The following is a 41,403-nucleotide window of genomic DNA, read 5'->3' on the forward strand; positions in this document are numbered from 1 at the left end:
GCCATGGCGCAGACCACCGAGCGCGTGGTGGCCATCGGCACCTCCACCGGCGGCACGCAGGCGCTGGAAGAGGTGCTCACGGCCCTGCCGCGGGTGTGCCCGGGCATGGTGATCGTGCAGCACATGCCGGAGAAGTTCACGGCGGCCTTCGCGGCGCGGCTGAACGGGCTGTGCCGCATCGAGGTGAAGGAGGCGGAGACGAACGACCGGGTGATGCCCGGCCGCGCGCTGATCGCGCCCGGGGGCAAGCACATGCTGCTGCGCCGCAGCGGCGCGCAGTACCACGTGGAGGTGGTGGACGGGCCGCTGGTCAACCGCCACCGGCCGTCAGTGGACGTGCTGTTCCGCTCGGTGGCCAAGGCCGCGGGCGGCAATGCGCAGGGAATCATCATGACGGGCATGGGCGACGACGGCGCTGCCGGCCTGCTGGAGATGCGCAACGCGGGCGCGCGCACCCTGGCGCAGGACGAGGAGAGCTGCGTGGTCTTCGGCATGCCCAAAGAAGCCATCAAACGCGGCGCCGTCGAGCGCACCCTGCCGCTCGCGGCCATCTGGCGCGAGATCGCCACGGCCTGACGCGCCGCCCCGGCCAACCCCTTCAACCGACCAGGGAGCGAGCCGCGCACCCGCAGCGGACCGCAACCGACGCCCCGAACCCTCCGTTGGCCCATGTACCCCGACACCCAGCAACCCCTGTTCCTCGGCCGGCAGCCGATCCTGGACCGCGAGCGCCGGCTCTGCGCCTACGAGCTGCTCTTCCGCTCCGACGCGTCCGGTGCCGCGCACGTGACCGACGGCGCGCAGGCCACGGCCACCGTCATGGTCAACGCCTTCGCCGAACTGGGCATGACGCATGTGCTGGACGACTGCGACGCCTACATCAACGTGGACCAGGGCTTCCTGTTCAGCGACCTGATCGAGCTGCTGCCGCGGCCCGGTGCCGTGATCGAGATCCTCGAATCGGTGCCGCCCACGCCCGCCGTCGTCGAGCGCTGCCGGGCGCTGCGGGCCATGGGCTACACGCTCGCACTGGACGACGTGGTCGCCATGGACGCGCGCACCGTCGCACTGCTGCCGCTGGTGCGCGTCGTCAAGGTGGACGTGATGGCCGTCAACGGCCCGCCACTGGCGCGGCTGGTCGCGGACCTGCGCCGGCAGGCGCCGCAGGTGCGCCTGCTGGCGGAAAAGGTGGAGACCCAGGCCGACTACGACCACTGCATGGCGCTGGGCTTCGCCTTGTTCCAGGGCTACCACTTCGCCCGGCCCAGCACGCTGGTCGGCCGCCGGCTGGGCCATTCGCAGCGCACGCTGCTGCGCCTGATGACGCAGCTGTGCACCGACGCCTCCAGCCGCGACCTGGAAGAGACGCTCAAGACCGAACCGGGCCTGACCGTGAACCTGCTGCGCATGGCGAATTCGGCCGGCTCCAGCGCCAGCACCACGGTCACCTCGCTGGGCGACGTGATCCACGTGCTGGGGCGGCGCTACCTGCAGCGCTGGGTGCAGCTGCTGCTGTTCTGCAGCGGCGGGGGCGGTGCTCACCTCGATCCGCTGCTGATGCTGGCGGCCACCCGCGGCCGGCTCATGGAGATCACCGTCAACCTCCATCGCCCGCGCGATGCGGCCATGGCGGACGGCGCCTTCATGGCGGGCATGATGTCCTTGATGCCGGCGCTGCTGGGCATGCCGATGGAGCAGGTCCTGCCCACGCTGGGGCTCGCGCCGGCCATCGACTCCGCATTGCGCAAGCGCGATGGCCCCATCGGCCATCTTCTGCGGCTGGCCACCGCGAGCGAAGAAGAGGGCGTGCCGGACCTCGGCGCGGCGCTGCTGGCCAACGACTGGGTCTGCCCCGTTCTCTTCAGCCGGGCGCAGTCGGAAGCGCTGGCCTGGGCCCATTCGCTGAGCCGGCGTGCGCTCGGCGGGGCCATGGAAACGTGAACGCCCGTCCTGGTCAGTCGGGCAGCGCGTCCAGCGTCGTGGGTTGCGCCACCGACGTCCGGTTGCCCCGCTCCCGGTAGGCCGCCGCCGTGGTGTAGGCAATGCGCCGCACCCGCATGATCGAGCCCAGCGGCCGGTGTGCCGCCAGGCCGTGCCAGGGCGAGAAGGCCATGCCGTCGTCGATGGCCTTCACGCGTGCCGGGCTCCAGGCATTCTGCGGGCCGGCCATGACCCGGGCCACGGTGACGTAGGGGCTCAGGTCCTCCGGCCATTCGACGGTCGCATCCTCGATGGGCATGCGGTCGAGGTCGGTGCACAGCTGCACCTGCAGTTCCCAGGTGCCGCCCTGCGCGCGGAAATGCGCGACCACCGATTCGCGGATCGCATCGGGACGGTCCGGATCGGCCAGCGGCTGGTCCTTGAGGGCCAGCAGCTCGGGCGACACCGGCACCAGACGCAGCTTGGCCATGTAGGGACCGTAGAGCATGGGCACCTGCGTGAAGAAGGTCTCGCCCAGCAGCTGCGTCATCGGATGGGCGCCCATCGACTTGAGCGCGCCGCTTTCGCCGCCCACGGCCTCGATGGCCTTCTCCACGCCCCGCAGGGCGGCGGAAAGCAGCTCCTTGGCCTTGGGCGCGCGGTCCGTGGTGGCGGCCAGCAGCTTGAGGTTGGACAGGAACTTCTTCGCATTCGGTGTCCGGAACACCGGCCCGTTGACCATCACGAAGTCCTGCGTCGCCTCGCCCTCGGAGCCTTCCAGGCGCTCGCCCGGCACGCCCACCAGCTTGAGCGCCACGCCGCGCGGCGTGGACACCTTGTCGCTCAGCAGGTCGCCCGGCGGCGTCGACAGGCGCATGACGGCCGGGTAGCGGCCGGGCCGGGCGAACAGGCCCTGGGCGTAATCGGGCGGCAAGGCGTCCAGCACTTCCACGTCGGCCCGCAGCAGGCCGTGCGACTTGGCATGCACGCTGCGGTAGGCGTGGCCCTCGTCACGGTGCACCTTCTGCGCGATCCGGATCATGGTTTCGCCCAGCTCGCGGGCGACCTGCAGTTCGTCGTCCTCCGTCTGCTCGAACTCGGGGCGGTAGCGCAGCGGCGCGGTGGCGGTGTGGCTCTCATCGGGCATCGTGGGCGGGCTCCTGGGGTGCGGTTGCGGTTGGGGTTTCGGGATGGATGGAGACCGGCACCGACTTGTAGGCCGGCACGTGGCTGCCCTCCGCGTGGTGCCACAGCGGCACCAGCGGATTGCATTCGGGGTAGTAGCCCGCGACGCAGCCTTCGGGAATGTCGTAGGCCCGCACGGTCATGCCGCGCACCACGCGGTCCACGCCGTCGTGCGCCGTCGTGCGCACCGCCACGCGCTGGCCGGGCTGCAGGCCGTGGCGGGCGATGTCCCGCTCGTGCATGAAGAGCACGTCGCGCGTGCCGCTCACGCCGCGGAAACGGTCGTCCAGGCTGTAGATGGTGGTGTTGAACTGGTCGTCACTGCGCACCGTCATCAGCCGCAGGGTCTGGGGCGGATGGGCCGGCGCGTCCGGGTCGGCCACCAGGCCCGTCGGCGCGATGAAGCAGGCCTTGCCCTGGGGCGTCTTCCAGTCGCGCTCGCGGGCTGCGTTGGGTTTGGCGAAGCCGCCCGGCTGCACGAAGCGTGCTTCGAAGTCGTGGAAGATCTCCGGATAGCTCACGGCAATGGCCGCGCGCACCTGCGCATAGTCGCCGCGCCACTGCGCCCAGGGCACCTGTGCGTCGGTGCCGACCACCGCCTCGGCCAGGGCCGTGACGATGGCCAGCTCGGAGCGCAGGCGCTCGTCCGCCGGCTCGGCCACGCCCTGCGAGGCATGGATGAAGCCGGTGGAATCCTCCATCGACAGCTTCTGCTCCTTGCCCTGCTGGCGGTCGATCTCGATGCGACCCAGGCAGGGCAGCAGCCAGCATTCCTGGCCCGGCACCACGTGCGTGTGGTTGAGCTTGGTGGCGATGTGCACGGTCAGCGGCAGCCCGGCCCAGGCGGCCTCCAGCCGCGTGCTGTCGGGCCAGGCACGCAGCAGGTTGCCGCCCAGGCACAGCATGGCGCGCACGCTGCCGTCCAGCACGCCCTCGCAGCTGGCGACCGTGTCACGGCCCTTGTCGCGCGGTGGCGCGAAGGCGTACTGCGCGGCCAGCTTGTCCAGCGGCGCCAGTTCGGGCTTCTCGGTGATGCCGACGGTGCGCTGCCCCTGCACGTTGGAATGGCCGCGCACCGGGCAGATGCCCGCGCCCGGCCGGCCGATGTGGCCGCCCATCAGCAGCAGATTGCACAGCATCTGCACGTTCTTCACGCCTTGCCGGTGCTGCGTCAGGCCCATGCCGTAGACGCCGATGACCGCCTTGGCGCCGGCGATCACGCCGGCCACACGCTCCAGCTGGCTGCGCGCCAGGCCGGACTCGCACTCGATCTCGTCCCACGACTGGCGCGACACCCAGTCCGCGAAGTCGTCGAAGCCGTGGGTGTGCGTGGCGATGAAGCCGCGGTCCAGCCCCTCGCCGCCCGCAGCCGCCGTGGCGAGCATGGCCTTGCACACACCGGTCAGCGCCGCCAGGTCGCCGCCCACCTTGACCTGCAGGTACTGCGTGGAGACGGTGGTCGACGCCGGCGTCAGCATCTGCAGCGGCGACTGCGGGTCGACGAAGCGCACCAGCCCCGATTCGCGCAGCGGGTTGAAGCTGATGATGGGCACGCCGCGGTCGCGCGCGTCCTTGACCTGGTGCAGCATGCGCGGGCTGTTCACGCCCGGGTTCTGGCCCACGAAGAGGATGCAGTCGGCCTGCGCGAAGTCCTCCAGGTGCACGGTGCCGATGGGCACGCCGATCGACTCCGGCAGCGCCACCGAGGTGCTCTCGTGGCACATGTTGGAGCTGTCGGGCAGGTTGTTGTTGCCGTAGACCCGCGCCAGAAGCTGCCAGGCGTAGCTGGTTTCCAGCGATGCGCGGCCCGAGGCATAGAACACGGCGGAGGTCGGGTCCTCGGCCCGCAGCGCGCGCAGGCGCCGAGCGATGCCGGCGATGGCCTCGTCCCACGTCGCTTCCACGTAGCGGTCGGTGGCAGGGTCGTAGCGCAGCGGCGCCACCAGCCGGCCGCCGGCCTCCAGGTCATGGTCCGACCAGCCGCGCAGTTCGCTCACCGTGTGCGCGCCGAAGAACTCGGGCGTGAGGCGGCGCGACGTCAGCTCCCAGGCCGTGGCCTTGGCGCCGTTCTCGCAGAATTCCGCCACGCGCGGTTCGGCCGGCTTGGCCCAGGCGCAGCTGACGCAGGCGAAGCCCTCCGTCTTGTTCTGCTTGAGCAAGGCGCGGGTGACCAGGGCGGGGCTGCCTTCTTCGATGGCATAGCGGGCGACGGCCTTGAGCGACTGCCAGCCGCCGGCGGCCATGGGCTCCGGTGCATCGTGGGCGTCGGGGGTAGCAGTGGAACGGCGTGCGCCGGCGTCGGCGTCATCGGTGTGGGGGTGCAGGCCAGACATCGACCGATGGTCGCTGCAAATGCCCCTGCGCTGCGTCGTCATCGGCGCGCCTGCGCCGTAGGCGGAGAACGGAGGGCGGCGGGCGGGCGCGCGAAGCCCTGCAATCCGGTCAGCCGGCGGTCAGGCTGTGGTGGGTGTTGCGTCCGCCCCGTGAGGGTCGCGCGCATCGGCGCGCTGCGCCCACATGAACACCGGCAGCGCCATCACGGCAAAGCCCGCCAGCACGGCGAATGCCAGGCCGAAGTGGCCGTCGCGGCCCACCACCGCATTGGCCACGCCCGCGCTCAGCGCCGCGCCGACGCCCTGCAGCGTCAGCACCATGCCCAGCGCCAGGTTGTAGCGGCCGGTGCCGCGCGCATAGCGCTCCACCATCAGCGGCGTCGCTACCCCCAAAGCGCCGGCGGCGATGCCGTCCAGCACCTGCACCGGCAGATTAGCCCACACGCTCGGAAAGGCCCAGGCCAGCAGACCGCGCACCGGCAGGATCAGGATGGCAAGGTAGACGAAGGCCGACAGGTCCCAGCGCCTGCTGCGCGACACCCACAGCGCCACCGGCACCATGGTCAGCTGCGCCACCACGATGGCAATGCCGGTCCACAGCAGCGGCGCGGCATCGGGCTGGGTGGCGGCCAGCCGCTGGTTGAGCAGCGGCAGCATGGCGGCATTGCCCAGGTGGAAGAGGGCGCAGGTCAGCGCGAAAAGCCACAGCGCGCGGTGGCGCAGCAACTCGCCGAAACCTTCGGGCGACTGTGCGGCGTGCACGTCCGCCGCAGAAGGCGCCGCCAGGTCGGCGCCGCGGGCGGCCACGTGGTCGATGTCCTGCGGCCGGATGGCGGCCACGCACAGCAGGGCGCCAACGGACATGGCCAGCATCACCGCCATCATCCAGGGCGCGCCGAAAGCATGGGCGACCACACCGGCGCCGAGGGCCGACACGATGTTGCCGGCATGGCTCCAGGCCTCGTTGCGGCCGGTCTGGTGCCGCAGGCCATCGCGCCGCGCCAGGCCCAGCGTCAGGCCGGCCAGCGCCGCCAGCAGCACCGCGCCCGCGCCGCCCGCCACCGCCTGCGAGGCGACCAGCAGCACGGGCGAGCGCGTCGTGAATGCCGCCGCGCTGCCCAGCAGCACCAGCACCACGGCCGCCACCAGCAGCGTGCGCTTGCGCGTGCTGCGGTCCACCCACGCGCCGGCCAGCGGCGTCATCAGCACGGCCGCCAAGCCGCCGGCCGTGAGCGTCAGGCCGATCAGGTTCTGCGCCACCTGCTGGCTCTGCAGGTAGGTGGCCAGGAAGGGGCCGAGGCCATCGCGCACGTCGGCCAGGAAGAAGGCCATCCAGGCCAGCGCGGTCAGCGATCCGGCGGTGGCGGCCGTGCGGCCGGTCGAGGGCGCTGCGGCGGGCAGCGGCATGGCGAGCGTGTTGGACATCATCCCCTCCCTGTGTCGGAAGCGCTGCGTCAGTGCTTGCCGGGCAGCGGATGCCCGTTGACGGTCTCGGCCTCGATCACCCGGCCGCGGCCGCCGGCCAGAGGATGCGACGGCCCGTCGGCCTCCACCGCATCGCCCACCTTCAGCTTCAGGTGCGCGAAGCCTTCGGGCTTGAGGTGCACGAAGTCGCCGCTGTCCAGCACCACGCCGTTGGGTGCGCCGTGCTTGGCATGGTTGACGCGCACCACGCGGCCCTTGGCGGGGCCATCGTGCTCAGCCCCGGCGACCGGCTTGCCGCCGGCTTCGCTCAGGCGATGGAAGTCGTAGACCACGTGCTCGCCGTCGCCCTTGGGCGAAGCCGGCCGCAGGCTGCCTTCCACCGTCAGGCGGGTGCCGGGCGCGATGCCGTCGAAGGCCTGGGCCGCCGTCTCGTCGTGCTTGTCGAACACGAACTGGGTCGGCACGCCGTCGGTCTCGATCAGCACGCCCTCGTAGCCGCCGCGCGGGCTGTATACGAGGTGCAGGAAGCGGCCTTCGACCGCATAGACGTCGATCATTTCTTCATGGGGCATGGTGAATCCTTTTTGGGTGTTTTTTGATTGGAGGCGGCTGCCTGCGGCCGCCCGGGGAGGATGTAGACGAGGCCGCGAGGCATTCAGGTCAGACGGGGCGACGCGGTGCACCCGGGCGCGGCAGATCGACCGGGCCCGACACGGGGCCGGCCAGCACGTCCTGCAGCGACTGCGGCGTGGCGCCCAGGCGCGTGGCCTCCAGCGCGGTGCCCAGGTTGCTGCGGGTGCCCCAGCCCTGGACGTAGAGCGGCGCGCCCGGCTGCAGCAGGCCGGCGATCATGCGGCCGACGTGGGGCGGGAAGCGCACCACCGTGCCGTCTTCCAGCAGCACGCCGTTGGTGTCGCCGCGGCCGGTGGTCAGCACGCGGGCGATGCGGCCACCGGCGTTCATGGCGGCCAGTGCACCCATGGCCCGGGGGGCCGGCGGCACGGCGCCGGGATTGGGCGGCGTGTCGACCACGGCGCGGCCCTTGGCGGCGATCTGCTGGGCCTGCATGGCCTGGCCGTCGCCGGCGCGCCAGCCGGTCACCTCCACCCGGTCGCCCGCCTGGACGAGGGCCGTCAGGTCGGCGGACAGGTGGGGCGGGAAGTTCACCTGCGTGCCGTTGTCCAGCAGCAGGCCGTCGGCCTCGCCGTTGGGGTTGATCAGCCAGCGCGCCAGCGTGCCGGACACGCTGGCCTGGGCCATGGGCACCGGCTGCGGCGGCATCGGGGCGGCCATGGGCGCCGGCATCGCCGCAGCGGGGCCGGCGGCGATCACCGGGCCCGCGGCGGCGGGACCGCGCGGCGGCACGGGCCGGGCCTGCGGGCGGGGCGCCGCGTCGGTCATCGGGAACACGGCGGGCGCGGGCGCGCCGGGCTGCACGGCGGGTTGGGCGGCGGCGATGCCGGCGGCGGCCACGAGGCCGGCGGCGAGGCTGGCGCGGAGGGAAAAGCGGAAGGCGGTCATGCGGTTCTCCTGTTGACGGATGCCTTGACCGTTCCAAGAGGCGTGCCAGGCGCCTTTTCCTTCTGCATCAACGACTTGCGCTTTCGCCTCGGCGCCCGCCTGGCCGGCGTGCAGACAGCGGCTGTCCGCAAAGCCGACAGTCCGCGCCGGCGCTAATCCAGCCCGTACTGCGCCAGCTTGGCGTAGAGCAGCTGGCGGTGGATGCCCAACTGACGGGCCGCCGACGAGCGGTTGCCAGCCGACGCGGCAAGCGCATGCCGGAGCAGGAGCTTCTCGAGCCGGCTCACCGCCTCTGGCAGCGTCGCGTCGAACCAGTCGGCCGGCAGGCCGCCGGCCGCGCCATCCGCAGCCGCCGTGCCCCCACCGGCGCCGGGCAGGTCCACATGCGCGATCACCGCGCCGCGCTGCAGCGCCTGGCAGCGCTCCATCACGTTGCGCAGTTCCCGCACGTTGCCGGGCCAGTCGTGGGCCAGCAGCTCGCGCGCCGCCTCGGCCGACAGCCGCTTGGCGGGGCCCGGCTGCGCGGCCTGCCGCAGGAAGTGCTCGGCCAGCGGCACGATGTCGGCCAGCCGCTCGCGCAGCGGCGGCAGATGGATGGCCAGGACGTCGAGCCGGTAGCGCAGGTCTTCGCGGAAGCGCCCGTCGCGCACGGCCTGCGCCAGGTCGCGGTGGGTGGCGGCGACCACGCGCACGTCCACCCTCTGCGCGCGGTGGCTGCCCAGCGGCGTGACCTCGCCCTCCTGCAGGACGCGCAGAAGCTTGGCCTGCACCTCCAGCGCCATGTCGCCGATCTCGTCCAGCAGCAGCACGCCGCCGTTCGCGGCCTTGAAGCAGCCGGCCCGGTCGGCCGTTGCGCCGGTGAAGGCGCCCTTCACGTGGCCGAAGAGCTCGCTCTCCAGCAGGTCCTTGGGGATCGCGGCGCAGTTGACCGCCACGAAGGGCCCGCCCGCCCGGTCCGAATGGCGGTGCAGGGCGCGCGCCACCAGTTCCTTGCCGGTGCCGGTCTCGCCGATCACCAGCACCGGCGCCCGGCTGCCGGCGGCCAGCCCGATGCGCTTGTGCACTTCGCGCATGGCATCGCTCACGCCGATCAGCTCGCCTTCGTCAGCAGGTTCGGGCTGGGGCGTGGGCGCCGCGGCGGCGGGCGTGGCGCTGGCCAGGGCGCGCCGCACAGCATCGGCCACGGCATCGCGGCTCACCGGCTTGGTCAGGTGGTCGAAGGCGCCCAGGCGCATGGCTTCGATGGTGCCGGCGCTGCCGGCATAGGCCGTGAGCACGATCACGGGCGGCAGACGCGCCAGCCGGGCCTGCATGGCGGCCAGGGTCTGCAGGCCGTCCATGCCGCCGGGCATGCGGTGGTCCAGGAACACCAGGGCGAAGCGGTGGGCGCCCAGCATGGCCAGGCCCTCGGCGCCGCTCGCGGCCCGGCGCACGGCGTGGCCCAGGCTCTCGAGCGTCTCGCCCAGCGAATCGGCAAAGGCCGCGTCGTCGTCGACGATCAACACGTCTGCCATGGCATCTCCAGAATGAAACGGGCGCCGGGCCGGGCCGCCTCGTGGCGCAGCTCGCCGCCGTGGGCAATGGCCACCTCGCGCGACAGGGCCAGGCCCAGGCCGGTACCGTCGGCCCGGCCGGTGCCGAAGGGTTCGAACAGGCGGGTGCGCACGGCTTCCGGCACGCCGTCGCCGTCGTCGCTGACGCTCAGCGCGAGCAGGGCCTGCGCCGCGTCGCCGCGCGCCGCGAGCGTCACGGTGCCGCCGGGACTGGGGGCGTGGCGGATGGCGTTGTCCAGCAGGTTGTCGATGGCGCGGGCCATGTGCAGCGGGTCGAACACCGCGCAGGCGGGCGCACCGGACGCCAGCACCAGGCGCACCTGCCGCGCCGCCGCCGCGGCCTCGGCCCCGGCGAGCCGCTCGTCCAGCCAGGCGGGCAGTTCGACCGGGCGCGGCTTCAGGTCCAGCGGCTGCACCAGCGCCAGCAGGCTCTGCACCACGGCATCGAGCCGGTCGATCTGCCCGACGATGCTGCTCAGGGCCCGGGCCTGCGCGGCACCGTCGCCGGCCATGGCGTTCTCGGCCTTCAGGCGCATGGCGGCAATGGGGTTGCGGATCTCGTGCGCCACGGCCGAGCTCATGCGGCCCAGGGCCGCCAGCCGCATATCGCGGCTGCGCTGGGCGCGTGCGGCGCGGGCGGTTTCGCGCGCCTCCTCGAAGCGGGCGGCGAAGCCGTTGTAGCTGGCGACGATGCGGTCCAGCTCCTTCAGGCCGGTGCGCGGCAGCACGGGCATGGCGTCGTCCGGGGCGGCGGCCAGGGCGTTCTCGAGCCGGCGCACGCGCGCCTGGCCGCGGTAGAGCAGCAACCCCAGCCACAGGCCCGAGCACACGATGGCCGCGACCAGGGCCGCGATGCCGGCACGCAGGCTGCCCTCGGCCGCCACCGCGCCCAGCTGCGTGCGGGTCATGGTCCAGGCCGCGGCCTGGCCGGCGCCCAGCGGGCAGGCCGCGACGATGAGCAGCTCGCGGCTGCCGCGCACCTGCTGCGCCTGCATGCGGCCCGTGTCCACGGCCTGGCTGGCCAGTTGCTCCAGCAGCGGGCGCTCGGCGGGCGGCACGTCGGTCTTGGCGCCGGCGCCTTCGTAGGTGGGATAGGCGTAGGCGACCATGCTGCCGGGGGCGGTCCACACGCCGCCTTCCACATAGGGCGCCTCGGTCAGCACCAACTGCAGCAGCACCCGCGCAAGATCCACCCGCAGCCCGGCACCCGGCGGGGCGGACTGGGCATAGCGCTGCGCCATCTGCTCGCAGGCCTGCTCCACCCGCACGCGGCCGGCCTTCATCTGCATCGCCGGGCTGAGCCGGTACAGCCCCAGCATCATCACGCCCAGCAGCAGGAAGACGGCCAGAAGCAGCGCCCAGAACACGGCAAGTTGCAGACGCAGCGATCTCATGGAGGGGCAGACGGGCGCTCGGCGAAAAAGGGCGCCAGTATCCTGGAGGCCTACGCACCCTGCGAATGGCCCTACGCCCTCCAGGCCCGTCAGACGGCGGGAGGGTGCGCCGTCGTACAAACCGCCGCCCATGCACCTGTTCCTGACCCAGCCCGCCACCGCCCGCCCTGCTGCACGGGGCCTTGCCCTGCCGGTGCTCGTGCCGCTGGTGCTGGCGGCACTGGTGCTGCTGTGGGCGCTGCCGCCCGTGTTCTTCTACCAGTCGCCGCCCTGGGACAACGTGGAAGAACTCTTCTGGGCCCAGCGCTTCCAGTTAGGCTACTACAAGCATCCGCCGCTGCCGACCTGGATCATGGGCGTGCTCGTGCGCTTGGCCGGTCCGCAGCCGTGGATCACCTACCTGGCCGGCGTGGCCTGCGGCGCCGGCGCCCTGTACCTGCTGTGGCGCTGGGCGCGCGAATGCCTGCCGCCGCAGCGCGCCGTGCTGGCCGTGGTGCTGGCCTCGCTGGCGGCCTACCACCTGCAGCGCACCACCATCTTCAACCACAACACCGTGCAGTTGCTGCCGCTGGCGGGCTACTGGTGGATGCTGTGGCGCGCGTTCTGCCGCCCCGATGCGCGCACGCGCGACTGGGTGGGCCTGGGCGTGTTCGCCGGCCTGGCGCTGCTCACCAAATACAGCGCCGTCGTGCAGTTCGCGGTGGCCGGGCTGCTCCTGATGCAGGACGGACGCTGGCGCGAGGCCCGCATCTGGCGCGGCCTGGCCCTGGCCGCGGCCGTGGGCCTGGCGGTCGCATCGCCGCACCTGTGGTGGGCCCTGACGCATTCGGACCAGGCCCTCAGCTATGCCGCCGCCTCCGTCCAGGGCCACGGCCACCGTCATCACCGGGTGCTGCAGCTGCGACAACAGCTGGGCATGCAGGTGGGGCGACTGCTGCCGATGCTGGTCGTGGTGGCGTTGGCCTGGCTGTTGCGGCCGCGAGGGCAGGGGAGGGCGGCGGCGTCCGATGCGGGCTCTGGCTCTGGCTCTGGCTCTGGCTCTGGCTCTGGCTCTGGCTCTGCAAGCCTGCCTTCATCCACCCGCCTGACGCAAGGTGGTGGTGGTGCGGTCAGCGCCATCGACCGGCGCTTCCTGGCGTTTGCCGGTTTCGGCCCGCTGGTGCTGGTGCTCGCCGGCCTGACGCTCACCGGCACCAAGGCGCACGGCCACTGGTTCACCACCTTTTTCCTGGCGCTGCCCCTGTGGCTGGCCGCCGTGGTCCCGGGGCTGGAGGCCGAACGCTGGAGCCGCCGGCGCTGGCAGGGGCTGCTGGGCGCGGCGGCGATCTTCCACGTGGCCGGCTCGCTCGGCACCGCCTGGGCCGAGGGGCGGGGGGTGGAGCGCCATGGCCACATCACGCGCGGCAGCCTGCCGTCGGCCCAGGTGGCCGAGCGCATCGACGCCATCTGGCAGGCCCACGTGCCCGACCGCCCGCTCCCCATGGTGGTCGGCGACACATGGTTTGCGGGTGCCGCCGTACTGCACCTGAACCCCTCCGTCCAGCTGTGGATCGACGGCGAGGACCGCACCTCGCCCTGGATCGCGCCGGGCGCCTGGGCACGGGATGGCGGCATGGTCGTCGTCCTCGATACCCGGCCCTTCCAGTCCGAGGGACCGCTGCTCGAGGCGCGACTCGCCGAAACCGACTGCCGCGGCAGTTTCACGCTGCCGTGGAGCGGCCGGCCGGGCAGCCGGGACGTGGTGGTGCGCTGGGGAGTGCGGCTGCCAGCGGAGCAGGCGCGGCAGCCCCGCGATTGCCAATAGGCTTCGACGCCACGCAACGTGGCGTCCGGCCGTTGAAGCCGGCCTCCAGCCGTTCGTGCCGACCCGAAGGCTGTGCCATTCTCAATTGGCACAGTCAAGCCAGGGCCATTCGGCCTGATCGTGTCGAAGCTGGGACACAAATCCTTCGGCCGTTGGCCTTGCGCAGCCGCACCGCCTCAATTTCGTGCGGCGCATGTGCCGGCCGAGGCGCTTTCTTTTTTGAGATTGGGCGAAACGCGCTTGACAGGGCACAGCCAGTGCGCACGCTCAATTCTTAACTTTGCTTAATTAACTAATAAGTCTGACCTAATTTTCGGGTAGCCAAGAATCCAACTGCAGATTTGTCCTTAGGACTATCGCATCCTGCAACCAACGTTGCGGCGACCGGTCGGGTACGCGCACGCCAAAAGCAAGGGCAAATTCTTTATTGGTAGCCACCGGCCGCTATCCCAAAGCCCGGATTCGAGCGCTACCGGCGAAGCCGGCAGGCCCGGCTTCCAGGAGGGAGAGGTGCGCCTGATGAGTCATCCGTGAACTCTCTCACGTCAGATTCTTAACTTTCACTTACCGCGGGCTGACCGGAATTTTTGGCCTTCGTAAGATCATTAACAAGTTATTTCACTCTTCTCCCTTTGCTGCGCCTTTTCGTTCGGCGCGCACCGGGCCCTCATTTTTTCCGATCCAGAACGCTTTTTGAGGAGGCGCGCCTGCTTGCAGCGGCAGGCGTGGAAACGATGAAAAGAACACTGCTGCGATTTTCCCATATCCGGGCCTGCCCATTGGGCCGCACCGTGTGCGCGGGCGGGGCTCGCCCTTACATGCTTGTACTCAAGAGGACCTTTTCATGAAGAAGAACTGGATCAATCTCGCCTTCTGCCTGGCCATGGGGGCGGCAGCTCCGTCTTTCGCGCAGTTTGCACCGGCCACGCCGGCCACTGCAGCCCCCGCCCCCGCCGCGCCCCAGCGCCAGAACGCCATCGCGGTCGAGCTCATCCAACAAAAGGTCGTGAAGGACGCGCAGGGCAAGGAGAAGCTGGTCGACGCCGATTCCGTCCTGCCCAACGATGTCGTCGAGTACCGCGCCGTCTACAAGAACGTGAGCAGCGCCCCGGTCAAGCAGATGGCCGCCTCGCTGCCACTGCCCGAGGGGCTCGAATACGTCCCCAATTCCGCCAAGCCCGCCAAGGGCGTGCAGTTCGCGCCCGAATCCAAGGCCTACGGCCCAGAGCCGCTCATGCGCAAGCTGCCCGACGGCCGCACCGAAAAGCTGCCCTATGCCGACTACCGCCACATCCGCTGGGTGGTCGAAGAACTCAAGCCCGGTGCCGAAGTCGCCGTATCTGCCCGCGCCAAGGTCGAGGCCGTCATTCCCATCAGCGCCGCCGCAGCACCCAAAGCGGCTCCCGCCGCCAAGTAACCCGCGGGCCGGCCTGCGGCAGCGGCCGCGGCCTCGTCCCGCCTTCCGAGTGCCGACACACAGGCACCCGCTGCTGCGCAGGCTGCGGGGGTCTTGTGCCGCACGGTCTTGACCCGGTCTGGTCCCCAGGCCAGGCAGGGCAATTCCTTGTCCCCTTACTTGCAAGTCAGTTCAGAGAGGAGAAATCCACGTGATCAACAACAACCCACAGAAGCAGGGGCCGTTCAGGTCTCCCGCGGCGTGGGGCGCCCTGGTGGCAGTGGCAGCAGCCTTCCTCATTGGAAGTCCTGCCGCCCATGCCGCCGCAGCCCCAGCCAACACGGTCATCGGTAACCAGGCCACGGCCACATACCTCGACCCCAACGGCAACAGCCAGACGGCCACCTCCAACATCGTGCAGACCACGGTGCAGCAGGTCGGCTCGTTCACCCTGGACAGCACGGCACCCAACGCCGCGCCGGGGCCGATCGTCAATACCAAGACCGCTGCCGCGGGTGCCACGGTCTACGCACCTCACGTGCTGACCAACACCGGCAACGGCTCTGACACGTTCAATATCGTCGCAACGAACACGCCCGCTTCTGGCGGAACCCCGTTCGCGAAGGTCGAGATCTACAACGACTCCAACTTCGACGGCCTGCCCGACAGCACCACGCCGCTGTGCTCGACCACGGCGGCCAACGGCACGTGTACGGTCACCCCAGCGACCGCCGTGGCCGGCAACAATGGCCAGTTCGGCTTCGTCGTTGCCTACACGCTTCCCGCCACTGCGTCGGGCACGGCAACGCCGTTCGCCACCGTTCCCGTGACGGCCACGGCTGCGACGACCGCGCTCTACACCGGCGGCACCACCGTCAACGTTCAAGACAGCGTCAACCTGACCAACGTCGCCGCGTTCAACGTCTCCAAGGCCATCGGCCTGCCGGCTTCGGGCGTGACAGCGCCTGGCGGGGGCGCTTGGCCGACGGCCAACAACTCCGGCAAGCGCAGTTCGGGCAGCAGTTGCGCCACCAGTTGGACCGCGGGCATGACGTCGACGGCTGCCTGTACGTACACCACCTACACGGTCACGTACAGCAACACCGGCGGTGCGCCTGGCAAGTTCGCCATGCAGGACGTGGTGGGCAGCCTTGCGACCGCGGGCCTGACGTATGTCTCCGGATCGGCCGTGTGGAGCAATCGGCCGGGCACCGCGCTGTCGGAAACCTCCGCAGCCGGCAACCTGTCGAGCCCGGGCGTCGACTTCCAGAACAGCAGCGGCACGCTGACGTTCGTCGACAACAACCTCCCGGTCAACACCACGCGCAGCCTGACCTTCGTCGTGCTGGTCAACAACACGGCCACCATTGGTACCGCCAGCACCACCAACAAGGTCACGTACAACGCGTCCGATGCCGGTAGCGCGAACACCGTCAACGCCGGGGCACCCGGTACGCTGAGCGCCAGCTCCAACGGTGCGCCGTTCACGGTCCTGGGCACCTACAAGATCGTCCTGGGTAGCGCCACCGCCACGCTGGCGAACATCGCCAACGCGACGGACACCACGCCCGGCACGCCCAATACCGCCAGCGCGGACGACAAGCAAACCATCGCCTCCGTGGCGGCAGGTCGGCCCGCCGTCTTCACGCAGGTCGTGTTCAACCAAGGTAATACGACCGACACGGTGAACCTGACCAAGGTGGACGTCACCGCCTTCCCGGCCGGTACGACCTTCGCGTACTACGCTGCCGACGGGGTGACGCCGCTGGCCGACACCAACGGCGACGGCACGGTCGACACGGGTCCTATCGCCGCTGGCAGCTCACTGCGCATCGTCGTGAAGGCCACCATTCCCGCCAACACCGCGGCGTCGACGGGCTCGCCCAACTACACCATCAACGTGGTGGGTACATCGGTCGGCGACTCCACGCAGATCGACGCGTCGCAGGACGTCCTCGGTGCCGTTTCCGGTCCCGCGGTCGACCTGACCAACAGCCAGAACAGCACCGGCAACGACCGCGGCACGGGCCCGAGCAGCACGCCGACGCTCACCCAAACGGTGAATGCCGGCGCCTGGACGGCTATCCCCCTGTGGGTGAAGAACAACGACACGTCGACCCTGGCTTACAGCCTGGCCGTGAGCAGCACCACCAGCTTCCCGGGCACCATGCCCGCAGGCTGGACAGTGAAGTTCGCAACCGGCGCCGTCGCGGCAACGGGTTGCTCGGCAGCCACCGCGGTGACCACCACTGCATCGATCGCCGGCAACGGTGCCGATGCACAGTACACCGCTTGCGTGTTCGTGCCCACCAACCAGGTACAGCTGACTCAGTCCGTGTACTTCCAGGTGAAGTCCACCACGGCCGCTTCGGATGGCACCTTCCCGATCGACACCGTCTATGACGCGATCACGGTGACTTCTGCTGCTGTGACCTACACCGCCACGCTGACGCCGAACAACAACGGCACTGTCGCTCCCGGCGGCTCGGGTACCTACGGCCACGCGCTGACCTCTACCGGTACCGGCACCTGCAAGGTCGCCACGGCTGCCGTGACTCTCTCGTCGGGCGCATCCGGTGCCGGCTGGACGACCGCCCTGTACATCGACACAAACAACGACGGGGTTCTGGATACCAGCACTGACCAGTTGTACGTGGACGAGACCACCACGCCCATCGGCGATGTGGCCTCCAACACGTCGAAGAAGCTGCTGGTCAAGGTGTTCGCTCCCGCGGGCGCATCTGCCGGCCAGGCGGTCACGGCCACGGTGACGATCACCTTCCAGGCCGCGACGTCGCCTGCTGGCGCCACCCCCTGCGCCAACGTGTCGGCGAACGACGTGGTGACAGTGGTGACCGGCCAGGTCTCCCTGGTCATCTACCAAGCCAAGAACACCGCCGCCTCCTGCGCTGGCCCGGACGCTGTCCTGGGCAACCTGGCTGGCACGCTGCTCACGGCCAAGCCGGGTGAATGCCTGGTCTATCGCATCGTTGCAACCAACAACGGCGCCGCACCGGTGAGCAACCTGGTGGTGAGCAACACCGTGCCTGCCTACACCAAGCAGGTCACGACGCAGCCCACGGCCACCTGCGCCTCCACCGGACTGCGCAACGCCGGCAACACGGCGGCCGTTGCGCTGAGCAACACCGACGGCACGGGCATCGGTACCCCGTCGTCCACCGCCGTGACCTGCGGCAGCTCGACCGCCACCGTGCCCCCCGGCGCGACGGTGACGCTGACCTACCAGGTCCAGATCGACCAGTAAGCACCCCAGCCAGGCCCGCCTCCGGGCGGTGCCTGATGGTCGCGGCAGCGCCTGGCTAGCCCAGGCTGCGCGCGGCCTCCCTTGGCAACGGCCGCCACCTCCGCGGTGGCGGCTTTTGCCCTTCTCTGCGCGCTTTGCCCCGCACGGCAGAGCGCGAAGAAAAGAACAGACCTGCCTCGCTCTTGGCCTGCCCTGCAGGCCGACGTACGACCCGCTGACCCAAGACGATTACCGTGCACCCACCCCTTCCGCACCTGCCGAGAACCTGGTCCCGCTGGCGCCAGGCATTTGCGTTTGTCGCACTATGGCTGCTCTCGGCGCTGGCCATGGCTGCGCCGCCGCTCGGAGGGACGCTGCTGCGCGTGGTGGCGCAGGCCGAGTACGTGCCGGCCGGCATGACGCAGACCGAACGCGTCTACTCCAACAGCGCCTTCGTGCTGGTGGCCTCCGTCGAATCGGTGCAGCTGGTGCAGGACCAGACCCTCACCCAGCCACCCAGCGCCCCCGTCACCCTCAGCCACCAGATCAAGAACACCGGCAATATCCCGTCGAGCTACACCCTGGGCTGGAGCAACGGTGGCGCCAACTGTCCGGCCGGCACCAACGTCACGCTCTCCAACCTCAGCGTGGTCAAGGACACCAATTCCAACGGCGTCGCCGACCCCAGCGAGCCCATCGTCGCCCTCGGCACACCAGCCGCGCTCACGCTCAACCCCGGCGAGTCCGCCACGCTGCTGGTGCGCGGCCAGTTGCCCGTGGTCGGCGGCGGCACCGCCTGCGCCACGCTCAGCGCCGTCACAGCCACGCAGGGCGCGCAGGCCAGCAACACGGATGTCATCAACCTGGGCGACGTGGCGGTGCTGGCGCTCTATAAGTCCGCCACCTTCAGCCTGCCGCTGCAGCCCGGCAGCTCGCGCATCGACTACACCATTCGCGGCACCAACATCGGCAGCCAGACCGCGCGGCCCACCGCCACCATTCCGGCCGGCACGCCCGTCCTGGTCAACGGCACACCCACGCGCCTGATCCTGCTGCGCGACGTGATTCCCGCCGGCACGCAATACATCGCCGGCAGCCTGCAGACGACCATGCCCGGCGCGCTGCGGCTGTTCCGCATGCCGGGCGACTCGCCATTCGCCTACCGCACCACCCCCGACGATGCTTCGGCCGTCGAAGTGGCCATCGGTCTGCCCGCCACCACCGGCATCACGCCCACCACCTCCTACCAGATGCAGCTGGCCGTCACGGTCACGGCGCAGGCGACGCAGAGCGACATCGAGAACCAGGCCCAGGCCTTCTACGACAACGGCCTGCAGCCCACGCTGAGCAACTCCAACCTGCTGCCAATTCCACTGCAGCCAGCCCGCATCGGCGTAGCCGAGGCGGCCGGCCTGCCGCAGCCCAACCCGGACGGCAGCGCCGACGTGGTCATCACCGTCCGCGCCCGCAACTACGGCAACCCGTGGCTGTACGACGTGCAGCTCGCCAACATCTTCGAAGGTACCGGCGCCACGCAGTTCGGCACCTACACCAACGCCGCATCGCCAGCCGTCGGGCAGTTCACCATCGTCCCCGGCTCGCTCGCCCTCATCAAAGACAACGGCTGGATCGGCGGCCAGGCGGCCGCCGTCAACCCGGCCTACAACGGCACCGCCTCGCAACCCAATTTGCTGGCCCCAGGCGCTGTGCTGCCCACCGGCGGCGACCTCATGCTGCGCTTCCTGCTGCGCTTCAACCCGCGCGACCGCAGCGTGACGCTGCTCAACAGCACCAACGCCAGCGCCGCGGTGGTGCCCGGCGCGGCGGCCACGGTGTTCGACGCGTCGGTCAACGGCCTCGACCCCGACCCCGACCGCGATGGCAACCCCAACAACAACGCCTCGCCGACGCCCATCGCCGCCGGGCTGCCGCAATTGGCGCTGACCAAGCTCATCTCGCCGCCGCGCTTCATCGCCGCCGGTGTCTACGACGTGGACTTCTTTTTCAAGGTGGTCAACAACGGCGCTGCGGCCGCACCGTACGTGCGCGTCATCGACAACCTCAACTGCGCCTTTTCCACGGACGACCCGAACAGCCCCATTGCAAGCTGGGCACTGCGCGCCCCGGTGCGCACGGGCGCGGGCGTGCTCGCCCCCTCGGCCAACTTCACCGGCAATGTGCCCTGCGACCGCGGCACGTGGGCCGCCACCGATCCGCACCAGTTCCCCACGCCGCCCGTGCTCAGCCTCACGGACGGCACCCGCGCGCTCGGTCCGGGCCAGAGCGAACAGGTGGGAATCACCGTGCGTGTGACAGTCAAGAACCCATCCGCCGGCCTGCGCACCAGCTTCCTCAACAAGAGCTGGGCCGTCGCGCTCACCGACAACTCCATCGCCGCCGCCACCAGCGGCGTCGTCAACGCCACCATGGCGACCGCCAACGGCCTGCTGCTCGACCCGCAGGGCACCGTCTACGACGCCGTCTCGCGCGCGCCCATTGCCGGCGCGCTGGTCACCGTGCGGCGCCAGTCCTGCGACGGCGGCACCGGTGGCGCCATCACGGCCGACCAGTTGCTCGGCGGCAACGTGGGCGGCTACACCTTCAATGCGGACGGCAGTGCCGCCATGACCACGGGTGCCGACGGCACCTGGGGCTTCTACCTGCAGTCGCCGCCGGTCGCCGGCAAGTGCACATACAGCATCGCGGTCACCCCGCCGGCCGGCACCGCGTACATCTTCCCGTCGCAGCGCATCCCGCCCGCCGCAGGCAGCTTCGCCAGCTGCGGCGCCGTGGTGCCCAGCGCGCTGCCGCCGGTCGACGGCCAGCCCACTACCTACTACCTGCAGTACGGTGCCGGCTTCAACGCCGACGGCAGCGCCTGCGACGCGGTGCACAACCACATCCCGCTGGACCCGGGCCTGCAGAACGGCCTGCTGCTGCGCAAGGACGCGAGCAGGCAACAGGTGGAGTTCGGCGACTTCCTGGACTACGCGCTCACCGTAACCAACAAGACGGGCTTTCCGGTCACCGGACTGACCTTCACCGACGTGCTCCCGGCGGGCTTCGCCTATGTGCCCAACAGCAGCCGCTTCAACGGTGCCGTCATCGCCGACCCCAACGGCGGTGCCGGGCCGGCCCTCAGCTGGCCCATGCCCACCTTCGTACTCGCCCCCGACCAGGTGGCCATGGTGCGCTACCGCGTCCGCGTGGGCGTGGGCGCCCGCATTGCCGGCACCGCCACCAATCGCGCGCAGGTCACGTCGCGCGGCTACCAGTCCAACCAGGCGGAGCAGACGGTGCGCGTCAACGGTGGCGTGTTCTCCGATGAGGCCTTCGCCTTCGGCAAGGTGTACATGGACTGCCGTTCGCCCGGCGACAAGGCGAAGGGCGCACAGGAGCCGGTCGTCGGCAACGACGCCAAGGAAGGCAAGAACGGCGAGCCCCTGGAGGAGGAACGCGCGGGCTTGCTCGGCGTGCCCGGCGTGCGCCTGTGGCTGGAAGACGGCACCAACGTGGTCACCGATGGCGAAGGCCGCTGGAGCCTGTACGGCCTCAAGCCCCTGACCCACGTGCTGCGTCTCGACGAAACCACGCTGCCGCCCGGCGCCCGGGTGGTCGTGCTCGACAACCGCAATTCGGGCACCCCATCCAGCCGCTTCCTTGACCTCAAGAAGGGCGAGTTCCAGAAGGGCAACTTCCCGCTGGCCGGCTGCGACGACGAGGCGGTCAAGAAGGACGTACTGGCGCGCCGCGCGGCCGCCGCGAAGAACCTTGACGCCGAGATGGCTGCCGTCACCCGCACCCGGCTGGACCCGCAGGGCCAGCCGGCGGCGGCCAACGGTCGCGCTGCCGACACGCGCGGCATGCCCGCCACCGGCCAGATCAACGGCAGCGGCAGCGGTGCGGGTGCCATCACCCCGGTGGCCGCCGGTCCGCTGATCGCGCTGCCGGGCACGCCCGCCGCACCGGGCGGCGCCCAGGCGCGCGGCGCCAATTTCCTGGATGGCGGCACAGGCAGCCTTGGCAGTACCGGCACCCTGGCCACGGCCCAGCAGAGCCAGGTCATGGGCACGAGCCCGACCGCAAGCACGGCCACAGGCACGGGCAACGCCTCCGTCCTCGGCACCCCGGCCGCCACCGGCCAGGTGCCCGCCGCCGGCATGGGCCCACAGCAGCCTGGCCAGCCGGGCAGTGTCACCCAGGGCCTGGTCCCGCAGCCGGTGGCGCCCAGCACCATCGAGCTGGAAAAGATCATGCCCGAACTGGACAGCACGCCCGGCTTCATTGAGCTCAAGAACGGCGACACCGTCGCCTCGCAGATCGTCAACGTGCGCGTCAAGGGCCCGGCCGGCACCGAGTTGCAGTTGTCCCTCAATGGCGAGCCCATCGACGGCCGCCGCGTCGGCAAGAAGGCCACCCTGCCGAGGACCCGGACCACGGCCTGGGAATACATCGGCGTGCAGCTCAAGCCTGGCGCCAACCTCCTGCGCCTGCAGGTCGTCGACGGCATGGGCATTCCGCGCGAAAAGCCGGTGGAGATCCAGGTCGTCGCGCCCGACAAGCTCGGCCGCGTACGCATCGAGCTGCCCGCCGACGCCCGTGCGGATGTGCGCACGCCGGTGCCCGTGCGCATCGTCCTCACCGACGCCGCCGGTGTGCCCGTCACCGCCCGCACCCAGGTGACGCTGGAGTCCGATGCCGGGCGCTGGCAGGAGGAAGACCTCAACCCCCAGGAGCCCGGCCTGCAGGCCTTCGTCGAAGGCGGCAGCGCCACCTTCCACCTGCTGCCGCCCGGCACGCCTGGCAACCTGCGCATCCGCGCCACCGTCAACACGCTGGTGCAGGAGGCCCGCCTGACGCTGCTGCCCGAGCTGCGCCCCATGATCGCCGTCGGCATCGTGGAAGGCACGCTCGACCTGACCCGCCGCGGCAGGCTCGGTATCGACCAGTTGCCCGCCGGCGCCGCCTTCGAGCAGGAACTGAGTTCGCTGAACAGCAACGGCGACACCGGCAACGGCCGCCTGGGTGGCCGCGCCGCCTTCTTCCTCAAGGGTGCCATCAAGGGCGAGTACCTGCTCACCGCGTCGCTCGACACCGCCAAGCAGTCCAAGGATCGGCTCTTCCGCGACATCCGTCCTGACGAGTTCTATCCCGTCTACGGCGACAGCTCCGAGCGCGGCTACGACGCCCAGAGCTCGCAGAAGCTCTACGTGCGCATCGACAAGAACCGCTCTTATCTGCTCTACGGCGACTTCACCACCGCCAGCAGCGCAGAGGTCCGAAAGCTCAGCCAGACCAACCGCACCCTCACCGGGGCCAAGGGCGTCTACGACGACAACGGCATGCGCATCACCGGCTACGGCTCGCGCACCTCGCAGCAGCAGCAGGTCGAGGAGTTTCCCGGCCGCGGCATCTCCGGCCCCTACTACCTGGCCGGCTCGCTGGGCGAGTTCGTGGAGAACAGCGAGACCGTGGAACTGATTTCGCGCGACCGCAACCAGCCCAACGTCATCCTCAAGCGCACCAGCCTCACGCGCTTCGTCGACTACACGCTGGAGCCGAGCACCCGGCGGCTGATGTTCGTGAGCCCGGTCTCGGCCGTCGACACCGACCTCAACCCGCAATCCATCCGCGTCACCTACGAGATGGACACGGGCGGCCCCAAGTACACCGTGGCGGGCGTGGACGCGCAGTTCAAGGTCGGCGAGCGGCTGCAGGCCGGCGTCGTCGCCCATGTCGACGAGGACCCGCAGAACCCGCGCCGCCTGCAGGCCGTCACCGGCCTGGCCCGGCTGGGCGAGAACACCAGCATGGCCGCCGAGGCCGTGCGCACCCACAGCGAAGACAAGGGCGACGGCTCCGCCAGCCGCATCGAGTTGCGCCACCAGACCGAACGGCTGGGCGTGTCGGTCCAGGCCGCGCGCTCCTCCACCGGCTTCGACAACCCGGCCGCCGGCTTCTCCGCGGGCCACACCGACGCGAGCGCCCGCGCGGAATACCGCATCGACTCGACCATGGCCGCCCGCGCGGAAGCCATGTACAGCAGCACCGCCGGCCAGCAGGACGCCAGTGGCAACGTCATCGGCAACGGCACGGGCCCGTCGCGCGGCCAGAGCGTGTCGCTGCTCAAGCGCTTCAACGACTATTTCAGCGGCGAAGTCGGCCTGCGCCACGGCGCCACGGCCAACAGCAGCTCGGCGTCCATGTTCAGCTACGACCAGGTCTCCAGCTTCGGCGGCAGCAGCATGGGCGGGGGCGGCAGCCTGGGCAGCTCCGTCACCAGCCTGGGCACGGCCGCCAACACCCCCGGCGGCCCCGGCAGCAGCCAGAACGACCTGACCACCGTTCGCGGCCGCCTCACGGCCACCCTGCCCGGCGCACCGCAGGCGCAGGTCTTCGTCGAGGGCGAGCAGGACGTGAACGCGTCGCGCCGCCACATGGCCGCAATCGGCGGCAGCTATGCCATCACCGACAAGACGCGCGTCTACGGCCGCTACGAACTGAGCTCCACCCTCTACGACGACACCGCCGTCTCCGGCACCGGCGCGCGCAACGTCGGCATCGTCGGCATCGAGAGTGCCTACATGGAGGGCGGCCGTGTCTACAGCGAATACCGCGTGGCCGACGCCGACGACAGCCGCACCGCGCAAATCGCCAACGGCGTGCGCAACACCATCAAGCTGGGTGAGCACTGGCAACTGACCGGCGGCATCGAGCGCAGCCGCGCCCTCGGCACCGTGGCCAGCGACAGCCTGGCCACCGGACTGGGCAGTTCCACCGCCGTCACCAGCGGCGTCGAATACACCAACGGCGCCTTGCGCGCCAGCGGCATCCTCGAGGGCCGTCGCGGCTCCGACGCCAACACCGTGCTCAACAGCATGGGCATGGGCTACCGCCTGAACGACGAGTGGAGCTTGCTGGCCCGCAGCGTCTACAACCGCAGCGAAGGCGTCGGCGCCCAGGCCGGCAACGGGCGCACCCAGTCGCGCCAGCAGCTCGGTGCGGCCTACCGTCCGGTGGCCGACGACCGCTGGAACGCGCTGGCCCGCTACGAGCACCGCAGCGAAAGCATCCAGGGCAACCTGGGCACGGCCGGCGCCATCAGCGGCAACGCCTTCGGCTCGCAGAACACGCTGCCGGGCGATTACGACGCGCACATCGTCTCGGCCCACGTCAACTACAACCCTCGGCCCGGCGACTACCTGAGCGGCCGCCTGGCCGCCAAGCGCTCCACCTACGACGACGGCAGCCTCAAGAGCAGCTACTCGGCCCAGCTGCTGTACGGCCGCTGGACGCGCGACCTCAACGACAAGTGGGACCTGAGCGTGCAGGGCGGCCTGCTGCACGGCTCCGGCGGCGCGCTGCAGAAGTCGATCGGCGTGGAAGTGGGCTACCAGGTCATGAAGGACCTGTGGTTCTCGGTGGGCTACAACGCCATCGGCCTGTCGGACCGCGACCTCACGGCCGGCGAGTACACCAGCAAGGGCGCCTACTTCCGCCTGCGCTTCAAGTTCGACGAGACGGGGCTGGGCTTCGAGCGCCCCACGAGCCGCGCCACGGGCAGCAGCGGGCCGACGGCCAGCACCGGCACCCCGCCCGCCAACCCCATCGAGGCCCCGCCGCGCATCGCATCGCAAGCTGACGACCAAGAAAGCCACGCTTCCGGGCGCACTGCTGCCGATTCGGCGCCCACCGTGCCGGTGCCGACACAGCAGCTGCAGGCCGACCCACTGCCGAGCGCCGACCCATCTTCCGGCTCGTCTGCCGCGCCTGCCTCCATCAGTCCGACGCGCTGAAATGAAAACCTGCCTGCCTCCGCAGCCGATGTTCGCCATCGATGAGCGGTTCACTGGACCGACCCGGGCCAGAGACCGCAGGCCTCTTTACCCGGCAAGCCAGCAGGGTTGCCTGCGACCCGTTGTATGACGTCTTTTCAAATGCTCTTTTGCAGTGCAAGCCCCTGCGTCGCGCAAGCTCCGCACGGCAGTGCGGGCAGTTGGCCAATGACCAAGCCTGAACGCCAGGCCGGCACCCTGTCGCGCTGGATGAGGGCGATGGGCGGGGCATGGACCCGCTGGACCGGCTTGATGGCCTTGAAGAAGCCCGGCCGCATTGCGGTGGCGCCCATGCTGGCGGCCATCGGCATGGGCCTGCCTTTGGCAAGCCATGCCAACACCTCGACCTGCACCAACCAACCTGCCGTCTACGGCACCGTCCCGCCTGCCACCCTCACGGCCGCACCGCCTGCGATCATCTACGTTCCCTACAACACGGCGGCCGGCACCGTGGTCTACACGGGTCCCAAGATCAGCCAGGACAAGTCCGTCGCGGCGACCTGCTACACCGACGATGGGCAGGCCCAGCAGACGCCCTACGGTGTGATCACGGCGTCAGGCACTCAACCCGCCACGACCGCGGACGTGTTTCCGACGGCGCTGTCCGGCATCAGCTGGCAGTACGTTCGTTCGCGTGCCATCAGGGCATGGGGAGGCGAAACCTTCAACAACTACGCACCGGGGGCCATCAACCTGAGCGCGGCCTCACAGACGTCGATCAACCTGCTGTGGACGGTGCCGGTCGCCAGCGGCAGCGTGCTCAGTGCAGGACAACTGGGCACCTACGCTCTGGGTGACAACAAGTATGGGTTCGTCAACCTCCGCACCGGCAACGACGTGATGTTCCTGATCACGGGCACCACCTACTGGGACGGGCCCGCGACCGACGCAACGAGCATCGAGGGCGGCAACGGCTCGTGGCAAACCAACCGCAGCAACTGGACCACGAGCACCGGAACGCCCAACGGCATCTGGTCGGACGGCAACGTGGCCATCTTCCAGGCCAACGGCGGCACAGTCAGCCTAGCCAGCAACCAGGTCATCGGCGGCATGACCTTCAACACCAATGGCTATCTCGTCCAGAACTACACGCTGAGCGGCAACGCGGCCAACAACCCGATCACCGTGGCCAGCGGCGCCAATGCCACGGTCAACAGCGTGCTGGCCAGCGTTGCCAGCGGCAACGGATTCAGCAAGGAAGGCGCCGGTACCCTGACGCTCGGCGCCAACAACACCTATTCAGGCACCACCACGGTCAACGGCGGCACGCTGGTGCTGGGCAATGGCAATGGCACGGTGCCTATCAACAACGCCATCGTCGTCAACAGCGGCGGCACGCTCAGCACCGCGGCCAGTACCAACAATACCGTATTTCCGTCATACACCACTTCAGGTGGTGGCGGCAGCATCACCATCAACAGCGGTGGTGTCGCCACCACGGGGAATAGCGCGGCCATCACGCTTTACGGCGGCCCCACATTCACGCTGGCCGGCGGCACGCTGGGCAGCGGAACGGCCGAGCCCAGCTGGGGCTCCTGGATCGCCGACTACGGCACGGCCGTCAACGTCACGGCCAATTCCACGCTTTCCGCCTCGCGCTTCAACCTGAGACAGGCCAACACCAACTTCACCGTCAACAGCGGCGTGACGCTGACGGTATCGGGCAACCTGGATTCCAGCAACGGCGGAGGCGCCGCCAGCGGCAGCGGCGGCTTCACCAAGCTGGGCACCGGCGTGATGCTGATGTCAGGCGCCACCAGCACCTACACGGGCACCACGGCCGTCAGCGCCGGCACGCTTCGCGTGGGCGCGACCAACGCCATCGCCACCAATTCGCCGGTGACGGTGGCCAGCGGGACCACGCTGGACATCAACGGCCAGAGCCAATCGCTGAAGTCGCTGGCCGAGTCCGGCACGCTGGCCATGGGCACCAATGGCGCGCTGACGCTCACGGGCAACAGCAACCTGTCCGGCGGCGGCAACAGCGTGACCGGCTCGGGCACCATCACGGTGGGCAGCGGTGCCACGCTCACGATGGGCGCCAGCGACACCTTCGGCAATGCAGTGGCCACACCCACCACGGCGATCACCGTCAACAGCGGCGGGACGCTGACGAGCAACGGCAACTACACGACGCTGAACAACCTGACGCTCAACAACGCGACGCTCCGCTCGAACGGCGGCTGCTGCCTGCCCTACGGCACCTTCGCGCTCAAGGGCACGACCACCAGCACCGGCTCGTCCAGCATGTCCGTGGCCGGAGGTGGCAACAACGCCATCAACGTGGGCAACAACGCCGCAGGCGGCGTCAGTACCTTCAACGTCACCGGCACGCTGTCCGTCGGCACCCCCCTGATCAACAGCATGGACGGCGGCGGGGGCGCCGTGGCTTCCGGCATCACGCTGACCGGCGGCGGCACCCTGGCGCTGAATACGGCCGCCAGCTACACCAGCACCAGCACCGTCACCAGCGGCACGCTGCAGCTGGGCGTGAACAGTGCGCTGCCGTCCACCAACACGGTGGCCCTGGCCACCGGCGGCACACTCGACGTCAACGGCAAGACGCAGACGCTGGCCGGCGTGACCGCCTCGGGTGGCAGCTCCGGCACGGTCGCGCTGGGCACGACCGGCTCGCTCACGCTGACGGGCGACAGCAGCATCCGCGCCATCACGGGATCGGGCACGATTACCGTCACAGGCGGCACGCTGACGCTGCCCGCGGGCTTCAGCGCCGGCAGCGTCACGATCGTGCTCAAGGGCGGCAAGCTCGCCCTGGCCGCGGGCCAGACCTACTCGGTCGGTGGGCTCACGACGGACAGTTCAGTGACCAATGCCTCGGTGGACATGTCCTCTGCCGGCAACGCCAGCTTCACCGCGACGACCCTCACGATCAACAGCGCCCTGGCCGTGACCAACTGGACGGCCGGCAGCGACCACCTTTACGCCGGCAGCATCAACGGCACACCGGCGCGCAACACGACGAACATCACGCCCCTCAACAGCGTGACTCTGGGCAGCAACGCGGCCAGCGCGACCTACTGGGCTTCGGGCACCAATGAACTGCTGGTCTCGGGCGTCCTCACCTACTGGGACGGGCCGGCCGCCAACACCACCAGCGTGGAAGGCGGCGCCGGCACCTGGGGCACCGCAGGCAACTGGACCACCAGCGGCGGCTCGCCCAACGGTGTATGGGCCGGCGGCACCAACGTGGCCAACTTCACCGTCGCCGGCGGCGCGGTGACGGTGAGCGGCACGCAGAACGTCGGCGGCATGAACTTCACCGCGGACGGCTACACGCTGTCGGGCGGCACGATCACCGGCAACGCCAGCAACAACCCGCTGACGGCCGGCTCGGGCGTCACGGCCACCATCGGCAGCACCCTGGCCGGTGGGACGAACGGCTTCAGCAAGGAGGGCGCAGGCACGGTCGTGCTGACGGCGGGCAACAGCTACACCGGCACCACCGCCGTCAACGCCGGCACGCTGCAGGTGGGTACGGCCAGCACCACGTCCGGCTCCCTGGCGGGGCCGATCACGGTCGCCAACAGCGCGACGCTGTCGTTCCTGACGCCCAACACCGACACCGGAAACTCGGTCATCGGCAACGCCATCACCACCACCTCGGGTGGCACCGTTCGGCTCAGAGGCTCCGGCAACAGCGAACAGAGCTCCTACCAGCTCACCTCGAGCAGCAACAACATGGCCGGCAGCACCATCGTGGAGGCCGGCGCGCGCTACGTGCGCACGACGAACTGCCCGGCCGGCGGCGGCACCATCACCGTGCAGTCGGGCGGCGGGTTGCTGCTGTCGGGCGCCACCTGCAGCAGCAACATCACGATTGCCGGCACGGGCTGGCCGGAAAGCTCCGGTCTCTTGGGGGCCTTGAGGCTGGGAGGTACGGCCAGCGTCACCGGCAACGTGAGCCTGAGCGCGAATGCCCGCGTCACGGCCTACAGCGCCAGCGACACCGGCACCATCAGCGGCGTCATCTCTGGTGGCTATGCGCTGGAGAAGACGGGCGCCGGCACCATCACGTTGACAGGCTCCAACACCTACACGGGCAGCACCACCATCAACGGCGGAACGCTGGTGCTGGGCAATTCGAGCGGCACGCTGGCGCTCAACAACGCGATCATTGTCAACAATGGCGCGACGCTCAGCACCGCGGCCAACACCAACAACACGGTGTTTCCGCTCAACACCAGTTCCGGTGGCGGTGGAAGCATTACGGTCAACAGCGGCGGTACCGCCACCACCGGCAACGGCGCGGCCATCACGCTATTCGGCGGCCCCACGATCACCCTGGCTGGCGGCACGCTGGGCAGCGGGACGGCCGAGCCCAGCTGGGGCTCCTGGATCGCCGACTACGGCACGTCCGTCAGCGTCACGTCCAACTCCACGCTCTCGGCGTCCCGCTTCAACCTGCGCCAGTCGAACACCAACTTCACCGTCGCCAACAACGTGACGCTGACCGTCTCGGGCACGCTGGACTCCAGTTCCGGCAGCGGCGCCGGCAGCGGCAGCGGTGGATTCACCAAACTGGGCACGGGCGTGATGCTGCTGTCCACCGCGGGCCATACCTACACGGGCAGCACCGCCGTGAACGCGGGCACGCTGCGCATCGGCGCGACCGACGCCATCCCCACGACCAGCCCGGTGTCGGTGGGCTCGGGCGCCACCCTGGACCTCAACGGCAACAACCAGTCGCTGTCGGGTGGCCTGAGTGCCGCCAGCGGCACCGTCGCGCTGGGCGGCGGCACGCTGACGCTGTCGGCCGACAGCAGCATCGGCAACGTCACCGGCAGCGGCACCATCACCGTCACGGGCGGCACGCTGACGCTGCCCGCCGGTTTCAGCGCCGGCAACGTCACCATCATGCTCAAGGGCGGCAAGCTCGCCCTGGCCGCGGGCCAGACCTACTCCGTCGGTGGGCTCACCACCGACAGTTCCGTGACCAATGCCGCGGTGGACATGTCCTCCGCCGGCAACGCCAGCTTCACCGCGACCACGCTCACGATCAACAGCGCCCTGGCCGTGACCAACTGGACGGCCGGCAGCGACCACCTGTACGCCGGCAGCATCAACGGCGGCCCGGCGCGCAACACCGCCAACGTCGCGCCACTCAACAGCGTGACGCTGGGCAGCAACGCCGCCAGCGCCACCTACTGGGCCTCCGGCACCAACGAGTTGCTGGTCGCCAGCGCCATGACCTACTGGGATGGTCCGGCGGCCAACACCACCAGCGTGGAAGGCGGCGCCGGCACCTGGGGCACCGCCAGCAACTGGACCACCAGCGCCGGCACGCTCAACGGGCCGTGGGCGGGTGGCACCAACGTGGCCAATTTCACCGCCACCGGCGGTGCGGTGACGGTGAGCGGCACCCAGAACGTCGGCGGCATGAACTTCACCGTGGACGGCTACACGCTCTCGGGCGGCACGATCGCCGGCAATGCCGCCAGCAACCCCCTGACCGTGAGCACGGGTGCCACGGCCAGCATCGGCAGCGTGCTGGCCGGCGGCAGCAATGGTTACAGCAAGGAAGGTGCAGGCACCGTCAGCCTGTCGGGCGCCAACACCTACACGGGCAGCACAGCCGTCAACGGCGGCACGCTGGCCATCACCGGCGGCGCCTACGCGACCTCGGGCTTCGCCATCGGCGCCAACACCGTGCTGGCGTTCAACACCGGTACCGCCACGATGGACATGGCCACCACCACCTTCAGCGGTGCCGGCACGCTGCGCAAATCCGGCAGCGGCACGCTTCAGTGGGGCGCCGGCGCGGCCACCTTCGCGATGGGCGCCGGCTCGACCATCGACGTGCAGGGCGGCACCTTCACAGGCGGCTCCAACGGCAACGAGGTGTGGACCAACAACAAGTCGGCGCTGAACGTGGCCACGGGCGCCACCTTTCAAACCGTGGAAGCCGCGGTCGTGGTGGATGCGCTCACCGGCGCGGGCTCGGTGGTGACGGGTTACTACCCCAGTTGGCCGAATTCCGGCCTGACGGTGGGCGTGAACAACGGCAGCGGCACCTTCAGCGGCGTGATCTCCGACGGCCAGGGCGTGAACGCCTCGACCAAGTCGCTCACCAAGACCGGCACCGGCACGCAGACGCTGTCGGGCGCCAACACCTACAGCGGGGCCACGGCCGTCACGGGCGGCACGCTGCAACTGGGCGCGAACAACACCCTTCCGGCCGCCAGCGTCGTGACCGTGGGCTCCGGCGCCACGCTGGCGGTCAACGGCCTGGCGCAGACGCTGGCCAACCTGACCTCGGTCGGCACGCTGAGCCTGGGCAGCGGCGGCGGGGTGCTGACGCTCAACAACGGCAACAGCAGCATCGCCGGCGCCAACGTGACCGGCACTGGCCGGATCGTGGTGGGTCCGGGCGAGACGCTCACGCTGACCAGCGCGCTGAACAGCAACACCATCGACATCGAACTGGCCGGCGGCACGCTCAAGCTGGGGGCCTATGCCCACACCATCGGCACCCTCACGGTGTCGGCGAGCAGTACGCTGGACTTCGACGCCGGGACAGCGCGGCTTTCGACCGCCAACCTGGCGATGACCGCCGGCGGCTCGCAGACGCTGACCGTGACCAACTGGACCCGTGGCACGGACCTCTTCCAGGCCACCAACGTCAACGGCAGCGCCGGCACCCCGGCACGCGGCACCACGGGCCTGGCCCCGCTGAACCGCATCACCATGGGCAGTTACCCGGCGGCGATCACCCTCTGGACCGCGACCAGCGCCACGCCGGCCAACGAAATCACCGTGCAGGCCGGCTCGACGGTGACCGGCACGGTATTCAACGATGGCGGCGCACCCTCGGGCGGCACCAACACCGGCACGCCCAACGATGGCCTGCGCAACGGCAGCGAGGCCGGTCTGCCCGGCCTGACGGTGCAGTTGAACAACTGCGCCAGCACCGTGTATGCCGCGGCCAGCACCGACAACAACGGTGCCTACAGCCTGACCGTGCCTACCGCCCAGGTTGGCCAGACGGTGTGCGTGGCGGTACTGCCCGCGCAGCCGGTGACGGCCCTGGCCACCGGCGCCAATGCCAACGGCACGGTGCTGCCCGACGGCACGGCCACCACGGCAGGCGGCACGGCCTTTACCTATACCCGCGCCAGCCAGCGGGTGAGCTTCGGCGCGCCGACCACCGGCACGGTGGTGTTGAACTTCGGCCAGGTCCCGCCCAGCACGCTGACGCCGGCCACCAGCACGCAGCAGAACGCGCCCAATACCCGCGCCGTGCATGCCCACGTGTTCACGCCGGGCACGGGCGGCAGCCTGGCCGTGACGCTGGGCGCCGGCACCACCACGCCGGCCAACATGCCCGGCTGGTCCGAGATCGCCTACCTGGATCCCGGCTGCACGGGTACGGTTCAGTCCAACGCGCAGCGCCTGTGGCCCTCGGGCACGCCGGTGACCACGGTGCAGGGCCAGGCCGTGTGCTTCGTGGTGCAGGAGCAGATTCCGGTGCAGGCCGTCAACGGCCAGAGCAACGCGGTACCCGTGACAGCCACGCTGACCTTCACCAACGCGGCGCCGGCCCTGTCTGCCACCTACACGGCCACGGACACGACGACGGCAGGCGATGCGGCGGTGCACCTGAACAAAGAAGTGCGCAACGTCACCCAAGGCGGCACCTTTGGCACCACCAACCAGGCCAAGAATGGCGACGTGCTGGAGTACCGCATTACCTACACCAACAACACCACCGGGCCGGTGAGCAACCTCATCGTCAACGATGCGACACCGCCCTACACCACTTTCCAGGGTGCGACCGCCGGGACCACGCCCGCGTCGCTGGGTACGTGCGCGAAGGTGACGCCGGCCAACGCGCCGCCCGCGCCGACGGTGGCGTGCACTGCCACGCAGGCGACGGGCGGCGTGGGTCCGGTGAGCTGGCGGTTCACGGGCACCCTGGCGGCCGGCGCCACGGGCACGGTGAACTTCCAGGTGAAGGTGGATTGAACGGCCGGAGTGAAGCTGCCCTCGACGGTTGGTCATGAGTTGTCTGCGCCGACTGGACAGGGGGGTGGAAGCCGACGAATTTGCAGGCTGAACGTGCGTTGGTACAGACGATGCTGGAGCGCGCCGTTGCTGGTCCTGGTGGCCCTAGCAGCCCAGATGCCGGCCGCTCATGCGGGGCTGGTGCCCACCGTCGGGTGCAGCTCGACCGGCTACATCTTCAACACGGCCTACTCGGGCAACTCCGCCGGCCCAGCCAAGGCGGTGGGCAGCCGGGACACCTACTGGGAGGCCAACACTTCCGCACGCGACACTCCGGCGCCGTACACCGTGGATGAGAGCCAGTGGACCGACGCCTACGTGGTGGGCCAGCGCCCGGGCTGGGCGAGCTCCCCGTTCAATAACGCGGACTGGATCGCCCACAACGCCGATGGCAGCAGCCCCTTGCCACTTCAGCGCTACACCTACTGGTATCGCTACCGCTTCTATCTCGACCCGGCGCTCGACCCGGCGGTCTTCTACATGAAGCTGAGCTTCTATGCGGACGACTCCATCGGTGCGGTCTACGTCAACGGCATCAACCAGCCCAACGCATCCATCACCGATGACATCAACGGCAACAACTACGGGCCGGGCCGAGGTGCCTCGATGGTGCTGGACAACGGCTGGAAGACCGGCCTGAACGAGATCCGCGTGCGCATCGCGGACCGCAGCTACCTGTCGGGCTTGCTGGTGCAGTACGACTCGCAGTCCTCCACGATTTGTTCGACCTCGGCCCAGGTGCAGGCGATCACGACCGCCGGCAGCAGCAGCTTTTCCTATTCCGGCACGAATGGCGTGGCCGCACAGACGCTCACCACCACGGGCGCCAGCGTGGCCGCACCGGGCCCCCAGCAATGGCTGGCAGCATCCAACCAGCAGACCACGATCACACAGATTGCCGACGCGCCCGGCTACCGCCTGCAGGCCATCGCCTGCACGGGCCAGGCACCCGGGGCCAGCGTGAGCTACAACACAACCGGCATGGCCAGTGGTGGGGTGCCTGCCCGTTCCGTTCTGTTCTCCAACGCGGGCAATGGCCGAAACGTGGTCTGCCGCTTCACCAACCAGCCGGTGGGCAACGGCGGTGCCTACTGGGACGGCAACGGCACCGCAGGGGATGGCACGGTGACGGGCGGGCCGGGCAGTTGGAACGCCACCAACACCAATTGGACAGATGTGAACGGTGCATCCAATGCCGTCTGGGCCGCCAACGGCGTGGCGACCTTCACCGGCAACGGCGGCTCGGTCACGGTGAGCGGCGCCCAGACCATCGGCGGTCTCTACTTCCAAGGGGCCGGCTACGCCGTGTCCGGCGCTACGTTGACGGGCGGACTGGCGAACAACCCGCTGACGGCGGACGCAGGCGTGAGCGCCATCGTGGGCAGCGTGCTGGCTGGCGGCACCCATGGTTTCAGCAAGGAGGGCGGAGGGACCATCACGCTGTCGGGCGCCAACACCTACACCGGCGCCACGGCGGTGAACGGCGGCACGCTGGCGATCACCGGGGGCTCGTATGCCACCTCTGCCTTCGCCATCGCCGCCAACGCCGTGATGGTGTTCAATTCCGGCACCGGCCTGATGGACATGCCCACCACCACCTTCAGCGGCGCCGGAACGCTGCGCAAGACGGGCACTGGCACGTTGCAGTGGGGCGGCAGCGCCGCCACGTTCTCACTGGGCGCCGGTTCGGCCATCGACGTGCAGAACGGCACATTCACCGGCGGCTCCAACGGCAACGAGGTCTGGACCAACAACAAGTCGGCGCTGACCGTCGCGGGCGGCGCCACCTTCCAGACCGTGGAGGCGGGCGTGATGGTCGATGCCCTGAACGGTGCCGGCTCGGTGGTGACGGGCTACTACCCGAGCTGGCCTGGTTCCGGCCTTACCGTGGGCGTGAACAACGGCGGCGGCACTTTCAGCGGCGTGATCTCCGACGGGCCCGGCGTCAACACGGCCACCAAGTCGCTGACCAAGACCGGCACCGGCACACAGATGCTGTCGGGCGCCAATACTTACACCGGCACCACCGTCGTCAATGGTGGCACCCTGCTGCTGGCGGCGGCGGCCAACACCAATGCGATCAACCCGTCCAGCGCAATGACGGTCGGCACGGGCGCCACGCTGTCCTTGGGCGCCAACGCCGCGCAGTCGCTGGCCTCGCTGGACGCCTCGGCCGGCAAGGTGGACCTGGGCAGCAGCGGCGCGCTCACGATCACCGGCAACAGCAGCATCGGCACGGTGGCCGGAACCGGCACCATCACCGTGACCGGCGGCACGCTGACGCTGCCGTCCGGCTTCGCCAACCCGGGCCTGAGCATCGTGCTCAAGGGTGGCGCCCTCGCACTGGGGGCGGGCCAGACCTATTCGGTCAGGGCGCTCACGGTGGACAGTACGGTGACCAACGCGGCGGTGGACATGTCTTCCGCCGGCACCGCCAGCCTCAGCGCCGGCACGCTCACGCTGAACAACGCGCTGGCCGTGACCCACTGGACGGTCGGCACCAGCCATGTGTATGCCAGCGGCATCGTTGGCAGCCGGGCGCGCGATACGGTCAACACCGCGCCACTGAACAAGGTCACGCTGGGCAGCAGCACGGCCAGCGCCACCTACTGGGCCTCGAGCACCAACGAACTGCTGGTGGCGGGGGCGCTGACGTACTGGGACGGCCCGGCCAGCAACACCAGCGCCGTGGAAGGGGGCAGCGGCACCTGGGACACGGGCAGCAACTGGACCACGAGCAGCGGCACGCCCAACGGCGTGTGGGCGGGCGGCACCAGCGTGGCCAACTTCACGGCCACGCCCGGAACCGTCGGTGTCACCGGAACGCGTGACATTGGCGGCTTGAACTTCGCACCCGCGAGCACCGCGTCGAACTATCTGATCCAGAACGGCACCCTGCGCGGTAACAGCGCCAGCAACCCCTTGACGGTGGCCAGCGGCGCCACGGCCACCATCGCCAGCGTCCTGGCTGGCAGCCCGACCACCAACGCCTTCAGCAAGGAGGGCGCCGGCACGCTGTTGCTGACGGGTGCCAACACGTACACGGGCAGCACCGCGGTCAACGGCGGCACGCTGCAGTTGGGCAACGGCGGCACGACGGGAAGCCTGGCCAGCACTGGCGCGAGCATCGCCGGCGGTGCCACGCTCGCCTATTACCGGGCCGATGCGTCGTACACCGTCCCAGGCACGCTGTCGGGTGCGGGCACGCTGGCGCTGCTGGGTACCGGCGTGGGCGGCGGTACCAGCGTCTACACCCTGGGCAATGCCGCAGCGACCACGCTGAGCGGCACCATCGCCGTGGGCAGTGGCGCCAAGCTGATGGCGGCCGGCAGCCTGGGCACCGCCACCATCGCGATGGCCGCCTACGGCACGTTGCACCTGACGGGCGGCACCATGGCCAATGCGGTGCAGGTGCAGGGGGACGGCTGGCGCGATGCCAGCGGCGCCTTTCTGGGCGCGCTGCGCTTCGAAGGCGGCGCGGTGCTGGCGGGCAATGTCACGCTGACGGGCAACGCACGGCTGGGCGCCTGGAATTCCTACGACAGCGGGACAATCAGCGGGGCCATCTCGGGCAACTACGGCCTGACGCGCTACACCGGCCAGGGAACGGTGGTGCTCAGCGGCACCAACACCTACGGCGGGGCGACGTCCGTGCTGTCGGGCCAGTTGGTCGCGGGCAGCAGTTCGGCACTCGGCAGCGCGGCCGCGGGAACCTCGGTGGGCAACGGGGCCACGCTGGCGCTGCAGGACAACATCGCCATCGCCGCCGAGCCGCTGTCGCTGAGCGGCGCCGGCTATGGCGGCAATGGCCGCCTCTGCGGCACCGGCGCGCTGTGCAATGCGAGCGGCAGCAACGGCTTCGGCGGGCCCGTCACGCTGGCCACCGCGGCAAGCATCGGGAGCGCCGCAGGCACGCTCACGCTGACAGGGGGTATTGCCGGCGGCACGGGCGGCCCCTTTGCGCTGAGCTTCGACGGCGCCGGCGCCACGGTGGTGAACAGCGCCATTGCCGCGAGCGTGTCGACGCTGACCAAGACGGGCAGCGGCACGCTCACGTTGGGCGCCGCCAACAGCTACGCCGGCGCCACCACGGTCAGCGCCGGCAAGCTGGTGACGGGCATCGACCGCGCGCTGCCGACCGGCAGCGCCGCGACGGTGGGCAACGGCGCGACGTTGAACCTGGCCGGCAGCGCGCAGCGGCTGGCGTCGCTGACGGCGGTGGGCACGGCGACGCTGGACCTGGGCAGCAACGGCACGCTCACGCTGACCAGCGGCACCAGCCAGTTGGCGGGCGCCAATGTGCAGGGCAGCGGCCGCATCGTGGTGAACACCGGCGCCACGCTGGTGCTGACCAGTGCGCTCGCCAGCGCCAACGTCGACGTCGAGCTGGCCGGCGGCACGCTGCAGCTGGGAGCCTATGCCCACCGCATCGGCACGCTGACGGTGTCGGCCAGCAGCAAGCTGGACTTCGACGCTGCCCAGTCGCGGCTGTGGGCGACCAACCTGGCGATGGCGGCGGGCGGTACCCAATCGCTGTCGGCCACCCATTGGACCCAGGGCACCAACGTTTTCCAGGCCAACCAAATCAATGGCACCGCCACGACCGCCCGCGACACGCTAGGGCTGGCGCCGCTGAACCGCATCGCCATGGGCAGCTTTGCCACCTCGGCCACGCTGTGGCGGCCGTCGGGCGCGCCAGTTCCCGACGAGATCACCGCCGGCCTCAGCCCAACGGTAACCGGCATGGTGTTCGACGACGGCGGGGCGCCCACGGTCGCGGGCAATACCGGCACGCCCAACGACGGCCTGCGTAACGGCGGCGAAGGCGGCGTGGCCGGCGCCACGGTGCGGCTGACGAACTGCGCGTCAACCGTCTACACCAGCACCACGACCGACGCGAGCGGTGCCTACGCGCTGCGCGTGCCGCTCCAGCAGATGGGCCAGACGCTGTGCGTGGCGGCCGCGCCGGCGCGGCCCGTGGACGGCACGGCCACCGGCGCCAACGCCAGCGGGACCGTGCTGCCCAGCGGCACGGCCACCACCGTCGGCGGACTGGCCTACACCTACACACGCGCCAGTCAGCAGGTGAGCTTCACCGCCCCGGCAGCGGGCGCGCTGGTGCTGAACTTCGGCCGTGTGCCACCGAGCACGCTGACGCCCGCCGCCAGCAGCCAGCAGAACGCGGCCCATACCCGCGCCGTGCATGCGCACGTCTTCACGCCCGGCACCGGCGGCACCCTGGCGGTGACGCTCGGTGCCACCACCACCACGCCCACGCCCGGCCTGCCCGGCTGGTCCGAGATCGCCTACCTGGACCCGGGCTGCACCGGCACCGCCCAGCCCAACGCCCAGCGGCTGTACCCATCCGGCGCGCCGCTGACCGTCGTCCAGGGCCAAGCCGTGTGCTTCGTGGTGCAGCAGCAGATTCCGGCGCAGGCCGCCAACGGCCATGCAAACGCGGTGCCCGTCACGGCCACACTGAGCTTCGGCAACGCGTCCCCGGCCCTGTCGGCCACCTACACCGCCACGGACACGACCACCGCCAGCAGTTCCGCGGTGCGCCTGAACAAGGAGGTGCGCAACATCACCCAGGGTGGCACCTTCGGCACAACCAACCAGGCCAGGAGCGGCGACGTGCTCGACTACCGCATCACCTACACCAACGCCACCACCGGGGTGGTGCGCAATTTCGTGGTCAACGACGCCACGCCGCCCTACACCACCTTCCAGGGCGCGACGGCCGCCAGCACGCCCACGGACCTGGGCAGTTGCACCAAGGTAACGCCGGCCAACTTGCCGCCCGCACCTACCGCCGGATGCGCGACGAGCCAGGCCGCGGGCGGCAGTGGCCTGCTGCAGTGGCTCTTTACCGGGACACTGCCAGCAGGCGCGAGCGGGTCGGTGGGCTATCAGGTGAAGGTGGACTGACAGGCGCCAGTACACACGCCGCTGCGCCTTCGCCATCAACAGTCCGTCCGCACCTACGTCACGACAGGCGTGGGTCTTGTGGGGATTCGCCCGCCATCTATTTAGGGTTGCGGCCGAAAGTGGCCGCTGGACACCACATGGACGCCCCGTCCGACCGTGGAACGCCTTGCCCCTGCGGCCAGAGGTGCAACATGATCAACTGGTTTGCCTTCATTCTGGGCGCGATTTCGGGCACGACGCTGAGTTGCCTGGTGGCCGCGTTGTGCATGACCCGCAGACGCACTGCAGCCGACACGGATGCTGAGCCGCCCCGCCACTAGTGTCCTGTCGCAAAAATAAGTTGCATGGATATTGCATGTGTCCCGGTGCATTGATACCCGGAGGTGACCATGCATGTACGAGCAGATGCAGCCATCGAACTGACGCGGGAACAGCGAGTCGAACTTGAACGAGTTGCGCGCTCACGGCGTACGCCACAAGCGGTCGCGCTGCGCGCCCGGATCGTTTTGTTGACAGCCGCCGGACTGGGTCCTGGGCAGGTGGGTGACCAACTCGGTGTTTCGCAACCGACGGTGCGTAAGTGGCGCGCGCGATATGTGGAGGACGGGCTGGCAGGGCTGCGCAGCGAACCACGCCCTGGTCGCCCGAGATCGCTGGACGATCAACGCGTCGCCGATCTGCTCAACCAGGCGCTGCAGACGCGTCCTGCCAAGCAGACGCACTGGAGCGTGCGCAGCTTTGCGGCCGAGGCCAATATCAGCAAGGACATGGCGCACCGCCTGTTGCGTGCCGCCAGCATTGCCCCACACCGCTCGCGCAGCTTCAAGCTGTCCAACGACTCGGCCTTCGTAGAGAAGGTGCGCGACATCACCGGGCTGTACCTGAACCCGCCCGATCACGCGCTGGTGCTGTGCGTGGACGAGAAGAGCCAGATCCAGGCATTGGAGCGCACCCAGCCCGTGCTGCCCATGGGGATGGGTTACGTCGAGGGCATCACGCATGACTATGTCCGCCATGGAACGACAACCCTGTTCGCCGCCCTCGATGTGGCCAATGGGCAAGTGATCTCGCGCGTTCGAGCACAACATCGGCATCAGGAGTTTCTGGACTTCCTGCGGCAGATCGACAAGCAGACGCCGCCTGAGCTGGATCTGCACCTGATCGTGGACAACTACGTGACGCATAAGCATGCCAAGGTCAAGGCATGGCTTGCGCGCAATCCCCGCGTGCATCTGCACTTCACGCCCACCTATAGCTCGTGGCTCAACCAGGTCGAACGCTGGTTCGCGCTGATCACCGAGCGGGCCATTCGCCGAAATTCGTTCAACAGTGTGCGCGAGCTCAAGCAGCAGATCGAGTTGTTCGTGCAGCGTTACAACGCCGACGCCTCGCCGTTCCAATGGGTCGCAACCGCCGATTCAATACTGCAAAAAATCGTACGCATTGCGAAACGTATTTCTGCGACAGCACACTAGATGTCGAGTTGCAATAGGTTGTTCCCACAAAGGCGGGAGGCTGGGGGGTTGTGCCCCAGAGCGCAGTGCGGGCGCTCGCAGTTGTAGTAGCGCAGGAAAGCTGGCAGCCAAGCGGTGCGCTCGGCACTGTTGGCCCAGGTGCGTCCATAGGCCCATTCGCGCAGACAGGTCTGAATGAAACGCTCGGCCTTGCCGTTGGTCTGGGGGCGGTAAGGCCGGGTGAAGGTGTGCTTGATGCCCAGCGCCTGACTGGTCTTGGCGAACAGCCGCGAGCGATACGCCGAGCCGTTGTCGGTGATCAGCCGCTTGATCTTCACACCCAACTGCTCGTAATGCGCCACGGCCGCCAGCAGGAAGCTCACCGCCGA

The 41,403-nt window shown here is 69.7% G+C and carries 17 protein-coding genes; 9 read left to right on the forward strand and 8 right to left on the reverse strand.

The window, feature by feature from the left end; genetic code table 11:
- Positions 1 to 576 (forward strand): chemotaxis protein CheB (locus NS331_RS09690; protein ID WP_275936451.1); only part of this gene is annotated, 576 nt, incomplete at its 5' end.
- A 93-nt stretch (positions 577 to 669) separates the two neighbouring features.
- Positions 670 to 1,941, forward strand: a complete 1,272-nt coding sequence (locus NS331_RS09695; protein WP_058641799.1) for an EAL and HDOD domain-containing protein — start codon at positions 670 to 672, stop codon at positions 1,939 to 1,941.
- Positions 1,942 to 1,954: 13 nt separating this feature from the next.
- Here the strand turns inward: NS331_RS09695 and NS331_RS09700 are convergent, their stop codons facing one another.
- The 7 genes from NS331_RS09700 to NS331_RS09730 all read right to left on the reverse strand — a co-directional run bounded on the left by NS331_RS09700 (position 1,955) and on the right by NS331_RS09730 (position 11,331).
- Positions 1,955 to 3,067: a catalase family protein gene (locus NS331_RS09700; protein WP_058641800.1), complete on the reverse strand. Its 1,113-nt coding sequence runs from the start codon at positions 3,065 to 3,067 to the stop codon at positions 1,955 to 1,957.
- On the reverse strand, positions 3,057 to 5,438 hold the full coding sequence (locus tag NS331_RS09705) for an FdhF/YdeP family oxidoreductase (protein ID WP_082702369.1): 2,382 nt from the start codon (positions 5,436 to 5,438) through the stop codon (positions 3,057 to 3,059). The genes NS331_RS09700 and NS331_RS09705 overlap by 11 nt, the downstream gene beginning before the upstream one ends.
- A 120-nt stretch (positions 5,439 to 5,558) precedes the next feature.
- On the reverse strand, positions 5,559 to 6,863 hold the full coding sequence (locus NS331_RS09710; RefSeq protein ID WP_242873709.1) for an MFS transporter: 1,305 nt from the start codon (positions 6,861 to 6,863) through the stop codon (positions 5,559 to 5,561).
- 29 nt (positions 6,864 to 6,892) lie between these two features.
- Positions 6,893 to 7,435 (reverse strand): hypothetical protein, encoded by a 543-nt coding sequence (locus NS331_RS09715; protein ID WP_058641802.1) that lies wholly within the window; start codon positions 7,433 to 7,435, stop codon positions 6,893 to 6,895.
- 88 nt (positions 7,436 to 7,523) lie between these two features.
- Positions 7,524 to 8,384, reverse strand: a complete 861-nt coding sequence (locus NS331_RS09720) for a hypothetical protein (protein ID WP_242873710.1) — start codon at positions 8,382 to 8,384, stop codon at positions 7,524 to 7,526.
- 152 nt (positions 8,385 to 8,536) lie between these two features.
- A complete protein-coding gene (locus NS331_RS09725) occupies positions 8,537 to 9,898 on the reverse strand; it encodes a sigma-54-dependent transcriptional regulator (protein ID WP_058641803.1) in 1,362 nt (453 codons plus the stop codon).
- Entirely contained in the window at positions 9,883 to 11,331 is a 1,449-nt protein-coding gene (locus tag NS331_RS09730) for a sensor histidine kinase (protein ID WP_058641804.1), read from the reverse strand. The genes NS331_RS09725 and NS331_RS09730 overlap by 16 nt, the downstream gene beginning before the upstream one ends.
- Before the next feature lie 130 nt (positions 11,332 to 11,461).
- Here NS331_RS09730 and NS331_RS09735 point away from each other — a divergent pair, with 130 nt between their 5' ends.
- The 7 genes from NS331_RS09735 (at position 11,462) to NS331_RS09765 (ending at position 41,035) form a co-directional block, all read left to right on the forward strand.
- Complete coding sequence (locus tag NS331_RS09735) at positions 11,462 to 13,135, forward strand: glycosyltransferase family 39 protein (protein ID WP_058641805.1); 1,674 nt, start codon at positions 11,462 to 11,464, stop codon at positions 13,133 to 13,135.
- 844 nt (positions 13,136 to 13,979) lie between these two features.
- Positions 13,980 to 14,552, forward strand: a complete 573-nt coding sequence (locus NS331_RS09740; protein WP_242873711.1) for a hypothetical protein — start codon at positions 13,980 to 13,982, stop codon at positions 14,550 to 14,552.
- A 190-nt stretch (positions 14,553 to 14,742) separates the two neighbouring features.
- Positions 14,743 to 17,796, forward strand: coding sequence for a beta strand repeat-containing protein (locus NS331_RS09745; RefSeq protein ID WP_058641806.1), 3,054 nt, complete (start codon positions 14,743 to 14,745; stop codon positions 17,794 to 17,796).
- Positions 17,797 to 18,122: 326 nt separating this feature from the next.
- On the forward strand, positions 18,123 to 25,571 hold the full coding sequence (locus tag NS331_RS09750) for a DUF11 domain-containing protein (protein WP_082702370.1): 7,449 nt from the start codon (positions 18,123 to 18,125) through the stop codon (positions 25,569 to 25,571).
- Between the two features lie 207 nt (positions 25,572 to 25,778).
- Positions 25,779 to 33,593 carry an autotransporter-associated beta strand repeat-containing protein gene (locus NS331_RS09755; RefSeq protein WP_193758072.1) on the forward strand — a complete coding sequence of 2,605 codons (7,815 nt, stop codon included), beginning with the start codon at positions 25,779 to 25,781 and terminating at the stop codon, positions 33,591 to 33,593.
- 156 nt (positions 33,594 to 33,749) lie between these two features.
- The gene (locus NS331_RS09760) at positions 33,750 to 39,560 is read left to right on the forward strand and encodes an autotransporter-associated beta strand repeat-containing protein (RefSeq protein WP_153012800.1); all 5,811 of its coding nucleotides are present in this window, start codon (positions 33,750 to 33,752) and stop codon (positions 39,558 to 39,560) included.
- 389 nt (positions 39,561 to 39,949) lie between these two features.
- Positions 39,950 to 41,035: an IS630 family transposase gene (locus tag NS331_RS09765; RefSeq protein ID WP_058641809.1), complete on the forward strand. Its 1,086-nt coding sequence runs from the start codon at positions 39,950 to 39,952 to the stop codon at positions 41,033 to 41,035.
- Here the strand turns inward: NS331_RS09765 and NS331_RS09770 are convergent.
- Positions 41,032 to 41,403 (reverse strand): integrase core domain-containing protein (locus NS331_RS09770; RefSeq protein WP_153012801.1); only part of this gene is annotated, 372 nt, incomplete at its 5' end. The two genes, NS331_RS09765 and NS331_RS09770, sit on opposite strands and share 4 nt — an antisense overlap.

Origin of the sequence: Pseudacidovorax intermedius (genome assembly GCF_001476815.1) — a bacterium.
In the GTDB taxonomy this organism is placed as follows: Bacteria; Pseudomonadota; Gammaproteobacteria; order Burkholderiales; family Burkholderiaceae_C; genus Xenophilus; species Xenophilus intermedius_A.

Coding starts and splice junctions, on each gene's coding strand:
- NS331_RS09695 (WP_058641799.1), top strand. CDS start 670: ATGTACCCCGACACCCAGCAACCCCTGTTCCTCGGCCGGCAGCCGATC.
- NS331_RS09700 (WP_058641800.1), bottom strand. CDS start 3,067: ATGCCCGATGAGAGCCACACCGCCACCGCGCCGCTGCGCTACCGCCCC.
- NS331_RS09705 (WP_082702369.1), bottom strand. CDS start 5,438: ATGTCTGGCCTGCACCCCCACACCGATGACGCCGACGCCGGCGCACGC.
- NS331_RS09710 (WP_242873709.1), bottom strand. CDS start 6,863: ATGTCCAACACGCTCGCCATGCCGCTGCCCGCCGCAGCGCCCTCGACC.
- NS331_RS09715 (WP_058641802.1), bottom strand. CDS start 7,435: ATGCCCCATGAAGAAATGATCGACGTCTATGCGGTCGAAGGCCGCTTC.
- NS331_RS09720 (WP_242873710.1), bottom strand. CDS start 8,384: ATGACCGCCTTCCGCTTTTCCCTCCGCGCCAGCCTCGCCGCCGGCCTC.
- NS331_RS09725 (WP_058641803.1), bottom strand. CDS start 9,898: ATGGCAGACGTGTTGATCGTCGACGACGACGCGGCCTTTGCCGATTCG.
- NS331_RS09730 (WP_058641804.1), bottom strand. CDS start 11,331: ATGAGATCGCTGCGTCTGCAACTTGCCGTGTTCTGGGCGCTGCTTCTG.
- NS331_RS09735 (WP_058641805.1), top strand. CDS start 11,462: ATGCACCTGTTCCTGACCCAGCCCGCCACCGCCCGCCCTGCTGCACGG.
- NS331_RS09740 (WP_242873711.1), top strand. CDS start 13,980: ATGAAGAAGAACTGGATCAATCTCGCCTTCTGCCTGGCCATGGGGGCG.
- NS331_RS09750 (WP_082702370.1), top strand. CDS start 18,123: ATGGCTGCGCCGCCGCTCGGAGGGACGCTGCTGCGCGTGGTGGCGCAG.
- NS331_RS09755 (WP_193758072.1), top strand. CDS start 25,779: ATGACCAAGCCTGAACGCCAGGCCGGCACCCTGTCGCGCTGGATGAGG.
- NS331_RS09760 (WP_153012800.1), top strand. CDS start 33,750: ATGCCGGCCGCTCATGCGGGGCTGGTGCCCACCGTCGGGTGCAGCTCG.
- NS331_RS09765 (WP_058641809.1), top strand. CDS start 39,950: ATGCATGTACGAGCAGATGCAGCCATCGAACTGACGCGGGAACAGCGA.